The organism is Mammaliicoccus sp. FSL K6-3158 (assembly GCF_038005105.1).
GTDB lineage: Bacteria > Bacillota > Bacilli > Staphylococcales > Staphylococcaceae > Mammaliicoccus > Mammaliicoccus sciuri.
The window spans coordinates 1,441,784-1,499,454 of sequence record NZ_JBBOSL010000001.1 but is presented as its reverse complement, the minus strand read 5'-3'; the positions used below and the strand labels follow the sequence as shown (position 1 = coordinate 1,499,454).

General features: G+C 33.7%; 44 protein-coding genes, 1 other RNA gene and 3 pseudogenes (2 of these 48 running past the window's edge). 6 read left to right on the top strand and 42 right to left on the bottom strand.

Features of this window, described 5'->3' with window-relative positions:
- The 26 genes from brnQ to MHH94_RS07380 all read right to left on the bottom strand — a co-directional run.
- On the bottom strand, positions 1-942 hold the 5' portion of the coding sequence (gene brnQ, locus MHH94_RS07505) for a branched-chain amino acid transport system II carrier protein (RefSeq protein WP_058591276.1). 396 nt of this gene lie to the left of the window's left edge; the window shows 942 of its 1,338 coding nt (coding positions 1-942); it begins with the start codon at positions 940-942; its stop codon lies beyond the left edge, outside the window.
- A 115-nt stretch (positions 943-1,057) separates the two neighbouring features.
- Entirely contained in the window at positions 1,058-2,944 is a 1,887-nt protein-coding gene (locus tag MHH94_RS07500; RefSeq protein ID WP_107609278.1) for a vWA domain-containing protein, read from the bottom strand.
- A 10-nt stretch (positions 2,945-2,954) separates the two neighbouring features.
- On the bottom strand, positions 2,955-3,752 hold the full coding sequence (locus MHH94_RS07495) for an ATP-binding protein (protein ID WP_025905039.1): 798 nt from the start codon (positions 3,750-3,752) through the stop codon (positions 2,955-2,957).
- A 78-nt stretch (positions 3,753-3,830) separates the two neighbouring features.
- A complete protein-coding gene (locus MHH94_RS07490; protein WP_025905040.1) occupies positions 3,831-4,034 on the bottom strand; it encodes a DUF6501 family protein in 204 nt (67 codons plus the stop codon).
- Positions 4,035-4,049: 15 nt separating this feature from the next.
- Positions 4,050-4,865, bottom strand: coding sequence for a VOC family protein (locus MHH94_RS07485; protein WP_058591274.1), 816 nt, complete (start codon positions 4,863-4,865; stop codon positions 4,050-4,052).
- A 433-nt stretch (positions 4,866-5,298) separates the two neighbouring features.
- Entirely contained in the window at positions 5,299-6,543 is a 1,245-nt protein-coding gene (gene odhB / locus MHH94_RS07480) for a 2-oxoglutarate dehydrogenase complex dihydrolipoyllysine-residue succinyltransferase (protein ID WP_084754617.1), read from the bottom strand.
- A gap of 13 nt (positions 6,544-6,556) precedes the next feature.
- Entirely contained in the window at positions 6,557-9,343 is a 2,787-nt protein-coding gene (locus tag MHH94_RS07475; protein WP_078355786.1) for a 2-oxoglutarate dehydrogenase E1 component, read from the bottom strand.
- A gap of 91 nt (positions 9,344-9,434) precedes the next feature.
- Positions 9,435-10,811 carry a HAMP domain-containing sensor histidine kinase gene (locus tag MHH94_RS07470; protein WP_025905221.1) on the bottom strand — a complete coding sequence of 459 codons (1,377 nt, stop codon included), beginning with the start codon at positions 10,809-10,811 and terminating at the stop codon, positions 9,435-9,437.
- Positions 10,808-11,482, bottom strand: coding sequence for a response regulator transcription factor (locus MHH94_RS07465; protein WP_048542978.1), 675 nt, complete (start codon positions 11,480-11,482; stop codon positions 10,808-10,810). The genes MHH94_RS07470 and MHH94_RS07465 overlap by 4 nt, the downstream gene beginning before the upstream one ends.
- Positions 11,483-12,086: 604 nt before the next feature.
- Complete coding sequence (locus MHH94_RS07460) at positions 12,087-12,695, bottom strand: phosphatase PAP2 family protein (RefSeq protein ID WP_058611288.1); 609 nt, start codon at positions 12,693-12,695, stop codon at positions 12,087-12,089.
- 13 nt (positions 12,696-12,708) lie between these two features.
- Positions 12,709-13,776, bottom strand: a complete 1,068-nt coding sequence (locus MHH94_RS07455; protein WP_078355787.1) for an undecaprenyldiphospho-muramoylpentapeptide beta-N-acetylglucosaminyltransferase — start codon at positions 13,774-13,776, stop codon at positions 12,709-12,711.
- A 2-nt stretch (positions 13,777-13,778) separates the two neighbouring features.
- Positions 13,779-14,309: a GNAT family N-acetyltransferase gene (locus MHH94_RS07450; RefSeq protein ID WP_078355788.1), complete on the bottom strand. Its 531-nt coding sequence runs from the start codon at positions 14,307-14,309 to the stop codon at positions 13,779-13,781.
- A complete protein-coding gene (locus MHH94_RS07445) occupies positions 14,309-15,736 on the bottom strand; it encodes a S41 family peptidase (protein WP_078355789.1) in 1,428 nt (475 codons plus the stop codon). Before MHH94_RS07445 ends, MHH94_RS07450 begins: the two co-directional genes overlap by 1 nt.
- A 323-nt stretch (positions 15,737-16,059) precedes the next feature.
- Positions 16,060-16,281 (bottom strand): YozE family protein, encoded by a 222-nt coding sequence (locus tag MHH94_RS07440; RefSeq protein WP_025906287.1) that lies wholly within the window; start codon positions 16,279-16,281, stop codon positions 16,060-16,062.
- Entirely contained in the window at positions 16,282-16,785 is a 504-nt protein-coding gene (locus MHH94_RS07435; protein ID WP_025906286.1) for a PTS sugar transporter subunit IIA, read from the bottom strand.
- A 14-nt stretch (positions 16,786-16,799) separates the two neighbouring features.
- Positions 16,800-17,228, bottom strand: coding sequence for a peptide-methionine (R)-S-oxide reductase MsrB (gene msrB / locus MHH94_RS07430; RefSeq protein WP_058591266.1), 429 nt, complete (start codon positions 17,226-17,228; stop codon positions 16,800-16,802).
- Between the two features lies 1 nt (position 17,229).
- Positions 17,230-17,748: a peptide-methionine (S)-S-oxide reductase MsrA gene (gene msrA, locus MHH94_RS07425; RefSeq protein ID WP_048542967.1), complete on the bottom strand. Its 519-nt coding sequence runs from the start codon at positions 17,746-17,748 to the stop codon at positions 17,230-17,232.
- Positions 17,749-17,775: 27 nt separating this feature from the next.
- Complete coding sequence (locus MHH94_RS07420) at positions 17,776-18,342, bottom strand: DUF2140 family protein (protein ID WP_208182982.1); 567 nt, start codon at positions 18,340-18,342, stop codon at positions 17,776-17,778.
- Positions 18,332-19,174 carry a DegV family protein gene (locus MHH94_RS07415; RefSeq protein WP_107609517.1) on the bottom strand — a complete coding sequence of 281 codons (843 nt, stop codon included), beginning with the start codon at positions 19,172-19,174 and terminating at the stop codon, positions 18,332-18,334. Before MHH94_RS07415 ends, MHH94_RS07420 begins: the two co-directional genes overlap by 11 nt.
- On the bottom strand, positions 19,161-19,910 hold the full coding sequence (locus MHH94_RS07410) for a lysophospholipid acyltransferase family protein (RefSeq protein WP_078355793.1): 750 nt from the start codon (positions 19,908-19,910) through the stop codon (positions 19,161-19,163). The genes MHH94_RS07415 and MHH94_RS07410 overlap by 14 nt, the downstream gene beginning before the upstream one ends.
- A 1-nt stretch (position 19,911) precedes the next feature.
- Positions 19,912-20,388, bottom strand: a complete 477-nt coding sequence (locus tag MHH94_RS07405; protein WP_048542960.1) for a dihydrofolate reductase — start codon at positions 20,386-20,388, stop codon at positions 19,912-19,914.
- Between the two features lie 15 nt (positions 20,389-20,403).
- Positions 20,404-21,357: a thymidylate synthase gene (locus tag MHH94_RS07400; RefSeq protein WP_078355794.1), complete on the bottom strand. Its 954-nt coding sequence runs from the start codon at positions 21,355-21,357 to the stop codon at positions 20,404-20,406.
- Positions 21,358-21,866: 509 nt separating this feature from the next.
- Positions 21,867-22,667: a class I SAM-dependent methyltransferase gene (locus MHH94_RS07395; RefSeq protein ID WP_232157153.1), complete on the bottom strand. Its 801-nt coding sequence runs from the start codon at positions 22,665-22,667 to the stop codon at positions 21,867-21,869.
- Positions 22,651-23,088, bottom strand: coding sequence for a BrxA/BrxB family bacilliredoxin (locus MHH94_RS07390; protein ID WP_048542954.1), 438 nt, complete (start codon positions 23,086-23,088; stop codon positions 22,651-22,653). The genes MHH94_RS07395 and MHH94_RS07390 overlap by 17 nt, the downstream gene beginning before the upstream one ends.
- Positions 23,089-23,091: 3 nt before the next feature.
- A complete protein-coding gene (locus MHH94_RS07385) occupies positions 23,092-24,216 on the bottom strand; it encodes a virulence factor (protein WP_078355796.1) in 1,125 nt (374 codons plus the stop codon).
- Between the two features lie 10 nt (positions 24,217-24,226).
- Positions 24,227-24,421: a zinc-finger domain-containing protein gene (locus MHH94_RS07380; protein ID WP_049318859.1), complete on the bottom strand. Its 195-nt coding sequence runs from the start codon at positions 24,419-24,421 to the stop codon at positions 24,227-24,229.
- A 151-nt stretch (positions 24,422-24,572) separates the two neighbouring features.
- On the opposite strand from MHH94_RS07380, the gene MHH94_RS07375 reads away from it, so the two are divergent.
- Positions 24,573-25,262 carry a queuosine precursor transporter gene (locus MHH94_RS07375; protein WP_048542951.1) on the top strand — a complete coding sequence of 230 codons (690 nt, stop codon included), beginning with the start codon at positions 24,573-24,575 and terminating at the stop codon, positions 25,260-25,262.
- A gap of 61 nt (positions 25,263-25,323) precedes the next feature.
- Here the strand turns inward: MHH94_RS07375 and MHH94_RS07370 are convergent, their stop codons facing one another.
- The 4 genes and pseudogenes from MHH94_RS07370 to MHH94_RS14350 form a co-directional block, all read right to left on the bottom strand.
- A complete protein-coding gene (locus MHH94_RS07370) occupies positions 25,324-26,922 on the bottom strand; it encodes a poly(glycerol-phosphate) alpha-glucosyltransferase (RefSeq protein WP_078355797.1) in 1,599 nt (532 codons plus the stop codon).
- Positions 26,923-27,085: 163 nt separating this feature from the next.
- Positions 27,086-32,386: pseudogene (locus MHH94_RS14360) on the bottom strand (Rib/alpha-like domain-containing protein); the annotation flags it as partial.
- A 546-nt stretch (positions 32,387-32,932) separates the two neighbouring features.
- Positions 32,933-34,201 (bottom strand): annotated as a pseudogene (locus MHH94_RS14355) (MSCRAMM family adhesin clumping factor ClfA); the annotation flags it as partial.
- Between the two features lie 414 nt (positions 34,202-34,615).
- A pseudogene (locus MHH94_RS14350) lies at positions 34,616-38,254 on the bottom strand (YPDG domain-containing protein); the annotation flags it as partial.
- A gap of 448 nt (positions 38,255-38,702) precedes the next feature.
- Here MHH94_RS14350 and MHH94_RS07360 point away from each other — a divergent pair.
- Entirely contained in the window at positions 38,703-39,101 is a 399-nt protein-coding gene (locus MHH94_RS07360) for a ribonuclease HI family protein (RefSeq protein WP_058592363.1), read from the top strand.
- A 42-nt stretch (positions 39,102-39,143) separates the two neighbouring features.
- On the opposite strand, the gene MHH94_RS07355 is transcribed toward MHH94_RS07360, so the two are convergent.
- Together MHH94_RS07355 and MHH94_RS07350 are read right to left on the bottom strand one after the other, a co-directional pair.
- Complete coding sequence (locus MHH94_RS07355; protein WP_078355798.1) at positions 39,144-40,028, bottom strand: 5'-3' exonuclease; 885 nt, start codon at positions 40,026-40,028, stop codon at positions 39,144-39,146.
- A gap of 11 nt (positions 40,029-40,039) precedes the next feature.
- On the bottom strand, positions 40,040-43,468 hold the full coding sequence (locus MHH94_RS07350; RefSeq protein ID WP_107609122.1) for a dynamin family protein: 3,429 nt from the start codon (positions 43,466-43,468) through the stop codon (positions 40,040-40,042).
- Positions 43,469-43,753: 285 nt separating this feature from the next.
- Between MHH94_RS07350 and MHH94_RS07345 the strand changes: the two genes are divergently transcribed.
- Positions 43,754-44,233, top strand: coding sequence for a cytochrome c oxidase subunit II (locus tag MHH94_RS07345; protein WP_107609121.1), 480 nt, complete (start codon positions 43,754-43,756; stop codon positions 44,231-44,233).
- Positions 44,230-45,882, top strand: a complete 1,653-nt coding sequence (locus MHH94_RS07340) for a b(o/a)3-type cytochrome-c oxidase subunit 1 (RefSeq protein ID WP_107609120.1) — start codon at positions 44,230-44,232, stop codon at positions 45,880-45,882. Before MHH94_RS07345 ends, MHH94_RS07340 begins: the two co-directional genes overlap by 4 nt.
- An 886-nt stretch (positions 45,883-46,768) precedes the next feature.
- Here the strand turns inward: MHH94_RS07340 and MHH94_RS07335 are convergent.
- The 5 genes from MHH94_RS07335 to MHH94_RS07315 form a co-directional block, all read right to left on the bottom strand.
- Positions 46,769-47,893 (bottom strand): THUMP domain-containing class I SAM-dependent RNA methyltransferase, encoded by a 1,125-nt coding sequence (locus tag MHH94_RS07335; RefSeq protein WP_107609119.1) that lies wholly within the window; start codon positions 47,891-47,893, stop codon positions 46,769-46,771.
- Between the two features lie 84 nt (positions 47,894-47,977).
- An RNA gene (rnpB, locus tag MHH94_RS07330) (RNase P RNA component class B) lies at positions 47,978-48,347 on the bottom strand.
- 47 nt (positions 48,348-48,394) lie between these two features.
- Positions 48,395-48,709, bottom strand: coding sequence for a cell division regulator GpsB (gene gpsB, locus MHH94_RS07325; protein WP_025905495.1), 315 nt, complete (start codon positions 48,707-48,709; stop codon positions 48,395-48,397).
- A 13-nt stretch (positions 48,710-48,722) separates the two neighbouring features.
- Positions 48,723-49,286, bottom strand: coding sequence for an SLOG family protein (locus tag MHH94_RS07320; protein ID WP_107609118.1), 564 nt, complete (start codon positions 49,284-49,286; stop codon positions 48,723-48,725).
- Positions 49,280-49,609, bottom strand: coding sequence for a DUF1798 family protein (locus tag MHH94_RS07315; RefSeq protein WP_048539796.1), 330 nt, complete (start codon positions 49,607-49,609; stop codon positions 49,280-49,282). Before MHH94_RS07315 ends, MHH94_RS07320 begins: the two co-directional genes overlap by 7 nt.
- A 168-nt stretch (positions 49,610-49,777) precedes the next feature.
- Between MHH94_RS07315 and recU the strand changes: the two genes are divergently transcribed.
- Positions 49,778-50,404 (top strand): Holliday junction resolvase RecU, encoded by a 627-nt coding sequence (gene recU / locus MHH94_RS07310; protein ID WP_058592357.1) that lies wholly within the window; start codon positions 49,778-49,780, stop codon positions 50,402-50,404.
- Positions 50,401-52,722, top strand: a complete 2,322-nt coding sequence (locus MHH94_RS07305; RefSeq protein ID WP_058592356.1) for a transglycosylase domain-containing protein — start codon at positions 50,401-50,403, stop codon at positions 52,720-52,722. The genes recU and MHH94_RS07305 overlap by 4 nt, the downstream gene beginning before the upstream one ends.
- A 230-nt stretch (positions 52,723-52,952) precedes the next feature.
- On the opposite strand, the gene MHH94_RS07300 is transcribed toward MHH94_RS07305, so the two are convergent.
- The 5 genes from MHH94_RS07300 to MHH94_RS07280 form a co-directional block, all read right to left on the bottom strand.
- On the bottom strand, positions 52,953-53,300 hold the full coding sequence (locus tag MHH94_RS07300; protein WP_107603369.1) for a YpoC family protein: 348 nt from the start codon (positions 53,298-53,300) through the stop codon (positions 52,953-52,955).
- Positions 53,297-53,965, bottom strand: coding sequence for an endonuclease III (nth, locus tag MHH94_RS07295; RefSeq protein WP_048539792.1), 669 nt, complete (start codon positions 53,963-53,965; stop codon positions 53,297-53,299). Before nth ends, MHH94_RS07300 begins: the two co-directional genes overlap by 4 nt.
- Positions 53,955-54,647: a DnaD domain-containing protein gene (locus MHH94_RS07290; protein WP_048539791.1), complete on the bottom strand. Its 693-nt coding sequence runs from the start codon at positions 54,645-54,647 to the stop codon at positions 53,955-53,957. The genes nth and MHH94_RS07290 overlap by 11 nt, the downstream gene beginning before the upstream one ends.
- Positions 54,648-54,715: 68 nt before the next feature.
- Complete coding sequence (asnS, locus tag MHH94_RS07285) at positions 54,716-56,008, bottom strand: asparagine--tRNA ligase (RefSeq protein ID WP_048539790.1); 1,293 nt, start codon at positions 56,006-56,008, stop codon at positions 54,716-54,718.
- Positions 56,009-56,070: 62 nt separating this feature from the next.
- Positions 56,071-57,671, bottom strand: the 3' portion of a protein-coding gene (locus MHH94_RS07280; RefSeq protein WP_107603370.1) for a helicase C-terminal domain-containing protein. It continues 1,093 nt past the right edge of the window; 1,601 of the gene's 2,694 nt are visible here — the last part of the coding sequence; its start codon lies off the right edge, out of view — the gene reads right to left on this strand; it ends in the stop codon at positions 56,071-56,073.

Here is a 57,671-nt window from a genome sequence, read left to right as displayed (position 1 = left end):
GAAGAATTCACTTACTGACACGATTAAACCTGTAGCTGTTGTTAAACAAGCTAATGCTACGATAATACCGATTAAATATTTACCAAATTCACCGAATGCTAATTGCGCGGCTGTTGTTAAGAGATATGTACCGATATTTTGACCGTTATCGTTTAATTCTTTTAGTGTCTCAGCTGAAACATTCATGTGATTTCCGATCCAACCTAATGAGATGTAAATAAATCCAAGTGCAATTGCTGCAATAACACCTGCATAAATTGTTTGTTTGAATAATCCTGTTTCTCTCGTTACACCTTTACTCTTAATTGCTGTAATAACAATGAGTGAGAAAGCAATAGCTGCGATGGCATCCATTGTTAAGTAACCTTCAACGAAACCTTTACCAAAGCTTGTTCCAGCACTACTATATACTGCAGGATCACCTTCAACTGTAGCTCCTCCACCTAATGTGAAGAATGCTTTAATAATTAGTGCTGTAATCGAGATTAATAGTAAAGGTGTTAATATCGCACCGACTTTATCGACCATTTTACTTGAGTTGAAACTCAAGTAAAAAACAATCACAAAGTAAATAAGTGAGAATATAAATAAAGCCATTGAACTATTTGTATCAAAAATTGGTGTAATACCCATCTCGAAAGATGTTGCTGCCGTACGTGGTATTGCGAATAATGGTCCTATCGTTAAAGAAATTGCAATTAATAATATAATTGCAAAGACTGGATGAATTTTACTTAATGAAACTCTGTATCCCTTGTCCTCAATTGAACCTGCGATTACACCAATAAGTGGTAAACCGATTCCCGTAATTACAAAACCAAATATTGCTGGCCAGAAGAAATGACCGCTCGATAATCCTAATGCTGGTGGGAATATTAGGTTCCCGGCACCAAAGAATATCGCGAATAACATAAACCCTACTACAAAAATATTCTTGTTCATATATTTTACTCCTTTTGCGTCTAACAATAATTTATATTTTATCATTGGAGTTTGTTTTCGTCTATATGAAATTTCTGAAAATTTAAAAAAGAATGTTATTATTTAGTTTTGCTAATTATATAGATTGCAACAGTAATTTTTTTAATAACGGTGCCAATTGGTATGGTAAATTTTCGACACCTTCTACAAATAAACTTTGTTTACCATAGATGTTATGAACAGTCTTTTTCGTGGCTTCATCGATCACATCTTGATTAAGGAATACATTAAAGACATAAATTCCTTGTTTATCTGCTTCTATCACAGCTTCATGTGTATCTATAATGCCGTCTTCTGCATAATCAAAAGCTGAAGGTTCCCCATCAGAAAATACAATTAAGAATTTTTGTGTCTCAGATCGTTGAAGTAAATGTTGAGTTGCAACTCTTAAAGCGACACCGTCACGATTATCATCTTGTGGTTCAAGTGTCATAATTCTTGCGTCATTTTGTTTAAGTGTTGATTCATTATATAAGATGAGCTCTTCGATTGTATTAGGTTGATTTAATTTATCAGCTTCAAAAGCATCTTCACTAAAACCTAGAATTTCATGTTTAATATCTAAATTTTTAAGTGTTTCGTGGAATAGGACGACACCTTTTTTAGTTTCTTCCATTTTATCGTGCATACTTGCTGATGCATCAACTAATAATGTGAATGTTGCATTTAATTTTCTACTAAATGCATCCTTTTTGAAGAATAGTTTATATTGATCATCGATAAACCAATTTAGTAAGTTCTTTTGCAATCTACCTTTAGTTAAGTTCTCTCTAATATCACTATATTGATGATTCATTGATTTTTGGATAATGCTTGTTAAGTCTTTTATTTCAAACTGAACACTATCGACAGCTTCTTTATATGCTGACACATGCGCCGGTAAAATATCTGGTCGATTGAAAGTCAGAGAAACATTTTGGTTAATACCTTTAAGTTGATATTGCTGATTAAGACCTTGTGCGCCGCCCTCTTCATCATTTAAAGTATTATTAGAACCCTTACCTTTTTTCTCCATCATATCCGTCATATCATCGCCAGCGTCACCTTCTCTATCGTTGTCTGTAAGAATGTCGCTATTTTCGCCTTCGTGAAGTTCCATTTCTAAATAAGAAGTGCTGTCAGTTTGACTATCGTTTGTCTTTGTTTTAGCATCTTCAGTTTCAATATCGTCAGGATTATGTTCTTGTTCATGACTTTGATCAGTGTTAGCCGCATCTTGACGTTTTAAATCTTCTAAAGTCCATTCTTCTTCATAAGAACGATAAATACGCTCAGGTATATGATAATACTGGTTGAGCATATCTTCTTTTAACAAATAATCCACTAAAATCATGATACTTACAGCTAAATCATAACTATCTTCTGATGATTGCAAGTTGAATATTTGCGTTAAACGATTAAACACTTGTACAAGTGCATCATCAAAGTCATCATTTATTGAAATATTGTTTATGAAATTTTCATTTAAAATAGCATGTTCTATTGCTAAAAATAATAAGTCTGTATAAGTTGTCTTCGTTTGATAAACATGGATTTGACTATTATTTTGTTTGATTTTGACATTCAGTCTATGTTTGAACAACTTTTTAGTGACTGGACGTTTAACCATAATCAGATTTGAAAGACGGTATTCTTCAATGAGCATAAATAATTGTTTAAAAAAGCTCATATGATCAAATGATTCATCTAATACTTCTTTATAAATAGCTGGATCTGTATGTTTAAATCCTAAAGTATCTAACATTATGTCGGATTTTAGTCCTGCATTAATAATGTGTTCAGGTCGATGTAACCAAGTGAAACTAACATTACAAGTATTGTTGATAGGATCATAGTGTTGGAATTTTTGGAAAGAAACTTTAACGTTTGGATCTTCAAGTAATAATTTTGCTAAATCAGTTAACATCATTATTTGTTGTGCATCGATTTGTTCGTCATTAAATAATATAAAACGATCACTCATGATATTCTCCTTACTCGAAAATTAATTCAATTGCATTTTGTATAGCTTGTTGTTCTCTTTCGTCGTCTATTTTGTCTATAATAGCGCGTTTAATTGCACGTCTAACTGGAATAACAGTCGCTAAATCAGCTAAGTCAATCAATGCTCTTATACTTGCTGACTCTTCTGAAATTTGACCTTGGCTCGACATAATGCGTAAGTCTTTATTAAACTGAACAATTGAATCGATAATTTCATCATCTTGTAATGCACTTTGCTCTTTAATAATCATTTTTAAAGTTTCGCCATCTATATAATCAATATCCAAGACAACGAATCTGTTTTTTAATGCTTCGTTCATTGGTAATGTTCCAATGTATCCTACGTTGATTGCAGCAACAACTGAAAAGCCTTCTTTAGCTTGTACGACTTCACCTGTAAATGGATTCGTTAACGATCTTCTAAAGTCTAATACACCATTTAAAATAGGTAACGTTTCTGGTTTCGCCATATTGATTTCATCAATATATAATATATCGCCATTCTTCATTGCTTTAATAACAGGTCCGTCGATAAATACGATTTGTTGATGACCTTGTTCGTTTGTTTCAATTGTTTTGAAACCTAATAAACTTTCTGCATCTAAATCTACAGAACAGTTTACAGAATGCATCGGTTTGTTTAAATCTCTCGCAAGTGTTTCAGCTAGTTTCGTTTTACCAGAACCAGTCGGTCCTTTTAAAAGTATATTCTTATTAAGCTTTATCATAGACAAAGCATCATCATATATTGTTTCATCGTTGTTTAAATATTTATTAAAATTAGCCATTGTGTTCTCCTTTAGTACATTTTATAAACTTAAAAAAGAGTCCGGAACATATAGATGTATCAGACTCTTATCGTATATTTATACTTCTTTAAAGTATGTTTTGTAGTAGCCGCCAACATGACCAGAATTATCAATGATTTGATAATATTCTTCTGTTTCATTAACGACATCATATGTTTTACCTACTGTTAACATATCAGATACTTTAAATTTTTGTGCATCTGTATGTGTAACTTCTACTTGTTTAATAACGTGATTTTCTTTCCAAGTTTCATGTAACATAAATAAACCGCTCCTTTAATTCACTGTGTCATATGTAATTGTAATGATGATGCCAGTTAAGTCACGCACATATAACGAAATTAAGCCGGCTTCATGTTGAATAATATGATGTTCCAATTCAATTTCTTTAACGTGATTAACAATTTTTTCAAAATGATCGATATCATCAATGGAGATTGCTACTCTTTCGATAGGTGGATTTAATGACTCAATCGCATCTGGATAATCAATCAAATGTAACTCTCCGCCATTTCCACCAGCACCGACTTTAAATACGATAGCTGACTCATCATCTATTGTCTTGTATTCGGCAAACAATTGCAACTCAAAAATATTATTTAATAATGAGCCAGTTGCTTGAGTCTCAGGTGATTTAACCATGACCGGCCCTAATCCTTGAATTTGATGAATAGGACTAATTGGACCACCATCATAAGCAGTTCCAAGTGGCACACCAGAATTTTGTTCATCAGAAATAAGATGTAACGCATGTCCATTATTATCATAAAATTTAAACAGATGCTTACCATTTAATTGTTGTACAGACTCATATTTAACTTGATGATTATCAAATTGTTGTTTATATTCATATAATGCGTAATCAGTTGGTACACGTAAAGCAATCCCGTGAAAATGCGTATCTAATTGATCTGAATCACCAGAATATTGCTTGAAAATCAGTCTCGTACCAGGCGCTAATTTTGCATCACCGATATGTAAGATATTCTTTTCATGGTTCATCAAGGTATTAAGCCCTAAAATATCTTTATAAAATGACTCTGTTTCTTTAATATCAAAAGTCCATAATGTAACACTTCTTAGTCCATTCATGAATATCTCTCCTATATATGAGTTCTTATAAATTATATCAAATAAATTCAAAGTATGACAAATCAATCAAATTGAGAATAATGAAAAATATATTTTTGGGTTGTGTGGTCGCCGTTACGAACAAGATTGGTTGAAAGTGTTCATATGAGCCGCGTTACGAACAAGTTTGGTCGAAAGTGTTCATAAGAGCGCCAGTATTTACACTTCTTACGAGTATTGTAAATATGTCCCCCGTTATAAGTAGTTCTGGCTCAAAGTACAAATAACTTGAACCATATTATCCCTCATTTAAAATTATTGTTTTAATTCAATACTTTCTTTATAGTAAGCCATTTTCAATTAAAAATAAAACCACAACTCAGATTTGAGGTAATTTATAAAACAAAAAAATACAACGACGATTTCCGTCGTTGTATTTTTCCATATTGCTATTTTAAGATTCTAATAATAAATCTTCTGGATTTTCAATTAAGTCTTTAATTGTTTTTAAGAATCCTACTGCTTGTTTTCCATCAATAATTCTGTGGTCGTAGCTTAATGCGATGTACATCATCGGTCTATTTTCCATACGATCTTTATCAATTGCAATTGGTCTTGTAACAATTGAGTGCATACCTAAAATAGCAGCTTGTGTACCATTGATGATTGGTGTAGACATTAATGAACCAAATACGCCACCATTTGTAATAGTGAATGATCCACCCATCATGTCATCTAAGCCTAATTTTTTATCTTTAGCTTTAACAGCTAAGTCTACGATATCTTGCTCGATTTCAGCGAAGTTTTTCTTATCACAATCTTTAACGATTGGTACTACTAAACCTTCTTCTGTAGAAACGGCAATACCGATATCATAGAATTGTTTAAGTACTAAATCAGTACCATCAATTTCAGCATTTACATCAGGATATTTCTTCAATGCTGCTACTGCTGCTTTAGTGAAGAATGACATGAATCCTAAACGTGTACCGTTATGGTCTTCTTGGAATTTTTCTTTCTTACGTTTACGTAATTCCATTACGTTTGTCATATCAACTTCATTAAATGTTGTTAACATAGCTGTGTTATTAGATACTTCTAATAATTTCTTAGCTATTGTTTGACGTCTACGTGATAATTTCTCACGAACAACAGGTTTAGAAGGATTGTCATTAGATTTAGCTTGTGCTGGTTGGCTTTTCTCAGCTGGTTTAGCTTGTGGTTGAGGTTTAGCTGCACTTTCAACGTCTTCTGGACGAATAACGTCACCTGCTTGAGTCTTAACCTTGCTTAAGTCGATACCTTTTTCACGTGCTAAACGACGTGCTGATGGTGTTGCTTGAATTCTTTCATTTGAAGATGCTGATTCTTCTTTAGTATCTGTTGCTTCTGGTTTACCTGCATCTTCTTTAGATGGTTCTTCTTGCTTTTCAGGTTTAGCATCGTTTGAAGCCGGTTGTGCTTCTCCGTCTGAAACGACTGCAATGACTGAACCTACTTCAACAGTATCGCCTTCTTCAGCTTTGATTTCAGTTAGAACACCTGCAACTTCTGAAATGACTTCAACATTTACTTTGTCAGTTTCAAGTTCGACGATATTTTCGCCTTTCTCAACTTGGTCACCAATTGATTTGAGCCATTCTGAAATTGTTCCTTCTGTAATTGATTCTGCTAATTCTGGTACTTTTACCTCTGACATGATTCATTTCCCCCTAATTATGTTTTAAAGCTTCTTGGATTACTTTACTTTGTATAAGTTTGTATATTTCGCCGTCGCCTTCTGCAGTTGAAGAACGTACTTTACGACCGTGATATTCAAGCTCTACTTTGCGATCTTCTAGAATGTTTTGAAGTTTTAAGCTAACGAATGACCAAGCGCCTTGGTTTTTAGCTTCTTCTTGAACCCAGCGAACTGTTTCTAGATTTCTGAATTCAGAAAGAACGTTCTTTATCTCTTCTTTAGGGAATGGATAAAGTTGTTCAAGTGCAATTAAACAAAGTTCATCGTTAGGATTTTTTTGTAATTCAGTTTTTAAGTCAATAAACATTTTTCCTGATGAAATAATTACTTTCTTAACTTTAGTCTTCTTGTACGGTTCAACTAAAATTGGTTCGAATTGTCCTTTAGTGAACTCCTCAATTGGACGAGAAACAATTTTGTTTCTTAACAAGCTTTTTGGTGACATTAAGACTAATGGTCTCATTTTATCTGTGTTAAGATATTTAGCATGTCTTCTTAATAAGTGATAATAGTTAGAAGCACTTGTTAAGTTTGCTATTGTCATGTTGTTTTCTCCAGCTAATTGTAAAAATCTTTCCAATCTCGCTGATGAATGTTCAGGACCTTGTCCTTCATTACTATGTGGTAAGAATAAAGCTAAACCACTCTTTTCTCCCCATTTAGCATTGCTGTTTGATAAGAAGTTATCGAATATCATTTGTGCCATATTTGCAAAGTCACCATATTGTGCTTCCCAAATATTAAATGATTGTGGATGATCAACATTATAACCATATTCAAAACCAACTACTGCAGCTTCAGATAATGGTGAGTTATGAATATCAAATGATGCTTTTCCATTCGGTACGTGATGTAATGGAATAAATAACTTTCCATCTTTCTCATCATGTAACACAGCGTGTCTATGTGCGAATGTTCCACGTTCTGAATCTTGTCCAGTTAATCGAATTGGTGTACCATTTTGTAAAATTGTCGCAAATGCAAGTTGTTCTGCATGTGCCCAGTCTACAAGACCGTCTTTTTCAAATGGTTCACGGCGTCTATCTAATACTTTGTTTAACTTCTTGAATACCGTGAAATCTTCTGGATAATCAAACATTGCATCATTAATCGCTTTTAATTCTTCATAAGTAGCATTTGCTAACTCATAATCTTGTCCTTCACTGATGTTGTCAGGTAAAGTCATTTCTGGATTATCCATTTCAGCATCTTTATCAATCTTGTCATGAGCAGCTCTTAAGCGTTTCGTTACATCGTCAAAAATGCCATTCATTTCGTCTTCTGTAATAATGCCTTCTTCGACAAGTTGTTTACCATAAATATGTTCAATAGATGGATGTTCTTTAATGGCTTTATACATCATTGGATTTGTAATAGATGGTTCGTCCATTTCGTTATGTCCATAACGTCTATAACCAACTAAATCGATTACAAAATCTTTGTTAAATTTCTCTCTGAAGTCCATTGCCATTTCAATTGCTTTAACAGTTGCTTCAACATCATCTGCATTTACATGGATAATTGGTAAGTCATAGCCTTTTGCAACATCTGTTGAGTATGTTGTTGAGCGTCCATCTTCTGCTTCTGTTGTGAAACCAATTCTGTTATTTGTAATGATGTGTAATGAACCACCAGTAGTGTAACCATCTAAGTTACTTAAGTTCATAGATTCAAAGTTAATACCTTGTCCAGGGAATGCAGCATCCCCATGAATTAAGATAGCAAGTGATTTGTTAACATCTTGACTTGGTCTTCCAGCATCAACTGTTGTATCTTGATTAGCTCTCGCTTTACCAAGAACGACTGGAGAAACGATTTCTAGGTGACTTGGGTTGTTGGCTAAAGTAATCGATTGTTGGATACCGTATTTACTTGTTGTCTTCGTACCACCTAAATGATATTTAACATCGCCTGTCCAACCAGCTGTGATTTCTAATGAACCATCTTTCGGTAAGAAAATAAGTGGGTTCTTATGCATAAATTCAGAAATCATCATTTCATATGGTTTTTCTAATACGTGAGTTAAAACGTTTAATCTACCCCTATGCGCCATACCAATTTGGATGTTTGGTATGTTTGCCGCATTCGTACGTTTTAAGACTCTTTGTAACATTGGTACTAATGTATCTACACCCTCGATTGAGAAGCGTTTAGCGCCTACGAAATTCTTATGGATATATTTTTCAAAGCCTTCTACTTCAGCTAAACTTTTTAATAGTTCGATTTTTTCTTCTTTAGAAATTTCAATCGTATGTGTTGATTCGATATATCTCTTCAACCATACGCGTTCTTCATTATTATTAATATGCGTGTACTCAAAAGCGATAGGACCTTGGTAACAAGAAGTCATATATTCTATTGCTTCATATGCATTGTTAAATTCTCCATCAAAGTGATCTGATACGATAACTGCTGGAAGTTTTTCCAAAGTTTCTTTTGATAGTCCAAAGTCTTGATGTGTTAATTTAGGTACGTTTTTTCTTTCTGGACGGTACACTGGATAAATATCTGCAGTTAAATGTCCATACTGTCTGATATTATCAATTAAACGCATTACACGTTTGACACTTGAGTTGTCCACCCCAGTACTTGATTGTAGGCCAGCGCCTGTGTTGTTACTTGTTAATTCATCGAATAACACTTGCAAGTCTTCCGGTACTGACTCTGGATCATTAACGTAATTATCATACATTTCTAACATTAACCCTAAGTTAGTTCCAAATCTTACAGGTGCTTCGACATGATTATCATTCTTCATGTTCCACCCTCCAAGAAAATTATAAACCGTTTACATTTCCATTTTAGCACTTAACAGTATTGAGTTAAAGGCTAATTTGACAATATTGAACTTATTTGTTTATAAAAGATTCTTTAAATACAACTGATATTTTTGTGTACTCATTCACAACACTTTCTACTTTCACAATTCCATCATAAGAATTGACTAATTTCTTAGCAATTGAAAGGCCGAGTCCATTGCCACCTTCTTTTCTTGAACGTGATTTATCAACTCTATAAAAGCGGTCAAATATGAATTCTAAGTCTTTTTGAGGTATGCCCACACCATGGTCAATAATATCTATTGTAATATTTCTGTTTTTTAAGTTGGTAACAATTTCAATGTTTTTATTTTTCTTATCATATTTCATAGCGTTATCAATAAAGATTAATAACATTTGTTCAAAATGAAATCGATTGATATTCATTCTAATAGCATTGTAATTTGATTCGAAATTAAATGTATAATCTGGGTGCAATTTCTTTAATGATTTGATTCTAGAATTTATTTCGTAATTGATATCGACAATATCAATTTCATCACCAGTACTAGATCTCGCATCTTTCGATAATAAAAGTAATTCTTCGACGAGTTTCGTGATGCGTGTCATTTCTTCAATAGAAATATCTAAAGATTCTTCTAATACTTCTGGATTGTTTTTACCCCATCTTTGAATGAGGTTTAAGTGCCCTTGTATAATTTGCAGCGGCGTTCTCAATTCATGTGAAGCATCTTCGACGAATTGTTTTTGTTGGTCAAAAGAACTTTCCAATTGTTCCATCATTCTATTAAAGGTCTGGATCATATCGTCGGTTTCTTCATAGTTTGTGGGTACTTCAAGTTTTTCTTGGAAACCGTCTCTACGAATTTGTTTCATTTTATCAGACAATATCGTAATAGGTTTTGTAATTTGCGATGAGAATACATAACTAATTAATGCAATTAAGAATAATGCCGTTAATCCAAACACAGTTGCTAATATAATCATAAATTTAATAATGGCATCATAATTTGCTAGCGGATGAACAACGGCTTCATATCCACTGAAATAACTTGTGTTTACAGGTGTATAAACCACAATATATGATTTATTATCTTGTTTCGTTTCATAAATTTTAAGTTGATTCACACGTTCAAACTTAGGTGTATAATCCAAATCATTATTGTGTGTTTCTTCAAAAATGGGTTTACCAAATCTATCATAGAGAACAAGCTTTTGATTATCCGTAATCGTTGCATTTATATCAGTTGAAGTAATTTGACCGAGTGTCTTAGTCTTTAATAAATTGATTGTGTCATATGTGCTTCTTGTTGCTGTGCTTGTTTCTTGGTCTTTTAAATATAAACTAATGAAATAAATGATAAACATACTAAATAAAGCAAATATAATAAACGTAATCGTCGTAGTGAGCATCATCCATTTAGTTTTTAATGATTGTTGTTTCATGATCTAATCACGTATCCCACTCCTCTAACAGTTTCGATAATATTCTCTTTTTTGAATGGTTTAAGCTTATTACGCAAATAACGAATATATACATCCACAACATTTGTCTCAACTTCTGATTCGTAACCCCAAACATGATTTAAAATCTGTTCTCTTTGTAAGACGAAATTTTGATTTTCAGCTAGTAATAATAATAATTCGTATTCAGTCTTCGTTAAATCAACAGATTCACCATGTATAGATACGGAAAAAGCATTTTTATCGATTGTTAAATCATTAACAGTAATTGTATGACTTACTGGTTCAACCGTGACATTTCTTCTAATAATAACGCGAATTCTCGCTAATAATTCTTCAATATCAAATGGTTTAACAATATAGTCATCTGCGCCATAATCAAGACCAATAACTTTATCATATGTATCGCCTTTAGCTGTTATCATAATAATCGGTGTATCTTTCTCACGACGAACACGTCTACATACTTCAAGACCGTTCATTTTCGGTAACATGAGATCTAGTAATATACAATTGTAATCTTCAGATAAAGCTTGCTCTAGCCCACTTTCTCCATCATTACATATTTCCACTTCATAGTCCTCATGCTTAAGTTCTAATTCTATAAATCTCGCTAAATTTTGTTCATCTTCTATGATGAGTATTTTTTTCATAATGCCACCTCGTAATAAAATTATAAAAGTTTTCAATTTTCAATTGACAATGATTCTCATTTAGTTATAATAGTAATTGAAAATGATTATCAATGAAAGAGTTCCCCCTCTAGTAAAAGATAACATTTTCGAGTTTAACATGTTCATTATATATGAGCATCACTATTTTATCATTTAAAATAGTAAAAATTTTAAATAACTAATTGACATTCATTCTCAATTGGTTATAATAGTAATTGAAAATGATTATCAATCAAATAAAAGAGTTCCCCCTCTAAGTATGGATTGAACATTTTCTATAACCCCCTTTTATGCCCATAAAAGTAAAATAGCCGCAGTGATTCTGTCCAAATCACTGTGGCTGTTTTTTGTATGGATTTATTTAAATGAGAGAGCGTTATGAGCAGTTCGGGTTAGAACTGCAAATAACGGGGCCATATTTACAAAACTCATAAGAAGTGTAAATACTAGCGCTCTTATGAACACTTCTCGTCAAACTTGTTCATAACGGAACTACTTTATTTACCTCGCCCGAAATAACATCCGCACATCCCCTATTTAATCCAAAAAAAGTATGGAACAGCTCATGCTGTTCCATACTTATCTATAATTTCTTTCGTAACATACTTTGAGTTAACAATATACAAATGACACCGCCGATAATGCCTGCGATTATATCAGTTGGATAATGAACACCTAAGTATACGCGTGACGATGATATCATTGCGATACAAATGACACATAATCCCATCAAATACGGTCGTATAGATTTGTTTGCCACTCTGAATATTACGTATATAAGTGACCCGAAAAATGCGGTGGATCCCATTGCATGTCCGCTCGGAAAACTAAATCCAGATATATCTATCAGTCTAAGTAAAGTTGGTCTTTCTCTGTCGAATATATTTTTAAGAAGTGGATTTAATGTACCTGATAAAATCATCGTAACTGCAAAAAATAATGTTTCAATGTTATATTTTTTAAGTTTTAAGTAACAAATCACAATGAGTGATAAGGCAATCATAGCCCAAACTTCTCCTAATTTAGTAAAACCAAGCATTATAGAAGTCGTTATAAAGCTTTCAGTTGAATAAATAAAGTTATAAACTTCATTATCTATCCATTTACCGAGTCTGGATTCATGGAAAAACGCGATGACTCCAAATATCAAACTAAATATGAGTAATAGTAAAGTACGGTTTGCTTGGCTCATTCGATTGCCCCCTTTACTTTATGTCTAATTCAATTTTGTTAAATAGTGTTTCTTTCGTATAACTTTCTTTGAAATGTGACATTTTGTCAATAATATCTTCTCGTTCGTTTTCTAATTTATCAAGTTGACTGATCAGATTAGATTGGTTCACATCTTTTTCTTGTAATACTTTAGCATATCCATTTTTCTCGAAAATTTTAGCGTTATCAATTTGATCGCCTCTTGATTGATCTAAACCAAGTGGTATTAATAACATTGGTAACTTCATTGTCGCAAACTCATAAATAGCGTTAGCGCCTGCTCTACTGATGACAGTGTCAGTAATCGCATAGAAGTGCATCAATTCATTTGAAACAAATTCATATTGAACATAATTGGCGTTTTTAATATTTTGATCAACATGACCTTTACCAGTTAAATGAATAATTTGATATTTCTTTGTTAAATAATCTAAATTATCTCGAATCGCTTTATTTAATGCTTTAGAACCTAAGCTACCACCCATGATCAGTAGTACAGGTAATTGATCATTAAAGCCTGTTAATTGATAGCCTTCTTCTTTAGAGCCATCTCTTAAATCTTCTCTAATAATAGCACCAATATAATCTGATTTTTCTTTAGGTACATATTTTAAAGTTTCTTCAAAAGTTGTATACATTTTATTAGCAAATTTCATGGATATTTTATTTGCTAAACCAGGTGTAACATCTGATTCATGTACAATTGAAGGAATTTTTAATGATTTGGCAGCGATAATAACTGGAACACTGACGAATCCACCTTTAGAAAAGACTAAATCTGGTTTTTCTTTCTTTAATACTTTTCTAGCGTCTAATACACCTTTTAATACTTTAAAGACATCTTTTAAATTCTCAAAAGATAAATATCGACGTAACTTACCACTTGATATCGGAATATATTTCGTATCTTTGGCAGAGTCAGTAATCATTTCTTTTTCGATACCGTTTTTAGATCCAATATATATTGTTTCGATATCACGTTTTTGTGCTTCAGGGATTAGTGCTAAATTGACTGCAACATGTCCTATCGTACCGCCACCGGTAAATGCTATCTTCTTCATGTTTATTTCTCCTCGTTCTCTATCAATTTATAATATGCATAAAATGGTGCATTCTTATCAAATGGAAACTCATCTGTTTCATATTCACCCATTTTTATAAAATCAAATTTTTCAAACAGTCTTTGTGCACGTTTATTAAGTGAAAATGTATCCGTTATGATAATTGGTGTGCCTGCTTCAGTAGCAATATCAATTGCAAATTGCATCATCTTCATTGCGACACCTTTATATTCAGGATTTGTAGCCATTCTATGGATAACATATGCTTGGTCAGTACGAGCTGGCCAGTCAAATTGTTTATACCATTCGGCTTGTACTTGATTGACACATATATATCCTGCAATGTCATTGTTTTCTTCATATAGATATAAGTCTCCATTATCTATATCTTCGTAGAAATGCTTCTCTAATGGATAACGATGATCCCATTGAGGGTTCTGATCGTGTTCCATAATAGATTTAGCCATTTCTGTTAATTTATTAATATGTTGAATATCTGATCTTGTTGCTTTTCTCAAACTACTTTCCCCCATTACTTATGCATATATTGAATTGCTTCATCAAGTTGTTTATCTTCACTACGGATTTTCTTGCGTAAAAGTTCAATAAATTTCTTTGTTGTATCATCTGTGAAAATACCATTTTCAGTTAAATCATGGTCACTTTGGAATGATTTAACTTGTGATGTCAGTTGGGCATCAAATTGGTCATTTTCATTGTTAATATTATACCCTAAAGCGTTCAAACCAATCTTAATTGATTTAATTTCTTTAGATTGATCGCCTTCTTGATAAGTCTTGCTCGGATCGATTATTTCTATTTCTTCATATTTAGGTGCTTTAATGGTTTTATCTGGTTGAATACCTTTTTTATGAATATAAGATTTATTAGGTGTTAACCATCTCATGTTTGTATATTTTAAAATGCTAGAATCGCTAAATTCTTTATGAACTTGTCCGATACCTTTACCAAAAGTCGTTGTACCTAGGACATCTGCAATTTTGTAATCTTGTAATGCGCCAGCGAATATTTCTGCAGCACTTGCAGACCCTTTATTAACGAGTACTGTATAGTCCATATCACCTATGCCAGACATTTTGTCGTTTTCAGTTTCAACTGCTTGTGGTTTATCACCTTTCGTTTCTAAATATATAACAGGTTTATTTTTATCAACAAACAAGTTAACACTCGTCACGACTTCATCTAATAGACCACCTGGATTGTTTCTTAAATCTAAAATGACATGTTTTACTTTGTCTTTTTTCGCTTGTTTCAATGCAGATTGTAATTCTTTCGTTGTTTTATTTTGGAACTTAGAAATTGCAATTATGCCAGTGTCTTTTTTCTTCGTATAATCGACACTTGTAAGGTGGATTTTGTCACGTTTAATCTTAACATCGAAAGGTTCTTTACCTTCTCGTTTAATTGTTAACGTAACAGTTGTCCCTTTTTTACCTCTTACTTTATTGACGATTTCATTTAACGATTTATTTTTAATCGATTCATGATCAACTTTCGTAATGACGTCTAAAGATTTTACGCCAGCTTTTTCAGCAGGAGAATCTTTCATAGGACTAGTAATTCTAACGTAGCCATCGTGCATTTCCATTTCTGCACCAATTCCAACAAAATCACCAGAAATTTCTTCGTTATAACTTGTTGTATCTTTAGCGGATATGTATTCACTATAAGGATCATCTAAAGATTTGATCATACCATCAATAGCGCCTTGAGTTAATTTGTCGTCATCAACATCTTTGTAATAGTCGTTATTAATTTGTTTATAAGCCTCTTCAATCTTATTAAGCTCTTTTTGTTGGTCATTGCCAAAATATAAACCAAATTTATACGAAGCATAAGACACAACAGCAGTTAATAAGACCGTAACAAATAATATGATTAATAACTTATATAAAGGAAGCGTTATTTGTCGACTTTGTTTCTTTTTAAAAGGTTTCATTTACTCACAACTTTCTTGTCAAATATAATTTATTTTAACAGTTAAATCATATAAATAAAAACACTTTGGTGTGACAAACAGCAAAGTGAACGAATTAATATGGAAAAATGTTCATATCGTGAGTATTACGGGTTCTGTTAGGGACGAAATTCTGAGAAATGTCTCTAAGAATGGCCCGTCTAATTGCCAGAATTCAGAATAATGGAAGTTACAGCGTTCTAATTACCACAATTCAGAATAATGATAGTTAGCCCCCATCATCCAACTACACAAACCGAAAAAACACCTCATTTCCGCTTGAAAATGAGGTGTTTTATTTTACCTTAGAATTTCAACCATTCTTCATATGATTCGAATAAGTCATCGAAGACGCTCATTGGTTGTGTGAACATGGCTTCTGTTTCTAAGTAATCTGAAAGTGTGTGATAATCGTTTGTGAATTTTGGAAATGATAAGTCTTGGAAGATTAAATCTGCCAACTTACCTACTTCGCTTTTTTCACTTCGTTTTGTTAGTGCGTATTGATAGAAAGAATATTGTTTCATTTATTTCATTTTCACATCAATAGCCTTAGTTTCACCTTTAACTAGACTTTCTAATTTTTCGATATTAATTTCTTCAGCGTCATCTGTGTTAGTAATAATAACAGGGCTGATTACTGATTTTACTTTTGATTCGATTGTTTCGATGTCGAATTTTAATAACTCGTCGCCTTGTTTAACTGTATCACCAGTATTAACAAGTGCTTCAAAGCCTTCTCCACCTAATTGAACAGTTTCTAAACCTACGTGTACCAATACTTCTAATCCGTTTGCTGCTTTAATACCTACAGCGTGATTTGAAGGTTTAAATACATTCACAACTTCTCCATCAAATGGTGCAACTACTACACCTTCTGTTGGTTTAATACCGAATCCTTCACCCATCATTTTTTGAGCAAATACTGGATCTGGAATATCTTCAATTGCTACATATTCACCTGAAATTGGAGCAAATACTTCAACATTTGTATCTTTTGATTTGTTACCGCCAAATAATTTTTTAAACATTACAATCGACTCCTCTAATTTTTAAAATGATTTACTAATTCTCCATACCCTAAATCTTCTAATTTATCATATGGAATAAATTGTACAGCAGCTGAATTAATACAATATCTTAAGCCACCAGATTCTTTAGGACCGTCATTAAAGACGTGACCTAAATGACTATCTGAATTTTCAGAGCGTACTTCAGTTCTGATCATGCCATGTGTTTTATCAACAAGTTCGATGATTTCTTCATCATCTAATGCTTTTGAAAAACTTGGCCAACCACAATCAGATTCAAATTTTTCTTCTGAAGTGAATAATGGCTTACCAGATAATTTATCTACATAAATACCTTTTTCAAAGTGATTCCAATATTCATTTTGAAAAGGTGGTTCTGTACCATTTTGTTGTGTTACGAGATATTCCATTTCATTTAATTCATCTTTACTTTTTTTTAGCATTTTAACGCCCCCAATACTTTTCTATAAATGCTTTACGTCCAGAACCTTGTTGATACCCTTGATAATGTGCTGGATTCTTCAAGTAATAATCTTGATGATAGTCTTCCGCAGGGTAAAAGTTCTTGTAAGGTTTAACTGGCGTAATGACTGGTTTATCAAAAATATTTTGTTCATTTAATTGATTGATTTTGTTATGCGCTATTTCTTCTTGTTCTTTATCGTGGTAGAAAATAACAGGTTCATAACTTTCGCCTCTATCAAAGAACTGACCTTTATTATCTGTGGGATCAAAGGTCTTAAAGTATATATCTAATATAGCTTCAAAGTCTGTTTCATCTTCATTGTATTCAATTTGAACAGCTTCAACATGACCAGTTTGATTTGTACAAACTTCTTCATAAGTTGGATTTTCAACATGACCACCACTATATCCGGAAGTCACTTCAATAATACCGGGGAATTCATTAAAAGGCTTAACTAAACACCAAAAACATCCCCCAGCTAACGTAGCATAAGCCATAGTTGTACCTCCTTTAATGATGTTAAGTTACTTTAACTTAATATCAAAGTACCATTTTTTGTCTGAAATATCTAATGTTTGAATTTGTATAGACTCAACATTATCAATCTCCAACTGATTTAAAGATAAATTGAATGATTCATCTTTAGGATTTACATGAATATATGGTGGAAGTTCACTATATTTATTGATTTGAGATAGAATAAATGGATTTGAAATATTTAATTTCCCAATATCTATCGATTGAATTTTGAAATAGATTGTATCGTTATTTAACTTTTTAGGTTTCGTTTGAAGTGTTATATCAATAGCTTTACCTAAAATTTTAGTACGTGTATCAAATGACAATGATTTTTTTGTAATGCGTGATTGAATGTCATAATCTTTCATAGACGCATTCATTAACGATTCTAATTGTGCATTATCAAAAGAAATGGTGAAATCTTTCTTAGTTTGTTCTGTGTTGATTGTTTGATGGTTTGTATCGTCTGAAATTTGAGACCATACATAAGCTAGAGCACCAAGTATTAGAATAATTAATATAATAAAAGCATAAAACCAAGCTCTATGATTCATCCAATGTTTATTTTCCATAGAAGAACACGCCAATAGCACCTTCACCAGTATGCGTAGAAACGACTGGTGTCGTCACTGCAGTATCAAATAAGTGGAAATTTTTCTTTTCTTTAATTGTATTCATCAATTTCGTCATCAATTGTTCTGCATTCGCATCAGCAATACCTATTTTTATAAGTTCTTTCTTCTCTAAAAAGACATCCAATTCTTTCATTAAATATTTAACAATAGCGTTTTGCGTTCTTGCGTTATGCATCATTTCGATTTTTCCGTTAATCAATTCGCCGATTGGTTTAATATTCATCAATGAACCGAGTAAGCCTTTCGCTTTACCGATTCTACCACCTTTAATTAAGTTGTCGATATTACCAATGACTACAAATAGTCTTAAATTATTTTTAATCACTTCAATTTCTTCGACGATTTCTTCAACAGTTTTGCCTGCGTTGATCATCTTCACGACTTCTTCAATTTGGAATCCGTAAGCTAATGAAATGAATTTACTATCCACAACTGTAACTTTACTTTCTGTAATTTGAGCTGCTTGCTGAGCTGCACTAAATGTACCCGATAACTCAGAAGTCATATGAATACTAATAATTTCAGAACCATCTGTCCCTAACGCGTCATATGTTTCAACAATTTTACCAATTGGAGGCTGACTTGTTTTAGGCAATTCTTTAGCGTCTTTCATTTTTTCTAGAAATTCTGTTGAGCTAATATCCTCTTGGTCTACGTACGTAACACCATCGATAAGTATATTTAGGGGTACGACAGTAATGTTATTTTCTTCTAAATATTCTGCTGATAAATCTGTCGTCGAATCAACAACTATTTTAATTTTTGACATAATGATTCTCCTTTAGTGATTGAACAGTATTACTAATTTTTCCTTGTACAAATTGGCTTACTTCTTGCATGGTCTTATCTTCAAAAATTGAAGGCTCAATTGGGTCTAGAATGTGTACATAAACATCACCAGGGACCATTTTTTTAGAATCTTGAGCTTCCATAATGTTAGATGTCCCATAAATCGCAATAGGTACAATTTTGACTTTAGCTGATTTAGCTAATTTAAAAGAACCTGCTTTAAATTCTTGCATTTCTCCACCTTTACTTCTACTACCTTCGGGAAAAATTAATAAAGAATGTTGTTCTTTTAATTTATTAATACCATCTTTTATCATTTGTAAACTTGCGCGTCTATTTGAACGATCTAAATATATACAGTTCATTTCTTCCATCCATGGATTTAAAAACGGAATTTTTTGAACTTCAGTCTTTGAAATAAATCCAAATGGTTGCGGTAAATGATTAATTAATACAGGAATATCAAAATTACCTTCATGATTTGAAATGTATAATACAGGCTCATCAAATGGTTCTATATTGCCAGACAAGTGTGTTGTAACACCAGCTGAATCTAGAATACGTGAAGCCCATCTTTTCGCATATAAAAAGATCATTTCATCTTGTTTACGGATATCATTTATCAATGACTTCTTATGCTTAACTTTATTTAATTGTGAAGATACAAGTGCAGCATAACCTACAATATAACCAAGTGTTTTCGTCGTTCTTAACATACTATTTTTTCCTTTCCAAATGCATATAAGTGTGTGGTAAAGTGTTTTTTTCATCGAGTTCGCCAGATTCAGATGAAAGAACCGTCCAATCTTTGAAGTCGTATGGAGGGAAAAAGGCATCACCTTGAAACTTATCTTCTATTACTGTTACATACATATCATCAACGCGGTCCATCATTTGTTCATAAAGACCTTGACCGCCAAAGATGAAGATATGTCCTTCGAGTTGATCGATTTCATCTAAAGAATGAATCACATCGACATCAACGTGTTCAAATGATGGATTTGTCGTTAATACAACATTACGTCTATTCGGTAATGGCTTACCTAAAGAATCAAATGTTTTTCTTCCCATCACGATCGTATTTCCAGTCGTCAATGCTTTAACTCTTTTTAAGTCATTTGGTAGATGCCATGGCATCTTGTTGTCTAAGCCAATTACGCGATTTTGATCATGACAAACTATTATTGATTTCATTTAAATTACTCCTTTTTAAACTGCAATAGGTGCTTTAATACTTGGATGTGATTCATAACCGTCAATTTCTAAATCTTCGTATTCAATATCAAACAATGATTTATCAGTGTTGATCTTAAGTTTAGGTGCATCGTAAGAATCTCTTGAAAGTTGTTCATTGATTGCGTCTATATGGTTTTTATAAATATGCGCGTCTCCAAACGTATGGACAAACTCGCCTACTTCTAATCCACATTCTTTAGCAATTAAATGTGTTAATAAGCTATAACTCGCAATATTAAAAGGTACACCTAAGAAAATATCTGCACTTCGTTGATATAATTGACAGCTTAATTTTCCGTCTTTTACATAAAATTGGAATAATGTATGACATGGTGGTAATGCCATTGTATCTATTTCAGTTGGATTCCAAGCAGAAATAATATGGCGTCTTGAATTAGGATTTTGTTTAATATTTTCAATTAAAGTCCTAAGTTGGTCAAATCGTTTACCATCTTGATCCTTCCAATCTCTCCATTGTTTACCATAAACATTGCCTAAGTCACCGTATTTTATCATAAAATCATCGTCATTCAGAATCTTATCTTTGAATATCGCAAGTTGTGCTTTATATTGTTCGTTAAATTCATCATCTACTAAAGAGCGACGACCAAAGTCCGTCATATCAGGACCATCATAGTCATTACTTTCAATCCATTTTTTAAAAGCCCATTCGTTCCAAATGTTATTCTTATATTGTAATAAATACCTTATATTTGTATCGCCTTTAATAAACCATAAAAGCTCAGTTGCAATTAATTTAAAAGAAACCTTTTTAGTTGTTAATAACGGAAAACCTTCAGATAAATCAAATCTCATTTGGTGACCAAATATAGAAATCGTACCGGTACCCGTTCTATCGTCCTTATTCTCGCCTTCTTCTAATACCCTTTTACATAAATCGTGATACGCTTTATCAAAGTTATTCATTTGAGCACCTCTTTTTAATATTCTCCTGTTACTATATTAACGAAATTAGCGATAATTTACTACTGATATAATATAGAAAATTTCCTGATTATTAGGTATAATGGTTATAAATGAACAAAGTGCTAACAAAACGAAGGAGGCTATTTCAATGAATGAAATTTTTGCTACTTTAGGCTTTTTCTTATTATTATGCTATATGATCAGTATGTGCATTACAGAATAGTATAAATAAGGGGTAATATACAAAAACTGGGACAAGAGATTGTCCCAGTTTTTGTATATAATGGTATAGAATTAAGTGATGTTTAAATTATGAATGTAAGCGCACGAAGACTCAAAGATATCGTGCGACTAGGTACTAAAACAGGCCATAGCGCACGAAGACTCAAAGATATCGTGCGACTAGGTACCAAAACAGGCCATAGCGCACGAAGACTCAAAGATATCGTGCGACTAGGTACTAAAACAGGCCATAGCGCACGAAGACTTTCTTATATTATTCTCCACCATCACTCATATTTATAATCTTGATTTATTTTCAGTCCATAATGTGTTTTAGTACTTTTCCTAATACATTGTGTCGTATTAAACTTTTTGAAAATCTCACTTTTATAATGTGCTTTTACGATTAAATATTTGAAGTGAGATACACTTTTGATTTCTGAAGGTAATTCAATATTGCGTGAAAGTTCCCCCATTCTATCGTTTTCATCAAGTGTCTGTTCAAACATATGATCTAAATATAAGATGTCGACCAATTCGGGATGTTGTTTAATCCAATTGTGATAATCATTATTTATATAATGGATTCGTCTTAATTCATCTTCTGTTAAATAGCGTTTCATGCCTTCAGAAATAACATAATGGATAAGTGGATTTTGTTCTATTGCATATACATTTGCTTGTTGATAATGCTTTAATATTAAATAAGTATCTCGCCCAAATCCCATTGTGCCATCTATGAAATTAAATGTTTTAAAGTCTGTTGTTATTTCATCTAACATTTCAATTAGTACGGGCATCTTATGTTGTTTCATCATATGCAATTTAACTTTGACAGTATCTAAATGAAAATATATTGGTGTATCTGGCGTGAAATATAGTTTAGGTCCACTACTTTCAAATACAATTAATGGTATCGTATCTCGTTGAAACAATTGATTAATCGTTAATTTTCTTCGCTTTATGATTTGGACATTCTGTATGGTTTTTAATTTAGATAACACAGAAAATGCATCTTCTACTTGTTTGTAGAGAGATGCATTAGTTTTAACGGCAGTTGTGATACGAATATTAGTCACAGTATTCATCAAAAGCGTCTTTAATATCCAAACAGATTTCTTGGATATCTCTTCCTTCAATATGTTCACGTGGCATGAAGTATTTAAGCTCATTACCTTTAAATAATGCCATAGATGGACTTGATGGTACTTGTGCGATATATTCTCTCATTGTTTCAGTTGCTTCTTTATCTTGTCCAGCAAATACTGTAGCAATTCTAGAAGGTTTTTTATCATTTTGTTGGGATACTGTAACAGCTGCAGGACGTGCTAAACCAGCTGCACATCCACATACAGAGTTTACGACGATAAATGTTGTTTCATTCGGTTGTGCGTTCTCCATATATTCTTTAACTGACTCTGCTGATTCTAAACTTTCAAAGCCTTGTCCAGTTAATTCACTTCTCATTGGTTGAGCGAGTTCTTTCATGTATTGTTCATATGCATTCATATTTTATCCCTCTTTCTTTCTATTAGCCATTTGTTTCCAAACAGAACCTAATGCTTCTTCACCATTTTCGATTCTTTCAATTGCCATTTGTACTTGCAATTTAACATCGAATGCTGGATCGTCTTGTCTTTTTTTCAATGCTTCTAATGCAGTTTCATCACCTTCATCAAATATAAACATAGCTGCACGCCATCTTACAATTTTCTGAGGGTCTTCTAATGCTTCTATCATTACTGGTAACGCTTCTTTAAAACCTAAATCACTTAGACAGTCACCAGCTGTTCTTCTAACAGAAACAACTTTATCTTTCATACCTTTATATAAATAAGGTAATGTTTTTTTTGATTCAATCATACCTAATAGCACGATTGCCATTCTACGTACTTGAGGCTTTTCATCATTTAACGCGACATCTAATAATGGATAATCGTCTTCTGTTGGTGTTGGAAAGTCATTTAACATTCTTAATTTTACTTTCCAATCCTCTTCTTGTTCAAACGTTTCTTTATCAACATGTACAAATTGCTTTTCAGGAATGGTAATGTCACTTGTTAAAGCTTCTTCAACTAAAGCCTCTAATTTCTCTTTAGGGTACAAAGCTAATATTTCTTCTTGAACGGTTGCTAATACTTCCTCTACTTCGCCGTAACGTACACCTAAATCTTCCCATTTTCTTAAAAAGACAACGTTATCTGAGTCTTTCGTTGCTTTTAGCATACTATCAATATAAATTTCAGGAAGTTGTTTACGTTTTTCTTCTTCTTGAGTTGTTAATTTAATTTGATAAGGTATACCTTTAAACTTTAAGACTTCAGCTTTTACTTCACCGAAATGTTCATTTACTTGATTTTCAGCAAAGTCCCCTTCTTGATCTGAACCTGAGATGGCTGATGTAACATCTTTAAGTAAAGTATCCCAGTTTTCTTTTGGACGTTTATCTACAGCGATAAAGTCCATAACATGGAATACAGATTTAATACCATCTAATTGAAGAATACGGTTAATGAATTCTGGATTATGATCATTCACTTCAGTATAAGTATTTGAAGACCTATCTTCTTTCTTAAAAGATAAAACGATTTTCATCGTATTTGGGCTTGGTGTCGGTTCAACTCTAACAATTTCCATAATATCCTCCTTATTGCAACTTGTTACCTAATTGTTTAATGCGTATACCGATAGAACATTCCGATATACAATACTGATGGGCTTGATGTTTACCTTTTGTTTCCCTATAGTGCGTCTTTAATAAACACCCTTTACAGTATGTTTCCATCAATTGGTCTATTTGTTTAATTGCTTGTTTCTCTTCTTGAGCTAAAATGAGTGTCACTCCCTTACTAGACCGTTATTATAACATTCATCATACAAATTGTTTACGATAAAGCTTATTGATTTTTATAACTTTGAGCCGTATAATAGATAAGTTCGATTATCGCGGTTTCTAAACACCCGCTATATCAAAATTTAGGAGGAACAAAGTTATGTATAATGAATTAATAGGTATTGGAACTTTCTTCGTTACATTTATATTGATGCTCGTTCTATACAGAATTTTTGGGAAGACTGGTCTGTTTGTTTGGGTTGCTATAGGTACTATTATAGCAAATATACAGGTTATTAAAACAGTAGAACTCTTTTCAGTTAGTGCAACACTTGGAAATGTTATGTTTGCATCAATTTATCTTGCAACAGATATATTAAACGATATCTATGGTAGAAAACAAGCACGAAAAGCAGTTTGGCTTGGATTTTCTTCAGTAATCGTCATGGTTATATTATTACAGTGCTCTTTAGCGTTTATTCCTGCACAGGAAGATATCTCTCAAGAAGCGCTTGAAACAATCTTTAATATTGTACCAAGAATTGCACTTGGATCCATCATTGCATATATCATTGGTCAACATTTAGATGTATTACTATTCACATTAATTAAGAAGAAATTCTCATCAGATAGAACCTTCTATATAAGAGCTTATGGAAGTACAGTTGTAAGTTCAATTGTAGATACAGCAATTTTTGTATTGATTGCGTTCTATGGTAACTTACCGAACAATGTTGTATTTGAAATATTCTTTACGACATACTTCTTAAAACTGCTCACAACATTATCTAACGTACCATTTGGTTACATTGCTAAATCAATGTATAGAAATGGTAAGATTAGCGAATAATTTCATACAAATCCAATAAAAATCCTACCTACTCCATTACAATGGAAAAGGTAGGATTTTCTTATTGATTGAATACTTTTAAATACTCTACATAACTTGTTAAGTAATGTTCGATATCATCTATTTCGACACGATAACCTTCATGTTTAATATAGAATGCTTCTAATATGCGCTCTGGATTTTGGAAATACATTGCAACTTCAGGATAAAAATAACCTGTTCTCATATAATCTGCTCTTCTGTGAATCGTATCTATCAATAGATCAACGTCTATAAATTGTTCAACCAAGTCAGTTTTGTCACGTTGTTTCGCACTTTCTACTATATTATATGTAGCCATTAACATGCCTAGTAATAATGGATCTGTAGATTGACGTTGTTGTACGTTTTTCAAATGTTCTTCTAAATTTTGAAAAGTAAATTGATAATATTTTTCTTCTGGTTCTATTTGAATCAATACTTCTGTACTATAACTTAACCAATAGTCATGGTGTTTCCAATATGATTTTTGAATAAATTTTTCATAAAGTAATTTTGCAACATTTAACCATTCTTCCTTTTGATCAAGTTGATATAATTTTAATAACGCTAGTGCTGCTTGACCTTCGTAATAAATCACTCTAAATGAATCTTTAACTGTTAAATCTGGATAGTTTAACACATGGGTTGTTTCCCCATTCTCATCAATCATGTTTACTAAGCCTTTCGCAACATTTTGAGCTGCTTTTAAATACTTCTTATTCGAACGACCGTATTGTATATAACCACATACAGCTAGTATAAATGCAGCATTTTGACCTAATTTAATTTCATTTATATAGTTTGTATCATCAAATACATATGTTGCACCTTCGTGTTTATATAAATAATGTTTAATAATGTAATCTATTGGTTTCTTAGCAATACTCACATTCTTCTTCAAATAAGATAATGATTTGATAAACGCATATGTTGTTGAACTATGACATAGGTTGTTATAAGCGTTGATATTGATATCAAAGTGTGGAAAATAGCCATAATGATACTTACCATTATCTTGTATAAGATTCATCAAATAATCTGTATTCGTTTGAATCATACGATCAATTTCAACTGGAAGATCATCTACTGGTCTTAACCCTTTCTTATAGCCTTCTTGTTCTAAATTTATAACCTGTTCATCTTCAATAAAGAAACTCTTTGTATAGAATTTCTGAACTACTTTGCCTGCATAATCTTTGTGTAAATATAAATTGTAATTCTTCTTATACTTTCTTAAATAATGATTGATATTTTTCTCAGAAAGTATGAATATCCCTTTCTCATTTGTAGGTCTAATAAAAGCATTGCTGTTTATTTCTTCTGGTAAAAATGCAAGGTTCCAGTTGTAATCTAATGTAAAACCATACTCAACATGATTTCTAGTTGTATGGATCAAATCTTCTTTTAATTCATCAAATGGAATGTCTTCAACAGATGTCACAATATCAATTTTAATCCATTTAGCTGCTTTACCACTCTTCTTACGATATGTTTCTATAAATTTAATCATTTGGTTCTTGTTCGATAATTTAAAGCTTTTAACAACGGCTTTAACTTTAGGATAGCCAATACTTATAAATAATCTTTCATAATCTGAATGATCATTTATTATACGCTTGATTTGCTCTTTAATATTCACGTGCTTTCATTCCTTTCAACTTCAATATATGTATATAAACCTTTTTTCAATCTGTATTCAAATATGTATAGACAAATATAAAAATGCTCATTTAATTTTAATTAAAATTAAAAATGAAGAGTCTGGAACATTAAAGTTCCAGACCCTCATTACTCATTATATTTTATTGTTCTTCTTCTTTTTTACGACGACCAAATAAGAATAATGAGCCAAGTCCTGCGAATAAGCTTCCGAATAAAGTAGCATTTTCAGCAGGTGTTTCACCAGTGTCTGGTAATACATTTGCTTGAGTATTGTTTCCTTTATTCATCATGTTATCTTTAGAACTTTCTGTACCGCTAGTGTTTTGTTGTTGTTCAGTTTGTGCCATATGTCCAGCATGATGATCATCAGCTTTGCTATCCATACCATACATATTGTTAGAACCAGCATCTGTGCTATCAGAAGCTTTTTCAACTACTACACCAACAGTTACAGTTTGTTTAGAACCATCAGGGTAAGTAACAGTTACTGGGATATCAACTTGAGTACCAGGTGTTACATCCTTAGGTGGAATTACTTTGATGTCACCAGTATTAGGATCTACAGTTACAGTCCATCCACTTGGAACTTTGTCAGCTGGAACATCGAACTTCGTACCAGTTGGTAACTCTTTATCACCCGTTTGTGGGATATGAGTAGATGTACCAGGTTTAACTGAAGTTGGACCTTGATTCTTAGAACTATATCCAGGTGAATTGTCGTCAGCTTGAGTCTTACCAGCAGGTTTGTCAGCAGGTTTTTCAACAACAACTTTAGCTGAAGTAATTTCAGTAGAACCATCAGGGTAAGTAACAGTTACTGGAATATCAACCATAGTACCAAGTGTTACATCCTTCGGTGGAACAACAGTAATGTCACCAGTGTTAGGGTCTATATTTACAGTCCAACCACTTGGAACTTTGTCAGCTGGAACATCGAACTTCGTACCAGTTGGTAACTCTTTATCACCCGTTTGTGGGATATAAGTAGATGTACCAGGTTTAACTGAAGTTGGACCTTGATCTTTAGAACCATATCCAGGATCATTTGATGCAGCTTGACTAGGTGTAGTAATATCAGGTTTACCGTCACCGTCTTTATCTGTTGGTGTATTAGACTTAGGATCAGATTCATCCTTATTCGGAATACCGTCACTATCGTAATCTTCGTCACCATCATTTACCCCATTACCATCTGTATCTGGATTCGTTGGATCAGTACCAATTAATTCTTCATCTTTATTGCTTACACCATCACCATCGATGTCGTTGTCATCTTTATCTGGGATTCCATCTCCATCAGTATCTTTGTCTGAATCAGAATCAGAGCTAGAATTTGAAGTACTGTTAGAGTCGGAACTACTATCAGTGTTACCATCTGAAGTTGAGCTTGAGTTACTGTCACTATCAGAAGTACTGTTTGAATCAGAAACTGAATTAGAGTCTGAGTCAGATGTACTGTTGTCATCTGAAGTAGAGTTACTATCAGAACTGCTGTCAGTGTTAGAACCAGAATCGCTATTTGAATCAGAGTTCGAGTCTAAATCAGAATTACTGTCAGTATCAGAGTCAGAACCGCTGTTAGCATTTGAATCAGAATCTTTATCAGATTGACTATCAGAGCTGCTGTTTGAGTTAGAACCAGAATCGCTATTTGAGTCAGAGTTCGAATCAGAACCAGTATTAGAGTTAGCGCCTGAATCAGAATCTTTATCAGATTGGCTATCAGAGCTGCTGTCTGAGTTAGAACCAGAATCGCTATCTGAGTTTACATCAGAACCATTATCTGAGTTTGAATCCTTCGGAGTTGTAATATCTGGCTTACCGTCACCATCTTTATCCGTTGGTGTATTAGATTTAGGATCAGATTCATCTTTATTCGGAATACCATCACCATCAGTATCTTCGTCCCCATCGTTTACACCATCACCATTAGTATCAGGGTTCGTTGGATCAGTACCGATAAGTTTTTCATCTTCGTTACTTACGCCATCACCATCGATGTCGTTATCATCTTTATCAGGGATACCATCACCATCAGTGTCTTTAGGAGTCGTGATATCAGGTTTACCGTCACCATCTTTATCCGTTGGTGTATTAGATTTAGGATCAGATTCATCTTTATTCGGAATGCCATCTTTATCGTGATCCTCGTCCCCATCGTTTACACCATTACCGTCGGTATCAGGGTTAGTTGGATCAGTACCGATAAGTTTTTCATCTTCGTTACTTACGCCATCACCATCGATGTCGTTATCATCTTTATCAGGGATACCATCACCATCAGTGTCTTTAGGAGTCGTGATATCAGGTTTACCGTCACCATCTTTATCCGTTGGTGTATTAGATTTAGGATCAGATTCATCTTTATTCGGAATGCCATCTTTATCGTGATCCTCGTCCCCATCGTTTACACCATTACCGTCGGTATCAGGGTTAGTTGGATCAGTACCGATAAGTTTTTCATCTTCGTTACTTACGCCATCACCATCGATGTCGTTATCATCTTTATCAGGGATACCATCACCATCAGTGTCTTTAGGAGTCGTGATATCAGGTTTACCGTCACCATCTTTATCCGTTGGTGTATTAGATTTAGGATCAGATTCATCTTTATTCGGAATGCCATCTTTATCGTGATCCTCGTCCCCATCGTTTACACCATTACCGTCGGTATCAGGGTTAGTTGGATCAGTACCGATAAGTTTTTCATCTTCGTTACTTACGCCATCACCATCGATATCGTTATCTTGATTATCAGGGATGCCATCGCCATCCGTATCCTTCGGAGTTGTGATATCTGGCTTACCGTCGCCATCTTTATCCGTTACTTTATCAGAAGTAGGATCAGATTCAACTTTGTTTGGAATACCATCACCATCAGTATCTTCGTCACCATCGTTTACACCATTACCGTCGGTATCAGGGTTCGTTGGATCAGTACCGATAAGTTTTTCATCTTCGTTACTTACGCCATCACCATCGATGTCGTTATCATCTTTATCAGGAATTCCATCTCCATCAGTATCTTTGTCTGAATCAGAATCAGAACTAGAATTTGAAGCACTGTTAGAGTCAGAGCTGCTATCAGTGTTACTATCTGAAGGTGAGTTGTTGTCTGAATTAGAATCAGAATCGCTATTTGAGTCAGAGTTCGAATCAGAATCTTTATCAGATTGGCTATCAGAGCCACTGTCTGAGTTAGAACTAGAATCACTACTTGAATCAGAGTTCGAGTCTAAATCAGAAGTACTATTAGTACCAGAGTCAGAACCGCTGTTAGCGTTCGAATCAGAATCTTTATCAGACTGGCTATCAGAGCTGCTGTCAGAGTCAGAACCAGAATCGCTATTTGAATCAGAGTTCGAGTCTAAATCAGAAGTACTATCAGTATCAGAGTCAGAACCGCTGTTAGCGTTCGAATCAGAATCTTTATCAGATTGGCTATCTGAGCTGCTGTCTGAGTTAGAACCAGAATCGCTATCTGAGTTTACATCAGAACCATTATCTGAGTTTGAATCCTCCGGAGTTGTAATATCTGGCTTACCGTCACCATCTTTATCCGTTGGTGTATTAGATTTAGGATTAGATTCATCTTTATTCGGAATACCGTCACTATCGTAATCTTCGTCCCCATCGTTTACACCATTACCGTCGGTATCAGGGTTCGTTGGATCAGTACCGATAAGTTTTTCATCTTCGTTACTTACGCCATCACCATCGATATCATTATCTTGATTATCAGGGATGCCATCTCCATCTGTATCCTTCGGAGTAGAGATATCAGGTTTACCGTCGCCATCTTTATCCGTTACTTTATCAGAAGTAGGATCAGATTCAACTTTGTTTGGAATACCATCACCATCAGTATCTTCGTCCCCATCGTTTACACCATTACCGTCAGTATCAGGGTTAGTTGGATCAGTACCGTTAGCTTCTTCGTCTTTGTTATTAACGCCGTCGCCATCGATATCATTATCTTGATTATCAGGGATGCCATCTCCGTCTGTATCCTTCGGAGTAGAGATATCAGGTTTACCGTCGCCATCTTTATCCGTTACTTTATCAGAAGTAGGATCAGATTCAACTTTGTTTGGAATACCATCACCATCAGTATCTTCGTCCCCATCGTTTACACCATTACCGTTGGTATCAGCGTTTGTTGGATCAGTGCCGTTAGCTTCTTCGTCTTTATTATTAACGCCATCGCCATCGATATCATTATCTTGATTATCAGGGATGCCATCTCCGTCTGTATCCTTCGGAGTAGAGATATCTGGCTTACCGTCGCCATCTTTATCCGTTACTTTATCAGAAGTAGGATCAGATTCAACTTTGTTTGGAATACCATCACCATCAGTATCTTCGTCACCATCGTTTACACCATTACCGTCAGTATCAGGGTTAGTTGGATCAGTACCGTTAGCTTCTTCGTCTTTGTTATTAACGCCGTCGCCATCGATATCATTATCTTGATTATCAGGGATGCCATCTCCGTCTGTATCCTTCGGAGTTGTGATATCTGGCTTACCGTCGCCATCTTTATCCGTTACTTTATCAGAAGTAGGATCAGATTCAACTTTGTTTGGAATACCATCACCATCAGTATCTTCGTCCCCATCGTTTACACCATTACCGTTGGTATCAGCGTTTGTTGGATCAGTGCCGTTAGCTTCTTCGTCTTTATTATTAACGCCATCGCCATCGATATCATTATCTTGATTATCAGGGATGCCATCTCCGTCTGTATCCTTCGGAGTAGAGATATCTGGCTTACCGTCGCCATCTTTATCCGTTACTTTATCAGAAGTAGGATCAGATTCAACTTTGTTTGGAATACCATCACCATCAGTATCTTCGTCCCCATCGTTTACACCATTACCGTCAGTATCAGGGTTAGTTGGATCAGTACCGTTAGCTTCTTCGTCTTTGTTATTAACGCCGTCGCCATCGATATCATTATCTTGATTATCAGGGATGCCATCTCCGTCTGTATCCTTCGGAGTTGTGATATCTGGCTTACCGTCACCATCTTTATCCGTTACTTTATCAGAAGTAGGATCAGATTCATCTTTATTTGGAATACCATCACCATCAGTATCTTCGTCACCATCGTTTATACCATTACCGTCGGTATCAGGGTTCGTTGGATCAGTACCGATAAGTTTTTCATCTTCGTTACTTACGCCATCACCATCGATATCGTTATCGTCTTTGTCAGTGATGCCGTCTCCGTCCGTATCCTTCGGAGTAGAGATATCTGGCTTACCGTCGCCATCTTTGTCCGTTACTTTATCAGAAGTAGGATCAGATTCAACTTTGTTTGGAATACCATCACCATCAGTATCTTCGTCCCCATCGTTTACACCATTACCGTCAGTATCAGGGTTAGTTGGATCAGTACCGTTAGCTTCTTCGTCTTTATTATTAACGCCGTCGCCATCGATGTCGTTATCATCTTTATCAGGAATTCCATCTCCATCAGTATCTTTGTCTGAATCAGAATCAGAACTAGAATTTGAAGCACTGTTAGAGTCAGAGCTGCTATCAGTGTTACTATCTGAAGTTGAGTTGTTGTCTGAATTAGAATCAGAATCTTTATCAGATTGGCTATCAGAGCCACTGTCTGAGTTAGAACCAGAATCACTACTTGAATCAGAGTTCGAGTCTAAATCAGAAGTACTATCAGTACCAGAGTCAGAACCGCTGTTAGCGTCTGAATCAGAATCATTATCAGATTGGCTATCAGAGCTGCTGTCTGAGTTAGAACCAGAATCACTACTTGAATCAGAGTTCGAGTCTAAATCAGATGTACTGTCAGTATCAGAGTTAGAACCACTGTTAGTGTCTGAATCAGAATCTTTATCAGATTGACTATCAGAGCTACTGTCTGAGTTAGAGTTTGAAGTACTGTCAGTAGCAGAGTCAGAACCATTGTTAGTGTCTGAATCAGAATCTTTATCAGATTGGCTATCAGAGCTGCTGTCAGAGTTAGAACTAGAATCACTACTTGAATCAGAGTTCGAGTCTAAAGCAGAATTACTGTCAGTAGTAGATTCAGAGCCGCTGTCAGAGTTAGAACCAGAATCGCTATTTGAATCAGAGTTCGAATCTAAATCAGAATTACTGTCAGTAGTAGAGTCAGAACCGCTGTTAGTGTTCGAATCAGAACTACTATCAGATTGACTATCAGAACTGCTGTCTGAGTTAGAAGTTGAATTACTTTCACTCTCAGAAACTGAGTTAGAGTTTGAAGTACTGTCAGTAGCAGAGTCAGAACCATTGTTAGTGTCTGAATCAGAATCTTTATCAGATTGGCTATCAGAGCTGCTGTCAGAGTTAGAACTAGAATCACTACTTGAATCAGAGTTCGAGTCTAAATCAGAATTACTGTCAGTAGTAGAGTCAGAACCGCTGTTAGCGTTTGAATCGGAACCACTATCAGATTGGCTATCAGAGCTGCTGTTTGAGTCAGAACCAGAATCGCTATTTGAATCAGAGTTCGAGTCTAAATCAGAATTACTGTCAGTAGTAGAACCAGTATCAGAGTTCGAGTCAGATCCGCTATTAGAATCAGAACCGCTGTTAGAATCAGAACCTTGATCAGATTGACTACCAGAGCCAGTATCAGAGTTCGATTCAGAACCGCTGTTAGAATCAGAACCGCTGCTAGAATTTAAATCAGAATTACTGTCAGTAACAGAGTCAGAACCGCTGTTAGTGTCTGAATTAGAATCTTGATCAGATTGGCTATCAGAGCCACTGTCAGAGTTAGAACCAGAATCGCTATTTGAGTCAGAGTTTGAGTCAGAGTTTGAGTCTAAATCAGAATTACTGTCAGTACCAGAGTTAGAACCACTGTTAGAGTTCGAATCAGAATCTTGATCAGATTGGCTATCAGAACTGCTGTTTGAGTCAGAGTTCGAATCAGAACCAGTATTAGAGTTAGCGCCTGAATTAGAATTACTATCAGTTTGGCTATCAAAACTGCTGTCTGAGTTAGAACCAGAATCGCTATTTGACTCAGAGTTCGAATCTAAATCAGAAGAACTGTCAGTAGCAGAATCAGAACCACTGTTAGTGTCTGAATCAGAACCGTTGTTAGCGTCAGGATCAGAATCTTTATCAGATTGACTATCAGAGCTTCTGTCTGAGTTAGAACTAGAATCACTACTTGAATCAGAGTTTGAGTCTAAATCAGAAGTACTATCGGTACCAGAGTTAGAACCACTGTTAGTGTCTGAATCAGAATCATTATCAGATTGACTACCAGAGCTACTATCAGAGTTAGAACCACTGTTAGTGTCTGAATTAGAATCATTATCAGATTGGCTATCAGAGCCGCTGTCAGAGTTAGAACCAGAATCACTATTTGAATCAGGGTTTGAGTCTAAATCAGAAGTACTATCAGTATCAGAGTTAGAATCACTGTTAGTGTTCGAATCAGAAGTACTATCAGGTTGGCTATCAGAGCCGCTGTCAGAGTTCGAGTCTAAATTAGAATTACTGTCAGTAGTAGAACCAGTATCAGAGTTCGAATCAGAGCTGTTGTTAGCATCTGAACCGCTGCTAGAATTTAAACCAGAATTACTGTCAGTAACAGAGTCAGAACCGCTGTTAAAGTCAGAATCAGAAGTATCCTTTGGAAGAACTAAAGCTATAGCATATATTTCTTCAGAAGAACCATCTGGATATTTCACCGTTATAGGCATGTTAATTTCAGTACCAAATGTATCATCAGGCGGAGCTATAATTGTTACAGTACCGCTATTTGGGTCAACTACCACAGTAAATCCTTCTGGGGTCAAAACATTTTTAGTAATTTCAAATGTTGTACCATTAGGTAAATCTTTATCTCCTGTTTGAGGGATATCAATTTTTTGGCTAGGTTTCATATCATTTGATGTATTATCATAGTTTGGTGTATGTTCCATAGCTTGGGTTTGAATAACTCTTAAAGGAATAGATGTATCATCTACAGAACCATCCGGATAGTTAACTGTAACTGGAATTGAAACAGTTTTACCAGGTGTTTCTTTAACCGATGGAGTTACCGTAGCTTTACCAGTTTCATCAAAATTAACAGTCCAACCAGTTGGAAGTCCATTTTCTGGAATTTCAAATGTAGTACCATTAGGTAAGTCTTTATCTCCTGTTTGAGGGATTTTAATTTCTATACCAGGTTTCACATTAGTAGGTGTATCACCATAGCTTGGATTATGATCATCTGCGTCTGAAGTTGTTTTAGTACCTCGTTCTATTATTTTATTCTGAGCTGCTGTTTCAATTTCTTCAGTAGTATTTGCAATTCGAGTTTTCTCGCCTGAAATAGGATTTATTTCATAAATATTAACAATCGTTTTAGTACCATTACGTCCTTCTTCAATTACATTTTCAGTCCCAACTTTTAATTTAGGGTTGTCTCTATATTCTATTTCAAAAGGTATTGTTTCTTTAAGTACTTCTTTAGCGCCTACTTCTATAATTTTATTTGTTTTTTCAATTTCAGAAACTCTTTCAGTAGTAGGGTTTGATAATTCTCCAGTTTCAGTGTTTAATTCATACTTTGTTCTAGTTCTAGTAACACCGTTTACACCCTCTTGTACGGTTGTGGGTTCATCTGTGACTAATTTATTATTATTAGGACGATAAATTGTTTCAAATGGCGCTTCATTATTCTCTATTTGAACAGTATTCTTAGCGATTACTTTTTCAATCGGTTGATAGGTTTCAGATGCATATAATAGCTTTACGGAACCATCATTACGGTTTGTATATTTTGTGGCAATACCATCTTTACCTTCATTGATAACTGTTTCTTCACCAAGTGGCTTATTATCTTCCGTTCTTTCTGTATACCTAACTGGTCGTGGTATTACCGTATTTAATTCCACATCATGACCAATTAACACAAATCTTTGTAATTTACCTAGATTAAGGTCTTTAATATTTTTATTATTATTACTAAATGACATTGTCTTTAAATCATCATGTCTAACAGTATTAGCAACAGTTTCTCTATTTCGTATGATAGAGGTATAATCTGTTACATCTTGCCAAATATCAGAGACATTACTGTTAATATCAGAATCATATTGTCCATTTGCGCTGAATACTCGATCATTCCATGTCCTTACTTCATGACTACCAGACCATTTTAAAAAGTTATCTTTAGATGCATCACCATAAATTAGTGCATTGTTGCCTGTAGGATGACTTGATGTACCTGCAGCACCACTAGTAACTTGTTTAGTACGTTGTAAGTTGAAATATTTAACTGTCCCTTCGATAAATATACCACGATTGTTACCGCCAACATTTGCAAACCCGACTAATTCAGAATGATAATCAGGAATATCTGATTTAATATCAAAGGTTGAATTTTCTTTAAGAATTATTCTTGCTGTAGATGCATTATGTGCAACCATTGAAAGAACAGGGTTATTTCTATTGTAACCACCATTAGCATTTAATTGATGTTTTATTGCTTCAATTTTGAATACCGCGTTTTCAAAAACTGTTATAATAGAATTTGAATTCAAGCCAATAATGTTATTCTCTCTATTAGCACCATTTCGTTTTGATTCAGAAATCCCATTAAAAATACTGTCTCTATTTATGTTTAATCGAGAACCTCCATGCATATTAAGTATATTTCCATTACCTTTTTGGTGGATATTTACAACTGTTCTTTCTCCTGTATTTAACATGCCGTATTCGCCGTTACTTTGTAACCCTGTACCTTTGCCAAATTGAAAAATATTTTGACCAATTAAATTTATATTATTATCATCACCCAAACTGATAGTCACACCATTGCCGTTAGTTCTGAAAATTGTGTGTGTATTTTCTACATCCCATGGATTATCTGACAATGTATTTAATTTAATTGTTGAATGATTTCCAAAAGTCAAAGAACCATCTTGATATTGTCTCATTTTATTCTTGCTAGAATCTGCATAAATTTCGAAGATTCTACCTTTTGTTGTCATTGACATATCTATATTACTATTATCTGCAATTTTTATTACATTTGCACCAATTGTAACGTTATCTTTGAAACCTCTTGTACTATTATTATGACTAGTAAAGTTACCAGAAATATTAACAGTTAACTTGTCATCATTTGTTAAAGTACTACCAGTATGTTGAATATCTCTGAAGTTTAGTATTTGATCATGAGAACCACTACCATATTGAATGATACCTGCATTTTCTCTAGCTGGACCTGGGAAGTTATCTTTAGTTTGGATTTGTCCATTACTGAATGTGATATTCCATGCTGGTTTACTACCTGAATTTCCAGGTGTTTCAAAGTAGTTGTCTTGCATATTAAACAAGTGTCCATTTAAATTAATTTCCACTGCTCTAGCAGCATTACCCTCTAATGTTTGAGAGTCTTTCTTTATTCCAATTAAGCCTCTTTTAGCCGCATCCATTGTTATATCATTATCAAATATAATAGTTCCTACGGTCTTGTCGTTCAGAAAACCACGCAATTGAGCATAAGTTTTTACATGGCGTGTTGAGAGCTCTACTGCTCTAAATAAGCTACTATAACTTTTGCTTAATTTAGGTGCTTGTCTTGCTGGTTGTTCTAATGTTATTGCGTCTATTTTGTCTTTGTTTTGATTATTGACAATGTCTTCTAGTGATGTAGATGACACGCTGTTTGAATCTACGTCAGATACTATATTAGTAACAGTTGCTTCTACTGTTGGTGTATCTACTGTAGGTATAGTTTCTTCTACACTTGCTGGTTGTACTGCATCTACAGTATTAACTGCTGCTTCTGTAGTTTTTGTTGTTTCTATTGTGCTACTTGATTCTTCAGCTACTTCTGTTGCGTCTGCTTGTGGTTGTTGTGCTTTTTCAGCAGTTTCAACTTTAGCAGTTTCTGGTGCTACTGTATCAACTTGAGTTGCTTCTTCTGTTGATGCTTTTTCTGTAGATGATTTATCTTCTGTTGTTGATTCTTCGTTAGTTGTTGCATCTTGTGTTGTTTCATCAACTGTAGTTGCTTCGGTAGTTGCTTCTTCTTGTGGTTGTTCTGCTGTTGTTTCAGAAGTACCGATTACTTTAGTTTCTTCTACATTTGATGATGTTGTTTCATTTGCAGACGCTTCTTCAACTGGATCTGTTGATTTGCCTTCTGCTTTTTCTTCTTGTGTATGTTTTTGAATTACATTTTCAGATGCGAATGCATCATGCGTTGGTAAGCCTAAGAATATAAGCGTACCGATTAGTATCGAACACGTTCCTACTGTGTACTTACGGATACTAAACTTCTGTAATTTCCGTTGCTTATCCATTAGCAAGCCCCTTTACTATAAATTTCCTTAAAGGCAACTTTACTCATGGCTGAGTTCCCCGTTACTATTTTGTCTTTATCTCATTAGTAATGTGTTCAATATATATTCTTTAAATGAATCTCAGATATATGAGTGAAGTGCACACTATTAATATGTGAATGGTCGTGCGAAACTAACTCTCCTTCCGTTAAGATTATTCACACATAAGATATGAACAAAATTATATTTCGTTCTGAATTAGTATATCACTTTTAATGTCGATTTCAAATACTATTTATAAAGAACTCTATAAAATTAATATACAATTTTTACAATTTACAATATTTTGTACAAGTTTGATGAAGAATTATTAAGTCTGAATGAAAAGTATTATGACCATTTATTGAAGTCTGTTTATCGTTCGTGTAAATTAGATGAGTAGGTAAATAATTTGAAAGAGTTGATTGAAATGCCGCAAATTTATTTTGACGCCGCTTCTAAAGGCAATCCTGGAGAAAGTTGTTGTGCATGCGTCATTATTACGGATGATGCGAGACATCATTTCACGTCTTGCCTAGGTGAAATGGATAATCATCGTGCTGAATGGGAAGCGTTAATCTTCTCTATTCAACATGCGATTGAATTAGAAGTTGGTAATGCGTTGATTTATACAGATTCGAAATTAATTGCAGATAGTATTGATAAAGATTATGTAAAGAATGCAACGTTCAAACCATACTTCGAACTATTTAAAGAATTAGAACGTCAATTTGATTTAATATTTGTGAAGTGGATTCCACGATCTCAAAATAAAGAAGCCAATCAATTGGCACAAACTGCCTTAAGAAAACAATTAAAGCATAAATAAAAAGCATATCACGACGGCGCGTGATATGCTTTTTACGTTTATTTATAAGAAGTTCGTAGTTAAATATTTACTTGATACAAATAATTCATGTTCATTACAAATTTCGATAGATTGCTCGATTTCATGATGATATGTCATTTGATTAAGTAAATCTTCTGTTTCTAATGGCACATCTGTATGAATTTGCGCAAGTTGTTTCGACATTGCTAAGTCATCTCGATATGTGATGATTTTCTTTTGTTGACCTGCTGTTAATTCATTAATGTTCTCAAGTACGTTTTCAACAGATTGATATTGTTGAATCAGTTTAATCGCTGTTTTCTCACCGATACCTTTAACACCTGGATAACCATCAGCTGTGTCACCCATAAATGCTTTAACATCGACCAATTGATGTGGTTCTAAACCATACTCTTCTCTAAATTTATGAATATCATATTTATTGTAAATATTGAATCCTTTTTTCGTCAGCCATATATCAACATCTGTATTTATACATTGTAATAAGTCACGGTCACCACTCACGACATATGTTTCATGTCCTTTTTCTTGAGCACGTTTACTAATTGTTCCTATAACATCATCCGCTTCATAATTTGTTATACCTAAATTCAGCATACCTAATTTTTCAGCAATTTCTTTCGCACGGTCAAATTGTGGAATCATTTCTTCAGGTGGTGCGACTCTATTTGATTTATATGCTTCAAACATATCATTTCTGAAAGTCTTAGATCCCATATCCCAACAAACAGCAACATGTGTCGGTTTAATGTCATGGATTACTGTATATGAATGTCTAATAAATCCTTGTACAGCATTTGTAGGAATACCTTTAGAATCTCTCATAAATTGTTTATGGATGCTTGTTGCATAAAAATGTCTAAATAATAAAGCCATACCATCTATTAATAATATTTTGTTACTCATATTGTGCTCCTTTATATCTCTTTCAAGACGTTTTCGATTTTTTCTATTACATCGTTATCAATATTCACAGATAAGTAATCTTCAATAAGATGAATCGTCTCTTGATTATACTGTTCGATGTACGACTCACCTATTGTATCATAATGTTCCAAATTCTTAGTTAACGCTTCATTAAATGTCATAATTGGATGGTCAATAAGCTTCATTGTATCATTTAAAATCTCATTTTGTGTTTCTTTTACTTTAGATGTCTTAATTAAATCTTTCTTACTCACCGAATTGATCGTTTGTTTCGCAATATCTTGAACTTGAATGCTAATCGGTTCCGGATTGATTTCATTTTTAAAGTCATGCTTAAACTTAGAGATTAAAATAGAAGCATCATTTAATTCAACAATTGTTGGTGTTAATAAATCATCAAATGTTCTCGCATAAAAATTCTTTAATCTTTCTACGATAAGCGAGCTTTCTAAACTTAATTTCTGATTTAAATCATCTACATAATATTTCGTACTCATTTGCAGCGATTGTTTAAATTGATCCGTTACAGTTGATGTATTGAAATGTTTTTTGACAATATCATTTAATTGTATATTCAATCTGTCTTTCAAGTAATACAGTTGATCATGAATTTCTTTTTCAAGTTGATGATGTGATTTAATAACAATTTGGTTGGTAAAGTTCTGTTTATCTTTATAACTGAGTAAAGTTGATTTTCTCTTTTCAAGCTGTGCTTTATCTTGTCTATACGTATGCACCATTTGTTCTAATTCATTTGTCAGTTGTTTAATTCTAGACTCTACTTGTGACTTGAGCACTTGCTTACTTTCAACTTTAACAAAGTGATCTAACGCTTCCATAAGTCGTTTAAACTGATCATCATGTGATTTCAATGCTTGTTTACTTGAAACTGGATAACACTCAGGTTTAATGTTCAATGCATCTAATGATGATTCTACATAAGATATAACAGCTTGTTTATCTTGTTCAGATTCTGCTAAATCAATGGCGTTAATGACAAATTTCAAACCTTGTGATTGTTGTAAATTATTCATATCACGCATGTAAGTTAAGAACTCACCGTCTTTATCAGTAAAGGCGTGATTATAATAACTAACATAAATAATTAAGTCACTTGATGCAATAATTTGTTCAGTCTCTCTCGTATGTCTTTGGTTATTAGAATTCAGTCCCGGTGAATCGATAATAATCTTGTCTTTTAACCATGCTTCTTCAAGTCTTAAATTAATTTTGTGTACAAAGGCAGCATGCGTATCATCAGCTGTTAACTTCTCTAGTTCTTCTATATCGAATGTGACAGATTTGCCTTCTTTTAAGACATCTTTGTAATGGTTAAAGTTTGTCTCGATTGCTTCAAAGAATGCTAGATGATTACTCGATAATGAAGGATGTTGTTTAATCTCTTTATCTTCTATAAACGATTCAATTGTAGAGTACTGTTTATTGGCGAACTCTGTTATATGGTTAATCTCTTCTAATAATTGCTCATAAGTCTTAAATGACACTTCTTGTTCAGTACCGTAGCTAATTTCAGTAATACTTGCTGTAGTTGGATTTGGTGAACTTAACAGCACTGGCTTTTGTAAGATGGCATTAATTAAACTACTCTTACCTGCACTAAATGTTCCGAATACCGCAATCTTTGTGATATTATGCTCTATTCTTTCAACTTGGCTTTCGATATTATGAACTTCACCTTCAAATAACGGCAATTTCTTTAAATGATTGATTTGATCTTTAAGTTGATGAATATTATTGTCTTGTTGTTCCGTTTGAACTTCTTTGTATTGTTGTTTCGTTTCTTTCTTATCTTCTAGGTTAAGGTCATTTATATGAATAAAATGTCTATCAATTAACTTATCAATAGATTCATCAAGATGAATATAATAATGTTGATAATTATTCGTAATGAGTGATGTTTTTAAATTCTTAAATTCAACATATGTTTCATATTCATTTAATTGATTCGTTTCTTCATTCGATTCGTTATGCACTTCACTCGCATTAACGACTTCTTCGATTAATTGATTTGTTTCATTGCGTATTTTTCGATTAATCATTTCTGTAATGCCTTTAGAATAAATTAACACGTAATCATTTGTAATGGACGTTTGTTCTTGTACATGACCACTTAATTCTTCTTTACTAATCGTATATTGTTGGTTGATGATTTTCTCGAATAAGTCTGCATCTTGAATGTATTTGCTTAAGTTCTCTATTGATCTAATCCATACTTTCGTAATTTCATCGTGAATTTTGATGTCTAAAGCTTCTTTCACTTGTTCAAGCGTTTCTTCTTGAATCATCGCTTTCTTCTTATCTTTATTAAATAGCCCTTTAACTTTATAGTCTTTAGCAGTTGTTTCTAAATAATGACGAATTGTTTCTCGCATTTCGTACGGCATCAAATAAGCGTTATCTAAAATTTCTTTGCGCTTTTCTTTTAAATTTGAAGTGAACTGATCTTTATCTTGAATTAATGATTGTTCACTTTGGACGTTGAATTTCTCTTTGTATGCTTGATAATCGTCATCGAACGTTTCTTCAGTAGAATCAATATCAGAAAGAATCGTTTCCATATGTTGATTAATATATTTCAGTTGTTCTTGTTTAATGTAATTCGTCACACGGTCTATAAATACTTGGTGTTCCGTACGTTGTTGGTCAAGCTGATGGATATATTGATTGAATAACTGCTTCTCATTGTTAGGCGTATCATATTTAGAAACATAAAATATCTTCTCTAAATTCAGTTTCCAATCTGTAACGGCTTTGTTGACACGATTTTTATAAGTATCAAACGAGATTTCATCTTCATCATGTTTATCGACTTGGTTCACAACTAATATTACCGGAATATCCAATTTATTTAATGATTTAATAAAATTAAAATTCATATCCGACTGCACATGGTTATAGTCGACTGTATAAAATACATAATTAGATGTCAGCAAATATTGAAAAGCACTTTCTCTATGGTTATCACTCATAGAATCGACACCAGGTGTATCTTGGAAAGTAAATCCTTTATTAAATTTATCTGATGTAAATTCAATTTCAATAGATTCCACTTCTCTATCTTCTGTATTAAGCCTTTTAACATCTTCTTGATTATCTACAACTGTATATTGATTGTTGTTTAAATTAACGGAAATGCTGTTTTTGTCTGAAGAAATCAGTTGAGCTGTGTTACTAGTTGTCGGGACAGGAGAACTTGGTAATATATTTTGTCCGATAACATTGTTAATTAATGTAGATTTCCCTGCTGAAAAATGTCCGACAAAACTCACTGTATATTGTTCGTTATATATTTTTTTAATCATTTCATTGATTTGTTTAATTAATTGTTGGTTAGATGACTTTTCAATTTCTTTTTTTAATTTGTAAAGTAAATCTAATGATGCTTGATTACGATCCATTTTAATTCCCCTTTATTTTTACACAAATAATTTAAATAGTGTGATTTACATCACATTAATTTTTTTATCTCTATTCTATTATAAATAATGAAGAGAATATAAGAAAGGATGAATAAAATGACAGTGCAAAATAATGACCTAAACAAGAATAATGATGACCACTCTCATGATGATCTGGATTTAAGAGGCACACTGTATTCAGTTTTCACATTAGGAGGCATCTTTGCAGTATTATGGGTAATTTGTTTTATTTTATTTTTAGTAAGAATTTAAGGGGTGAAATCTGTGCATAAATACGAAAAGTTATGGCTAAAAGTCGGCATAAGCTCATTAGTCATTTTCTTAACAATTTTGATGATTACAGGTTTGCATAATGGACACACGCCAGCCGCTTCTGGTAGAGACTATGTCAATCCTGATAAAGTCGATCAAATCGAACCTTTCAATAAACCAGGTTTACACAAAATTAGCGGCAAAGATTACGACTATGAATTAGTAATTCTTGCTTCAGCTTTCAATTATCAGCCAGGTAAAGTCGAAATTCCTAAAGGTTCGAAAGTAAAAATCATTGCGACAAGTAAAGATACTTTGCATGGATTTAGTTTACCAGGAACAAACGTCAACATGATGTTAGAACCTGGACATATTAGTGAATATTACAAGACATTCAATGAGAAACGCGAATATTTAGTCATCTGTAATGAATATTGTGGTATCGGACATGCAGATATGAAGTCGATGATAAAGGTTGTGGATAAAAAATGATAACGCGATTAAATAAGAATGATAGCAAACTTGTGATGGCGCATATGTATGTAGCCATTGGTTGTTTAATCCTTGGTGGACTAGCAGGATTATTACAAACATTTGTAAGATCAGGTTTATTACAATTACCTAAACAAATTTCTTATTATCAAATCTTAACGGTGCACGGTATCGTATTAGCATTGGTACTGACAACTTTCTTTATCTTAGGATTTCAATTTTCTGCAGTAGCTAAGACATCTGGACATTTAACGTCTGTTCAAAGAAAGTTCGGTTGGGTTGGATTTTGGGTAATGATTCTTGGTACGCTCATGGCAGCAACAATGGTTCTATTAAACAAAGCCACTGTTTTATATACTTTTTATGCACCATTAAAAGCACATGCTATTTTCTATATTGGTATGGCGCTTGTTGTTGTAGGTAGCTGGATTTCTACAGTTGGACAAATTTTGAAATATGTAGAGTTTAAGAAGAAAAATCCAGGTAAGAAATCTCCCCTACTGAGCTACATGGTAGCAATCAACGGGGTAATGTGGATTGTATGTTCATTAGGTGTTGCTGCGACAGTACTCCTTCAATTAATTCCTTGGTCATTAGGTTTAGTTGAAAGAGTAGACGTAACATTAAGTAGAACATTGTTTTGGTATTTTGGTCATGCACTTGTTTATTTTTGGTTGTTACCAGCTTACATGTGTTGGTATGCAATTGTGCCAAAGATTATCGGTGCAAAAGCATTCTCAGACAATTTAGCAAGAATGTCATTTATGCTATTCTTATTCTTCAGTATTCCAGTTGGGATACACCACCAATTAGTTGAACCAGGTATTGATGATACATGGAAATACTTACAAGTTGTATTAACATTTATGGTTGTTATTCCATCAATGATGACAGCATTTAGTTTGTTTGCAACATTTGAAAATTACGGCCGTTCTAATGGATATAAAGGATTGTTTACATGGTTTAAATCTTTACCATGGAATGACGCAAGATTCGTATTACCATTCTTAGGTATGTTAGCCTTTATTCCAGGTGGCGCAGGTGGATTAGTTAACGCATCTGCACAAATGAATGGATTAATTCACAATACAATTTGGGTAACTGGACACTTCCATTTAACAATCGCTTCCGCGGTCATCATGACTTTCTTCGGAATCATGTACTGGTTAATACCTCATTGTACAGGTAGAAAACTAACTAAATTCACAAATAAATTAGCGCTTATGCAAGGTTATACTTGGGCAATCGGTATGACAATTATGAGTGGTGCTATGCACTATGTTGGATTAGTAAAAGGCGCACCAAGAAGATCAACATATTCAGAATATGGCGGTGCTAAACAAGCTGCTGAATGGATACCATATCAAGTATTACAAGCAGTCGGGGGAACAATTTTATTTATATCTATAATATTAGTTGTAATGGTGTTTATACATTTAGCCTTCTTATCACCTAAAGGCGAAGAAGAATATCCAGTATCAGAAGCATTAGATGAACAACAACCAGTCATTAGATTTGTTGAGAACTGGAGATTCTTAATCATCGTGACAGTATTGCTTATCTTAATTGCTTATACTGTCCCTATCGGGCAGATGTTCACAGATCCAGCACCAGGAGCTAAAGGATTAGGAGAAGGAAAACTTTGGTAATTCTAAATTAATACATTTAACTTAGAACCTTCATACAATGATGTATAATAGGAAGACTGGCAACACATCTTTAGAAGATGCGATGCTAGTCTTTTTTGTTGTGTGGGGTTTGGGGGTGGTGGTTGTAATGAATATCTCTTGTCTAAATCTATTGGAGAAGCATGGTAATGAGTCGAGTCTTGTCTTAACGTCCAACTTAAGCCAAGAGATAGCTCAAGTTGTGGCTTAATGTCCTACTTAAGCCAAGAGATTATCTAAGTCTTGTCTTAACGTCCAAATTAAGCCAAGAGATTACCTAAGTCGTAGCTTAACACCTAACTTAAGCCAAGAGATTACCTAAGTCTTGGCTTAACGTCCAAATTAAGCCAAGAGATTACCTAAGTCGTAGCTTAACGACCTAATTAAGCCAAGAAATCGTCCAAGTCATGGCTTAAAGCCTAACTTAAGCCAAGAGATCAGCCTAAGTCATGGCTTAACGCCCAACTTAAGCTAAGAGATTAGCCAAGTCATAGCTTAAAGTCCTAATTAAGCCAAGAGATTACCTAAGTCGTAGCTTAACGACCAAATTAAGCCAAGAAATCGTCCAAGTCATGGCTTAACGTCTAACTTAAGCCAAGAGATTAGCCTAAGTCATGGCTTAACGCCCAACTTAAGCCAAGAGATTAGCCTAAGTCATGGCTTAACGCCCAACTTAAGCCAAGAGATTAGCCTAAGTCATGGCTTAACGCCCAACTTAAGCTAAGAGATTAGCCAAGTCATAGCTTAAAGTCCTAATTAAGCCAAGAGATACTTGATATACCTCAAACCATACATCCCTACTATCCCCCAAACCAAAAAACCACCTGCTCTGCAGGTGGTTTCCGCTTTTCTACTTACTTCCTACTATCTATTTATTTCGTTTGCCCCAATATTGATAGTACGTACATTCGATATAGCCGTTAAATAGTTTTCTTCTTTTTGTGGCTTTCTTACCTACTAATGGTTCAAATTCTTTATAGCTTGTAAGCATATATAATGATGCTTGTTCGTTTTGTTTCATGATTTCGCCTAAGTGTTTGTACATTGCTTCTACTTCACTTCGTTCACCGATACGTTCGCCATATGGTGGGTTCCCGATTATTGAAACAGGTCCTTCTGGTACTTCTAGATTATGTACATCTTGGACTTTAAATTGAATGATGTCCCCTAACCCAACTTCTGTTGCATTATCTTTCGCGATTTCGATCATATTAGGATCGATATCACTTGCTATGATATTAATTTCTTTATCATATAATGCCGCATCATCTGCTTCTTGTCTGAGTTGGTCATACAAGCCTTCTGGTATGATATCCCATTCTTCACTCGCAAACTCACGATTAAATCCTGGTGCAATATTTTGAGCAATGAGTGCTGCTTCTATTGCAAGTGTACCTGAACCACAGAATGGATCTATAAATGGTGTTTCACCGCTCCAGTTTGTTAATCTTACAAGCGCTGCAGCTAATGTTTCTTTCATAGGTGCGTCACCTTGTGCCAAACGGTAACCTCTTTTATGAAGTCCAGAACCTGAAGTGTCGATTGTTAATAAAGCTTCGTCTTTCAGTAATGATACTTCAACTTGGTATTTGCTACCTGTCTCATCGATCCAACCTTTAATTTGATACGCATGTTTCAATCTCTCAACTATCGCTTTTTTAACGATTGCTTGACAGTCGGATACGCTGAATAATTTAGATTTAACACTTTTTCCTTGAACTGGGAACATACCTTGAGCGCCAATCACATCTTCCCATGGTAATGATTTAGTCTTTTCGAATAATTCGTCAAAAGTTGTTGCGTGGAAACGTCCTACTACGATTTTGACTCTGTCAGCAGTTCTTAACCATAAATTTGATTTAACGATTGCTGTTTCATCACCTTCGAAAAGTACGCGACCGTTTTCTACTTTTGTTTCATATCCTAATTCTTGAACTTCTCTAGCAACAATTGATTCTAATCCCATTGGACTAGTAGCGAGTAATTGATACATGCATATACTCCTTTATATTTAAATTATCATTATTTACAAATAAAAAGCTCTCCTACTTGGGAGAGCGACACTAGTAAGTGATAAATCTGTAAGCCATGTTTTGTCCTTTAGTACTGCTAACGTGTACTAGTTACACTCGTACGCCAGTGATAATCATCTGTCTGTATGATTACATACCTTCTTATTCCGTTCATTTCCGTCAAAGAAGTGCTCCTACCAATTTTGGATTGCTCACTCGAGGGGTTTACCGCGTTCCACCTTTTACATTTCTGTAAAAGCTACGTCACTGTGGCACTTTCAAACTACTTTAACCATATTATAAATAACTTAGGTTATTTCGTTGCCGTCAATTATTTGCCCTGGCTTATTGTTTCGCCAAGCACGAACACTACATTCATCTCAGAATGTGTGAGCATGGACTTTCCTCTACTTAACGTAGCGATTATCCGAAATACCACTCAACAAAGAATTATAGCATAAACGACGTTAAATAACTATCATTTATTCGCCGAATACTGCTTTTTCAAGATTAGAAATTCGTTTTAAGATATCTACATTATTGGAATTGTATTGTTGTGAACCTTGTGGTCTGCCTGACGCGACACGGATTCTTAACTGTTCGATTTCTTTTTTAAGTTTAGAATTTTCTTCTGTTAATTTGATGACTTCGTTATTTAACTCAGCCATTTTTTGATAGTCTGAAATAATGTCATCTAAAAAAGCATCTACTTCTTCAGTTTTGAAACCTCTTAAACCTCTTTCAAATTCCTTTTCATAAATATCTTTTGCAGATAGCTTTAATGTTACATCAGCCATTTTTACACCTCATTTAATATGATTCGTTGTCATTATTATAATTAAATTCCATAAAGTCTTGTAAATCCATGAATGTAATAACATTATAAGTATAGTTTGTCTTTTCAGCAAAATCAACTAACTTACTTTTGAAGTATTTAGGTGATGCTTCTTGTTCATCATCATAAAATAAAATTGTCTTTTCAGTGTTATCGAGTATAAATTCATTAGCTTGTTGAAATTGAAATCCACCTTGATAGTCACTTTGATGAATCGCATTGACATAGTCTGCTTGTGCGACAATATTGTGATAAGCTTGTTGGTTTGTTTCATTCCATTTATTATAATGATTTAAAAATGGCGTCAATATCGCAAGTTTCAATTGTGGGTATTTATTTTTCATTTCAATGGTCACTTCAGCTGCCCATAGTTCAAATCCTAATTGTCCTGAAATAATGACCCACTCCATACCTTCTTCTATTTCTTGCTCAATTATTTCTTTAAGATATGCTTTGATGACTTTAACTTCTGGCTGTTCATTTTTAAAAATATTCAATTCAAACGGTTTGTATCCCGTAAAATATACTGACGTCATGATAAATCACCTATATGCGTATAAATATAATTTAAATCATGTTGTACAGCTTTATGCTTTTCAAAGAAGAGTTTCTTACTTGTACGTTTATAATGGCATTCTACAGATAACTCTTTGTAGTTACTAATTAAGAGTTGAAATTTCTGTTCATTCATATATTGTAATTTCAATACTGTATCTTGATGAACAGCAAGTTTATCTAACAAAACATCGACTTGTTCAACAAATGGTACGACATCTTTATAAAAGTTGTATTCGTAGTCATCCTTTGCATGTTGAAAAATATCTAGCATATCATTTAATTTATTTAAAAGATCTTGTATCATCGCTACACCTACTATTAATGAAGTTTGTATTTTAAATGTCCTCACGATAAAATGATAACATAACTAGAAAAGTTCTAGAATATTTATGTATCATTAAAAACTTTTGTAACTTATAATGAAATAAGGTATAATGTTTAGAGTTTTATGATATGAAGCTAGGTGATGAATTTGAATTATCCAAACGGAAAAAAAGTTACAAAAAATACTTCTAAAGTCTCAATTCAAAACGACCCAAAATATAGTAGAATACAATATGGTAAACGGGGTATGAGATTAGAGGAGGAAATTGATAAATCCAATGAATACTTCAGATTAGAAAATATAGCCGTTATTCATAAGAAACCAACACCTATTCAAATTGTTGATGTTGACTACCCTAAAAGACAAAAAGCGGTCATTAAAGAAGCTTATTTTAGAAAGCCTTCAACAACAGATTATAATGGTGTTTATAATGGATACTATATTGACTTTGAAGCTAAGGAAACGAAAAATAAGACAAGTTTCCCTTTAAATAATATCCACGATCACCAAGTATCACATATGGAACAAGTACTAAACCAAAAAGGCATATGTTTTTTGTTGATAAAATTTAGCTATCATGATAGCGTATTTTTATTGCCTTTTAGGAAGTTTATGGTATATTGGGACAGATATAAATCTGGAGGGAAAAAGTCCATCACACTTAAAGAGATTGAAAATGATGGTTACTTAATACCAATCCAATTTAAACCAAGAATTAACTACATAACAATAGTTGATCAATTGATAAAAACAGAAAGTGAGGCGCTCAAATGAGTCAATCAAAAGCTTCTAATAGTAAAAATGGTAAAGAACAACCTAAAAAGAAAAGGAATATCAAACGGACGATTATTAAGGTGTTCGGTATTCTCGTGCTAGCATTCTTAGCAATGGTAATCGTAGGTGTTCTCGTATTTGCATATTATGCTTGGAAAGCTCCTGCTTTCAATGAAAGTGCGCTTAAAGACCAATTACCAACTAAAATTTATGACAAAAATAATAAACTTGTCACGACCCTTTATATGGGACAAAAGAGAGAACATGTTAAGTTTGATGAAGTACCAGACAAAATGAAAGATGCTGTATTAGCAACTGAGGATAATCGCTTCTATGATCATGGTGCATTAGATTATAAACGTTTATCTGGAGCAGTCATGAAGAACTTTACAGGTGGCTTTGGTTCACAAGGTGCATCTACATTAACACAACAAGTTGTAAAACGTTCATTCTTAACTGATAAGAAATCAATTGAAAGAAAAGCTCAAGAAGCTTACCTTTCATATAGATTAGAGCAAGAATATTCTAAAGATGAAATCTTTGAAATGTACTTAAACAAAATCTATTACTCAGATGGTATTTACGGTTCTCAAACAGCAGCTAAATATTATTTCAATAAGAAATTGAAAGATTTAAACTTAGCTGAAACAGCTTACTTAGCAGGATTACCACAAGTACCAAATCAATATAATATTTATGATAATCCTGAAGCGGCTGAAAAACGTAAAGACACTGTTCTTTATTTAATGGAAAGACACGGTAGAATCACTAAGAAAGAAATGAAAGAAGCACAAGATACACCTATCGATAAGAACTTAGTGAAACGTACAGTCGAAGAAAGAAATGACGCGATGACAGATACGCCTGATAATGAGTACGCTTCTTACATTAACTATGTTAAACAAGAAATTACTCAAAACAAAGCGTTCAAAGGTCAATCATTAAATGATATTATGACAAGCGGTCTTAAAATCTACACAAACATGGATAAAGATGTTCAAAAAACATTACAAGAGTCAGTTGATAACGGTACATTCTACAAGAATAAAGACCAAATTACTGGTTCATCTATAGTAGATACGAAGACTGGTAAATTAGTCGGTATCAGTGGTGGTAAGAATTACAAAGACGTAGTGGATAGAAACCAAGCAACAGATGTCCATCCAACAGGTTCATCTCTAAAACCGATATTAGCTTATGGGCCAGCAATTGAGAATATGCAATATGCGACAAACCATAAGTTCCAAGATGAAAGCGAATATAATATCAACGGTAGTATATTCAAGAACTATGATGGTCAAGGTCACGGTTCAGTTACAATGGCAGATGCATTAGCAAGATCATACAACATCCCAGCATTGAAATCTTGGCAAGAAACAAACCAAAATGCTGGTGAAAAAGCAGTTAAAGATTTTGCTTCTAAAGTGAATTTAAATTATAAAGATGAAATAGGACCTTCAGAAGTACTTGGTGGTTCACAATCAGAATTCTCCCCTACTCAATTAGCATCAGCATTTGCATCAATGGGTAATGGTGGAACATACAATGAAGCAAAATCAATTAGAAAAGTTGTCACTCAAGATGATGAAACTATCAAATTCTCAAGCGAAAGCCATAAAGCAATGGAAGACTACACAGCATACATGTTAACTGAAATGCTAAAAGGAACATTCCAAGCATACGGTTCAGCTTATGGATATGGAATTAACGGCGTGAACGTAGCAGCTAAAACAGGTACTGGTACTTATGGTGATGAAGTATACAATGAATATCAATTACCTGAAAATGCAGCGAAAGACGTTTGGATTACAGGTTATTCGCCACAATACACAATGTCAGTATGGATGGGCTTCAATAAAGTTAAAGAATACGGTGAAAACTCATTCTTAGGACATGATGAACAAACGAAACCACAAATATTATTCAATGAAGTTATGTCAGAAATCTCTAATTATGACGGTGCAGACTTCGAAAAACCAGATTCAGTAACAGGAAGCGGTAAAAGCTTGAGCGTTGCAGGTAATGAAGACAATGATACAACATCAAGCTCAGCACCTAGCAATAGTAATGGTAATAGTAGCAGTCAGCAAAATAATTATAACTTCTCAAATAACAATAATAATGTAACAACAAACGAACCACAGACGAATTCAAATTCATCAACAACACAACAACAGTCATCTACTAATCAGAACGTAACAACTGAAGAGCAAACGACTGAAACACCAACATCGGAAGAATCAGATTCAGACTCGGGAGATAATACTTCGGCCTCTGATGCAGCAAAACAAGCTGCCAAAGAAGAGAAAGATGACTAAGATATAGAAAAAGCATCACATCCTTTGTGGGATGTGATGCTTTTTTGATTTATATAAAAGTGTGTTAAATTATAGTCGGGTATATCGCACGAAGACACAAAGATATCGTGCGCAAGGGTATAAAAATAAGCCGTATCGCACGAAGACACAAAGATATCGTGCGCAAGGGTATAAAAATAAGCTTTATCGCACGAAGACTCGAAGATATCGTGCGATAAGGCCTATAATTTTTATTCTCCGCTTTCACGTTGTGCGGCTCTTTTAAGTTGGATCTGATATCTCGCATTCATTCTGATTAATTCTTCTTTCAATGTTACCATTTGTCTATATCCCATAAAGTGATATACTCTATCGTTTATATAGTGGTATCGTTCTTCGAAATTCATTGGTATAACTGGATATTCTTCGATATGTGCGATATCAAATGTTTCTATTTGATTGATTTGTTCTATATAAGCGATGATTAAATGATAATATTGATCTAACAATTGATGTGCTTCACTTGTTTTAAGCTTTTTATTTTTAACAAGTGGCTCTATTTGCTGTTCAAGTTCTGTGAAGTCATTTTTTTGTATCATGCGCCCTCAACCTTTACTAACCCAGCTTTTAATCGTTTTTGCCCTTCTCTACAATCTGCAAATAATGGACATACTTCGCATTTCGGTTTACGTGCTACACAGTGATAGCGTCCAAAGAATATAAGCTGATGGTGACTTTTTGTCCATCTTTCTCTTGGAATAATGCTACATAAACGATCTTCAACTTGGCGCACATTGTCTTTAATTCTACATATTGCAAGGCGTTTAGATACGCGCTCAACGTGTGTGTCTACTGCTAATGATGGTTCTCCGAATGCTACACTCATCACAACATTCGCTGTTTTACGCCCTACACCAGCTAATGATTCTAATTCTTGATGTGTACTTGGTACGACACCATTAAAATTATCTAACAGCGATTGACAAAGTTTTTGTATATTTTTAGCTTTATTGCGGTATAAACCGATTGAACGAATGTCATTTTGTAGTTCTTCTAAACTTACATTTAAATAGTCTTCAGGTGTTTTATACTTTGCAAAAAGTGATTTCGTCACTTTGTTGACGAGTACGTCTGTACACTGTGCAGAAAGTAATACTGCGATTGTAAGTTCGAATGGATTGTCATGAACGAGTTCACATTCGGCATCTGGAAACATTTCATCAATAACATCCATCATTTCTAATGCTTTCTTTTTACTTATCATAAGGATTCTCCCCATTTACCCAATCAAAAGTCGGGATTAAATTAACATTTTGTTTTACTTTTTTAGTTTGATTAAACTTTTCACTTTCTTCTTTGGAAGATTCAACAGTAGTGATGTGCTTCTTCTTCCAGTTTAATAAAATGCGGTCGATATATTTGATGCTGAGTTTGTCTAAACTATGCGCTTCGTTAAGTGCACTCATAATGAGTTCGTTTGAATGTTTATCAGTATCAATCCAGTGGTTTAATGTTTGAACTTCTAATGGTGTTAATGGTCGACCGAAAGTGGATTCGAATTCTTGGAATAATTTCTTGAATTGTAAGTTTTGATCTTCTACTGTACCTTGTTGCATCGCTTCGTTTTTGATTAATGCAAGTTGTTCATACAAAGGATCAAATGATATGAATTCATTATATTTATGTTGGTCATCTTTTTCAATTTTAATGTCTATAATTTTTAATTGAGAAAGTTGATTAATGATATGACTCACTTCTTGTATAGATAAAGTCGTGCCACGTTGAATATCTTCTAATGGAGGCTGTAAGTTTCGATCATTCTCTTGATCTAGCAATTTAATTAGGATAACGAATTGTTTTTCATTTAATCCCAAATTGGCATAATGATCAAACAAAGCTCTTTGTACAACGACTGGCTTTTCTTTTAACATAGCACTTGTATACATATTTTCACCTACTTCATTATAAAAATATAGAGTCTGGGATCACTATTCAGCCCCAGACTCGCATATTATTATGGATATAATCGATTTAATAAACGTGGGAATGGTGCAGTTTCTCTAACGTGTTCTACGCCACTTAACCATGCTACTGTTCTTTCAAGTCCTAAGCCAAATCCACTATGTGGTACACTTCCGTATTTTCTTAAGTCAGTGTAGTAACTGTATGCTTCAGGATCTAAACCATGTTCATTAATTCTTTGATTAATTAAATCTAAATCACTAATTCTTTCAGAACCACCAATGATTTCTCCGTAACCTTCTGGTGCGATTAAATCTGCGCATAATACAGTGTCTGGATTTTCAGGGTTTGGTTCCATATAGAATGGTTTAATTTTTGTTGGATAATTAATGATAAATACTGGTTTATCATAATGGTTTGCAATTGCTGTTTCATGAGGAGAACCGAAATCGTCGCCCCACTCAATATCATCGAATCCTTCTTGATGTAAGAATGTAATGGCATCATCGTAAGTGATTCTTGGGAATGGTGTTGAAACTTGTTCTAACTTAGAAGTATCTCTTTCAAGAAGTTCTAATTCTAATTTACAATTTGCCAACACAGCTTTAACGATGTGGTGTACGTAATTTTCTTGAACTTCTAAGCTTTGGTCATGTTTCATAAATGCCATTTCGCCTTCAATCATCCAGAATTCAATTAAATGTCTTCTTGTTTTTGATTTTTCAGCTCTGAAAGTCGGACCGAAACTAAATACTCTATTATGCGCCATAGCTGCAGCTTCTAAGTATAACTGACCACTTTGAGATAAGAATGCATCTTCATCGAAATATTTCGTATGGAACAATTCACTAGTACCTTCAGGTGCGCTACCTGTTAAAATTGGTGGATCAATTTTAGTGAATCCACTTTCGTTAAAGAACTCATATGTCGCACGAATAATTTCGTTTCTAATTTTCATAACGGCATGTTGACGTTTAGAACGTAACCATAAATGTCTGTGATCCATTAAGAATTCTGTACCATGATTTTTTGGTGTGATTGGATAATCATATGATTCTGAAATGACTTCTACACCACTTACTTGCATTTCATATCCAAATTTAGAACGGTCATCTTCTGTAATTGTACCCGTAACATAAACAGATGTTTCTTGTGTTAATGATTTAGCTAATTGGAAGATGTCTTCTGATACTTCAGCTTTCACAACAACCCCTTGCATAAATCCTGTTCCGTCTCTTAATTGTAAAAATGCTATTTTCCCACTTGATCGCTTGTTTGCAATCCAAGCACCGATTGTCACTTCTTGATTGACATAATCTTTAGCTTGTTTAATCGTAATATTCATTATTATTTCTCCTATTCAAATAAATTACCTATAGTTATTTTATCAAATTATGCATACAACTGCTATCTGTTTGGATATTTTCTTAGTTTATCTTGGAATTTATTTAAATCGCCTTCAATAACAGGTATTTCACCTAAAGCATTTATGAAATATTTACTGTAATTACTATCTAGTATTCTTCTATCAAAACAAATTAATAAACCTTGGTCATGCTTGTTTCGAATTAATCGACCAATGCCTTGTCTGAACTTAGTTACTGCGTCTGGTAAGACAAAGTCTTTAAAGGGATTGTCAAATTCATCTTTCATTAAATGGTATCGTGGATCATCTTGATGTATAAATGGTAATTTCGTCATCATGACACATTTAATACCTGAAGATTGGTAATCAAACCCTTCAAAAAATGATAAAGTGCCAAGTAAAATGGTTTTATCAAATTGGTTAAACTGTTGTACGAGTTTATACACGTGTGAATGTTGTTGCTGCATCAATACGACATAATCATCAAATATTTCAAGTTCTTCCATATATCGGTATGCTTGATACAACATAGAATAATTCGTAAACAGTACTAAACATTTTTGATTGGTTTCACTAACAAATGTAGATAAATAACTAATAATCGTTTCAATATAGTCATCTTGTTGATGATATTGATAAGTTGGCATATTTTGCGGTACAAAACATGTTGCTTGATTTTTTAAGTCATAAATATCATTTAAATAATACGTGTTAAATTGAATGTCTTCAGGAAACATGGATTTAAATGATGTAAATGAATGATTAACGGTTAATGTTCCTGAAATGAAAATATTGCTATTGAATTGTTCAATAAACACTTCATTCAATAAATCTTTTACTTCTGCTTTTTTAACAAAGAGTGAAAGTGTAGATTTCTGAGAAATTTTCTTAATGGATACGAATGGCACTTGACCAGACTTAATCATGTTATAAATTTTAGTATATTGATGATAGATATAAATTAACTCTTTCTTGAATGCTTTTACATGTGCATGTGAGTATGATTTAAATCTAGATAATATTTGGTTGATTGTACTAATTTGTCGTTTAAATATTTCAGATATATTCGCGACATCAATATCATAGAAGTAATGTATTTGTTTGTCATCTTCATGAGATTCTTGATGCTTATCTGAAATTTGAGCCATTAAATCATCAAATAGTTGTTCGTTTTGTTCATGCAGTAAATCAATATCACGCTTCAATTGATAAATATCAATTGGTTCAATTGGGTATTGCTCTATGACTCTTCTATTTTCTAATTTATCTAATCGTTTAAATAATTTTTCTTGCTCATTTTTACCTAATAAACCGAGATGATATTTAATATGTTGGTAACTTAAATCATCTGTCACTTGGTTAAGTGCGTAATCTTGAATGCGATGTGCTTCATCAACAATGATATGTTTGAACAATTGATATACCGTATCTTCAGTGCTATGTTGTAACAAGTGTGCATGATTCGTAATACCAATCTCTACATGTTGCGCACTCTCTTTAATAAATTGATAGTAATGTATATCATTCTTAAACGGTACATAAGTCGTGCGTTTTTGGTCAAAGAAGACTTTTTGACCGCCTTTAAGATGGAGCTCTTCAATGTCACCTGTTTCAGTTTCAAGAATCCATACAAGCAACTGCA

Excerpts from the sequence above, each read along its gene's own strand:
- odhB (WP_084754617.1), bottom strand. The coding sequence starts at position 6,543 with ATGTCAGAGGTAAAAGTACCAGAATTAGCAGAATCAATTACAGAAGGA.
- MHH94_RS07495 (WP_025905039.1), bottom strand. The coding sequence starts at position 3,752 with ATGGCTAATTTTAATAAATATTTAAACAACGATGAAACAATATATGAT.
- MHH94_RS07340 (WP_107609120.1), top strand. The coding sequence starts at position 44,230 with ATGATAACGCGATTAAATAAGAATGATAGCAAACTTGTGATGGCGCAT.
- msrB (WP_058591266.1), bottom strand. The coding sequence starts at position 17,228 with ATGCTAAAAAAAAGTAAAGATGAATTAAATGAAATGGAATATCTCGTA.
- MHH94_RS07385 (WP_078355796.1), bottom strand. The coding sequence starts at position 24,216 with ATGGAAATTGTTAGAGTTGAACCGACACCAAGCCCAAATACGATGAAA.
- MHH94_RS07350 (WP_107609122.1), bottom strand. The coding sequence starts at position 43,468 with ATGGATCGTAATCAAGCATCATTAGATTTACTTTACAAATTAAAAAAA.
- MHH94_RS07335 (WP_107609119.1), bottom strand. The coding sequence starts at position 47,893 with ATGTATCAATTACTCGCTACTAGTCCAATGGGATTAGAATCAATTGTT.
- MHH94_RS07355 (WP_078355798.1), bottom strand. The coding sequence starts at position 40,028 with ATGAGTAACAAAATATTATTAATAGATGGTATGGCTTTATTATTTAGA.
- MHH94_RS07475 (WP_078355786.1), bottom strand. The coding sequence starts at position 9,343 with ATGAAGAATGATAATCATGTCGAAGCACCTGTAAGATTTGGAACTAAC.
- MHH94_RS07360 (WP_058592363.1), top strand. The coding sequence starts at position 38,703 with ATGCCGCAAATTTATTTTGACGCCGCTTCTAAAGGCAATCCTGGAGAA.
- MHH94_RS07390 (WP_048542954.1), bottom strand. The coding sequence starts at position 23,088 with ATGAATGCATATGAACAATACATGAAAGAACTCGCTCAACCAATGAGA.
- MHH94_RS07410 (WP_078355793.1), bottom strand. The coding sequence starts at position 19,910 with ATGTTAAGAACGACGAAAACACTTGGTTATATTGTAGGTTATGCTGCA.
- gpsB (WP_025905495.1), bottom strand. The coding sequence starts at position 48,709 with ATGGCTGATGTAACATTAAAGCTATCTGCAAAAGATATTTATGAAAAG.
- MHH94_RS07395 (WP_232157153.1), bottom strand. The coding sequence starts at position 22,667 with ATGAATACTGTGACTAATATTCGTATCACAACTGCCGTTAAAACTAAT.
- MHH94_RS07300 (WP_107603369.1), bottom strand. The coding sequence starts at position 53,300 with ATGATACAAAAAAATGACTTCACAGAACTTGAACAGCAAATAGAGCCA.
- MHH94_RS07400 (WP_078355794.1), bottom strand. The coding sequence starts at position 21,357 with ATGAATAACTTTGATAAAGCGTATCACGATTTATGTAAAAGGGTATTA.
- MHH94_RS07445 (WP_078355789.1), bottom strand. The coding sequence starts at position 15,736 with ATGAAACCTTTTAAAAAGAAACAAAGTCGACAAATAACGCTTCCTTTA.
- MHH94_RS07460 (WP_058611288.1), bottom strand. The coding sequence starts at position 12,695 with ATGAGCCAAGCAAACCGTACTTTACTATTACTCATATTTAGTTTGATA.
- MHH94_RS07470 (WP_025905221.1), bottom strand. The coding sequence starts at position 10,811 with ATGAAACAACAATCATTAAAAACTAAATGGATGATGCTCACTACGACG.
- MHH94_RS07465 (WP_048542978.1), bottom strand. The coding sequence starts at position 11,482 with ATGAAAAAAATACTCATCATAGAAGATGAACAAAATTTAGCGAGATTT.
- MHH94_RS07485 (WP_058591274.1), bottom strand. The coding sequence starts at position 4,865 with ATGAATGGACTAAGAAGTGTTACATTATGGACTTTTGATATTAAAGAA.
- MHH94_RS07420 (WP_208182982.1), bottom strand. The coding sequence starts at position 18,342 with ATGGAAAATAAACATTGGATGAATCATAGAGCTTGGTTTTATGCTTTT.
- MHH94_RS07500 (WP_107609278.1), bottom strand. The coding sequence starts at position 2,944 with ATGAGTGATCGTTTTATATTATTTAATGACGAACAAATCGATGCACAA.
- asnS (WP_048539790.1), bottom strand. The coding sequence starts at position 56,008 with ATGAATATTACGATTAAACAAGCTAAAGATTATGTCAATCAAGAAGTG.
- MHH94_RS07415 (WP_107609517.1), bottom strand. The coding sequence starts at position 19,174 with ATGTCAAAAATTAAAATAGTTGTTGATTCGACGACAGATTTATCAGCA.
- nth (WP_048539792.1), bottom strand. The coding sequence starts at position 53,965 with ATGATAAGTAAAAAGAAAGCATTAGAAATGATGGATGTTATTGATGAA.
- msrA (WP_048542967.1), bottom strand. The coding sequence starts at position 17,748 with ATGGCTTATGCTACGTTAGCTGGGGGATGTTTTTGGTGTTTAGTTAAG.
- MHH94_RS07435 (WP_025906286.1), bottom strand. The coding sequence starts at position 16,785 with ATGTTTAAAAAATTATTTGGCGGTAACAAATCAAAAGATACAAATGTT.
- MHH94_RS07305 (WP_058592356.1), top strand. The coding sequence starts at position 50,401 with ATGAGTCAATCAAAAGCTTCTAATAGTAAAAATGGTAAAGAACAACCT.
- MHH94_RS07455 (WP_078355787.1), bottom strand. The coding sequence starts at position 13,776 with ATGAAGAAGATAGCATTTACCGGTGGCGGTACGATAGGACATGTTGCA.
- MHH94_RS07450 (WP_078355788.1), bottom strand. The coding sequence starts at position 14,309 with ATGGGGGAAAGTAGTTTGAGAAAAGCAACAAGATCAGATATTCAACAT.
- MHH94_RS07440 (WP_025906287.1), bottom strand. The coding sequence starts at position 16,281 with ATGAAACAATATTCTTTCTATCAATACGCACTAACAAAACGAAGTGAA.
- MHH94_RS07315 (WP_048539796.1), bottom strand. The coding sequence starts at position 49,609 with ATGATACAAGATCTTTTAAATAAATTAAATGATATGCTAGATATTTTT.
- MHH94_RS07490 (WP_025905040.1), bottom strand. The coding sequence starts at position 4,034 with ATGTTACATGAAACTTGGAAAGAAAATCACGTTATTAAACAAGTAGAA.
- MHH94_RS07290 (WP_048539791.1), bottom strand. The coding sequence starts at position 54,647 with ATGTATACAAGTGCTATGTTAAAAGAAAAGCCAGTCGTTGTACAAAGA.
- MHH94_RS07405 (WP_048542960.1), bottom strand. The coding sequence starts at position 20,388 with ATGAAATCAATAATAGTTTGTCATGATCAAAATCGCGTAATTGGCTTA.
- MHH94_RS07375 (WP_048542951.1), top strand. The coding sequence starts at position 24,573 with ATGTATAATGAATTAATAGGTATTGGAACTTTCTTCGTTACATTTATA.